38 protein-coding genes are annotated in these 46,391 nt (G+C 57.6%); 29 read left to right on the forward strand and 9 right to left on the reverse strand.

Translation table 11 applies throughout. The features are described 5' to 3' along the window. The first annotated feature begins 665 nt into the window (after positions 1–665). The 10 genes from VB780_RS24705 (at position 666) to VB780_RS24750 (ending at position 12,589) form a co-directional block, all read left to right on the forward strand. The gene (locus tag VB780_RS24705; RefSeq protein WP_323353848.1) at positions 666–2,396 is read left to right on the forward strand and encodes a diflavin flavoprotein; all 1,731 of its coding nucleotides are present in this window, start codon (positions 666–668) and stop codon (positions 2,394–2,396) included. Between the two features lie 34 nt (positions 2,397–2,430). Beyond that, positions 2,431–2,955: a phosphate-starvation-inducible PsiE family protein gene (locus VB780_RS24710; protein WP_323353849.1), complete on the forward strand. Its 525-nt coding sequence runs from the start codon at positions 2,431–2,433 to the stop codon at positions 2,953–2,955. Positions 2,956–3,067: 112 nt separating this feature from the next. Next, entirely contained in the window at positions 3,068–4,819 is a 1,752-nt protein-coding gene (locus VB780_RS24715; protein ID WP_323353850.1) for a diflavin flavoprotein, read from the forward strand. A 34-nt stretch (positions 4,820–4,853) separates the two neighbouring features. Beyond that, on the forward strand, positions 4,854–5,081 hold the full coding sequence (locus VB780_RS24720; protein ID WP_323353851.1) for a hypothetical protein: 228 nt from the start codon (positions 4,854–4,856) through the stop codon (positions 5,079–5,081). Positions 5,082–5,245: 164 nt separating this feature from the next. Further along, positions 5,246–5,506 carry a Calvin cycle protein CP12 gene (locus VB780_RS24725; protein WP_323353852.1) on the forward strand — a complete coding sequence of 87 codons (261 nt, stop codon included), beginning with the start codon at positions 5,246–5,248 and terminating at the stop codon, positions 5,504–5,506. 429 nt (positions 5,507–5,935) lie between these two features. Beyond that, positions 5,936–7,288 carry a CmpA/NrtA family ABC transporter substrate-binding protein gene (locus tag VB780_RS24730; RefSeq protein WP_323353853.1) on the forward strand — a complete coding sequence of 451 codons (1,353 nt, stop codon included), beginning with the start codon at positions 5,936–5,938 and terminating at the stop codon, positions 7,286–7,288. Positions 7,289–7,579: 291 nt separating this feature from the next. Next, complete coding sequence (gene ntrB / locus VB780_RS24735; protein ID WP_323353854.1) at positions 7,580–8,431, forward strand: nitrate ABC transporter permease; 852 nt, start codon at positions 7,580–7,582, stop codon at positions 8,429–8,431. A 102-nt stretch (positions 8,432–8,533) separates the two neighbouring features. Then, positions 8,534–10,564, forward strand: a complete 2,031-nt coding sequence (locus VB780_RS24740) for a nitrate ABC transporter ATP-binding protein (RefSeq protein WP_323353855.1) — start codon at positions 8,534–8,536, stop codon at positions 10,562–10,564. A 296-nt stretch (positions 10,565–10,860) separates the two neighbouring features. Continuing rightward, positions 10,861–11,730 carry a nitrate ABC transporter ATP-binding protein gene (locus VB780_RS24745; protein WP_323353856.1) on the forward strand — a complete coding sequence of 290 codons (870 nt, stop codon included), beginning with the start codon at positions 10,861–10,863 and terminating at the stop codon, positions 11,728–11,730. 1 nt (position 11,731) lies between these two features. Beyond that, entirely contained in the window at positions 11,732–12,589 is an 858-nt protein-coding gene (locus tag VB780_RS24750) for a DUF6671 family protein (RefSeq protein WP_323353857.1), read from the forward strand. A gap of 632 nt (positions 12,590–13,221) precedes the next feature. On the opposite strand, the gene mobF is transcribed toward VB780_RS24750, so the two are convergent. Then, on the reverse strand, positions 13,222–16,668 hold the full coding sequence (gene mobF, locus VB780_RS24755) for a MobF family relaxase (RefSeq protein WP_323353858.1): 3,447 nt from the start codon (positions 16,666–16,668) through the stop codon (positions 13,222–13,224). Positions 16,669–16,892: 224 nt separating this feature from the next. On the opposite strand from mobF, the gene VB780_RS24760 reads away from it, so the two are divergent. The 13 genes from VB780_RS24760 to VB780_RS24820 all read left to right on the forward strand — a co-directional run bounded on the left by VB780_RS24760 (position 16,893) and on the right by VB780_RS24820 (position 32,206). Then, positions 16,893–18,008 carry a hypothetical protein gene (locus tag VB780_RS24760; protein WP_323353859.1) on the forward strand — a complete coding sequence of 372 codons (1,116 nt, stop codon included), beginning with the start codon at positions 16,893–16,895 and terminating at the stop codon, positions 18,006–18,008. After that, positions 18,005–18,421, forward strand: coding sequence for a hypothetical protein (locus VB780_RS24765; protein WP_323353860.1), 417 nt, complete (start codon positions 18,005–18,007; stop codon positions 18,419–18,421). Before VB780_RS24760 ends, VB780_RS24765 begins: the two co-directional genes overlap by 4 nt. Positions 18,422–18,531: 110 nt before the next feature. Further along, a complete protein-coding gene (locus tag VB780_RS24770; RefSeq protein ID WP_323353861.1) occupies positions 18,532–19,275 on the forward strand; it encodes a response regulator transcription factor in 744 nt (247 codons plus the stop codon). Next, the gene (locus tag VB780_RS24775; protein ID WP_323353862.1) at positions 19,262–20,281 is read left to right on the forward strand and encodes a HAMP domain-containing sensor histidine kinase; all 1,020 of its coding nucleotides are present in this window, start codon (positions 19,262–19,264) and stop codon (positions 20,279–20,281) included. The genes VB780_RS24770 and VB780_RS24775 overlap by 14 nt, the downstream gene beginning before the upstream one ends. A 104-nt stretch (positions 20,282–20,385) precedes the next feature. Continuing rightward, a complete protein-coding gene (locus VB780_RS24780; RefSeq protein WP_323353863.1) occupies positions 20,386–20,997 on the forward strand; it encodes a Uma2 family endonuclease in 612 nt (203 codons plus the stop codon). A 297-nt stretch (positions 20,998–21,294) separates the two neighbouring features. Then, positions 21,295–24,081, forward strand: coding sequence for a class I SAM-dependent DNA methyltransferase (locus VB780_RS24785; RefSeq protein WP_323353864.1), 2,787 nt, complete (start codon positions 21,295–21,297; stop codon positions 24,079–24,081). Positions 24,082–24,122: 41 nt separating this feature from the next. Continuing rightward, positions 24,123–24,308 (forward strand): addiction module protein, encoded by a 186-nt coding sequence (locus VB780_RS24790; protein WP_323353865.1) that lies wholly within the window; start codon positions 24,123–24,125, stop codon positions 24,306–24,308. A gap of 15 nt (positions 24,309–24,323) precedes the next feature. Further along, the gene (locus VB780_RS24795; RefSeq protein WP_323353866.1) at positions 24,324–24,905 is read left to right on the forward strand and encodes a Uma2 family endonuclease; all 582 of its coding nucleotides are present in this window, start codon (positions 24,324–24,326) and stop codon (positions 24,903–24,905) included. A gap of 13 nt (positions 24,906–24,918) precedes the next feature. Beyond that, complete coding sequence (locus VB780_RS24800) at positions 24,919–27,012, forward strand: DEAD/DEAH box helicase (RefSeq protein ID WP_323353867.1); 2,094 nt, start codon at positions 24,919–24,921, stop codon at positions 27,010–27,012. Continuing rightward, positions 27,005–28,198: a GIY-YIG nuclease family protein gene (locus VB780_RS24805; RefSeq protein WP_323353868.1), complete on the forward strand. Its 1,194-nt coding sequence runs from the start codon at positions 27,005–27,007 to the stop codon at positions 28,196–28,198. Before VB780_RS24800 ends, VB780_RS24805 begins: the two co-directional genes overlap by 8 nt. Positions 28,199–28,489: 291 nt before the next feature. Beyond that, a complete protein-coding gene (locus VB780_RS24810; RefSeq protein WP_323353869.1) occupies positions 28,490–29,881 on the forward strand; it encodes a two-component system sensor histidine kinase NtrB in 1,392 nt (463 codons plus the stop codon). 130 nt (positions 29,882–30,011) lie between these two features. After that, positions 30,012–31,154 carry a sensor domain-containing diguanylate cyclase gene (locus VB780_RS24815; protein WP_323353870.1) on the forward strand — a complete coding sequence of 381 codons (1,143 nt, stop codon included), beginning with the start codon at positions 30,012–30,014 and terminating at the stop codon, positions 31,152–31,154. Positions 31,155–31,567: 413 nt separating this feature from the next. After that, entirely contained in the window at positions 31,568–32,206 is a 639-nt protein-coding gene (locus VB780_RS24820) for a chemotaxis protein CheB (protein WP_323353871.1), read from the forward strand. Between the two features lie 399 nt (positions 32,207–32,605). On the opposite strand, the gene VB780_RS24825 is transcribed toward VB780_RS24820, so the two are convergent. The 8 genes from VB780_RS24825 to VB780_RS24860 all read right to left on the reverse strand — a co-directional run bounded on the left by VB780_RS24825 (position 32,606) and on the right by VB780_RS24860 (position 40,934). After that, complete coding sequence (locus tag VB780_RS24825; RefSeq protein ID WP_323353872.1) at positions 32,606–33,154, reverse strand: site-specific integrase; 549 nt, start codon at positions 33,152–33,154, stop codon at positions 32,606–32,608. A 247-nt stretch (positions 33,155–33,401) separates the two neighbouring features. Then, complete coding sequence (locus VB780_RS24830) at positions 33,402–33,710, reverse strand: hypothetical protein (protein WP_323353873.1); 309 nt, start codon at positions 33,708–33,710, stop codon at positions 33,402–33,404. Next, a complete protein-coding gene (locus VB780_RS24835) occupies positions 33,703–34,287 on the reverse strand; it encodes a ParA family protein (protein WP_323353874.1) in 585 nt (194 codons plus the stop codon). Before VB780_RS24835 ends, VB780_RS24830 begins: the two co-directional genes overlap by 8 nt. A 231-nt stretch (positions 34,288–34,518) precedes the next feature. Next, entirely contained in the window at positions 34,519–37,269 is a 2,751-nt protein-coding gene (locus VB780_RS24840) for a tetratricopeptide repeat protein (RefSeq protein ID WP_323353875.1), read from the reverse strand. 46 nt (positions 37,270–37,315) lie between these two features. Further along, positions 37,316–38,110, reverse strand: a complete 795-nt coding sequence (locus VB780_RS24845; protein WP_323353876.1) for a hypothetical protein — start codon at positions 38,108–38,110, stop codon at positions 37,316–37,318. A 22-nt stretch (positions 38,111–38,132) separates the two neighbouring features. Then, positions 38,133–39,836, reverse strand: a complete 1,704-nt coding sequence (locus VB780_RS24850; protein ID WP_323353877.1) for a hypothetical protein — start codon at positions 39,834–39,836, stop codon at positions 38,133–38,135. Between the two features lie 349 nt (positions 39,837–40,185). Continuing rightward, on the reverse strand, positions 40,186–40,749 hold the full coding sequence (locus VB780_RS24855) for a hypothetical protein (protein ID WP_323353878.1): 564 nt from the start codon (positions 40,747–40,749) through the stop codon (positions 40,186–40,188). Further along, complete coding sequence (locus VB780_RS24860) at positions 40,746–40,934, reverse strand: hypothetical protein (protein ID WP_323353879.1); 189 nt, start codon at positions 40,932–40,934, stop codon at positions 40,746–40,748. The genes VB780_RS24855 and VB780_RS24860 overlap by 4 nt, the downstream gene beginning before the upstream one ends. Before the next feature lie 192 nt (positions 40,935–41,126). Between VB780_RS24860 and VB780_RS24865 the strand changes: the two genes are divergently transcribed. From VB780_RS24865 to VB780_RS24890, 6 genes are all read left to right on the forward strand, one after another. Continuing rightward, complete coding sequence (locus VB780_RS24865; protein ID WP_323353880.1) at positions 41,127–41,645, forward strand: hypothetical protein; 519 nt, start codon at positions 41,127–41,129, stop codon at positions 41,643–41,645. A gap of 63 nt (positions 41,646–41,708) precedes the next feature. Next, positions 41,709–42,371: a hypothetical protein gene (locus tag VB780_RS24870; protein WP_323353881.1), complete on the forward strand. Its 663-nt coding sequence runs from the start codon at positions 41,709–41,711 to the stop codon at positions 42,369–42,371. Continuing rightward, entirely contained in the window at positions 42,355–43,623 is a 1,269-nt protein-coding gene (locus VB780_RS24875) for a hypothetical protein (protein WP_323353882.1), read from the forward strand. Before VB780_RS24870 ends, VB780_RS24875 begins: the two co-directional genes overlap by 17 nt. After that, on the forward strand, positions 43,623–44,171 hold the full coding sequence (locus VB780_RS24880; protein ID WP_323353883.1) for a hypothetical protein: 549 nt from the start codon (positions 43,623–43,625) through the stop codon (positions 44,169–44,171). The genes VB780_RS24875 and VB780_RS24880 overlap by 1 nt, the downstream gene beginning before the upstream one ends. A gap of 2 nt (positions 44,172–44,173) precedes the next feature. Beyond that, on the forward strand, positions 44,174–44,596 hold the full coding sequence (locus tag VB780_RS24885; protein WP_323353884.1) for a hypothetical protein: 423 nt from the start codon (positions 44,174–44,176) through the stop codon (positions 44,594–44,596). Beyond that, complete coding sequence (locus tag VB780_RS24890) at positions 44,580–45,707, forward strand: peptidoglycan DD-metalloendopeptidase family protein (protein ID WP_323353885.1); 1,128 nt, start codon at positions 44,580–44,582, stop codon at positions 45,705–45,707. The genes VB780_RS24885 and VB780_RS24890 overlap by 17 nt, the downstream gene beginning before the upstream one ends. Positions 45,708–46,391 lie beyond the last annotated feature (684 nt).

Raw genomic sequence — 46,391 nt, forward strand, 5'->3', positions numbered from 1 at the left:
GACCCGTTGCCCCAAACACTGATTGACCAGGCCGATCGGGCGCTTTATAGGGCTAAGCAGCAGGGGCGCGATCGCTTCCAGGTGTTCGGCACTGAGCCGGCACAACACTCGTGACGTTCCATAACGGGTTTGCTCCCAGCCTGCTCCACCAATACTTCTATAGAACCCTTGTATGGAGAGGGTTTCCATGATTTATGTACAGTTGCGCGCGCAGGCAACTATTCAACCTACCCTGCCCTGATGCCTTCGCATTCCCACTGACCTCGTACTTGGTGAGTAGACGGAGCAAAAAACGAGGTTGCGATCGCCCGCTATTAAGATGGCTGCATCCCGATGGTGAGTGCCGACCAGTAGCGCTACGTCTTCCTCGTGCTCAACACCCCGGTGCTCGACAGCGCCTCCGGTCAATCCATCCCGGCTGTGAGGCAAGGTTAGGAGCCCCATTAACCCAGCAAAGCCCGTCCCTCTGCATCGCAATGGGAGCCAGGGCAAGCGTTGCCGCCTGCCCTTGAGATTACTCAATACATTTGCAAAGTAAATACATTGAAATTTAGCTATACAAAAAACTGATGCAACAGTTTTGAGATTGACATTTTACAAAACTTGCCCTGTGAGCAACCATTGAGCCATTCAGATCGTAATCCCGATGAGGATAGAGATAACTCATGGTTGCTCTCACAGATTTGCGCCCGGAAGCCCTGCCCCAGGGTCGGCTGAGTGTTCAGGTGGCGGATATTGCCGCTGATTCGACAGTGCTGCGCTGCCTCGATTGGGATCGCGATCGCTTTGATATTGAGTTTGAGTTGCGCAATGGCACTACCTACAACTCGTTTTTGATTCGCGGTGACCGGACAGCCCTGCTCGACACGACCCACGTCAAGTTTCGGGATCTATACCTGGCGGAACTGCGCGGACAGGTCGATCTGGCGGCGATCGACTACCTGATTGTCAACCACACCGAGCCTGATCACAGCGGCCTGGTGGGCGACCTATTGACCCTGGCTCCCCAGATCACGGTGGTGGGCTCGAAGGTGGCGATTCAGTTTTTGCAGAATCAGATCCATCGGCCCTTTGCGGCCCAGGTGGTGAAGAGCGGCGATCGCCTCGATTTGGGCCAGGGCCACGACCTGGAATTTATCTCGGCCCCCAACTTGCACTGGCCCGACACCATGCTCACCTACGACAGCGGCACCCAGGTGCTGTACACCTGCGATGTGTTTGGCCTGCACTACTGCGACGATACTTTCTACGATGAGATGCCGGCGCTGCTAGAGGCCGATTTTCAGCTCTACTACGACTGCCTGATGGGGCCAAATGCCCGGTCAGTGCTAGCGGCGCTGAAGCGGATGGAACCGTTCTCGATCAGTCAAATTGCCACTGGCCACGGCCCCCTGCTGCGCCATCACCTGGCCGACTGGACGGGGCGCTATCGCACCTGGAGCGAGGCCCAAGCTAAATCTGAACCCTTTGTGGCGATCTTTTATGCGGGAGAGTATGGGCACAGCGATCGCATTGCCCACGCCCTGGGCCAGGGCTTGCTCAAAACTGCCACCGCCGTTGAGCTGGTAGATTTGCTCGATACGGATATCTCTGCCGTGCGGGAACTAGTGACCACTGCCGCTGGCCTGGTTTTAGGCATGCCGCCCCAGTCGGCCCCCGGTCTAGAGCCGATTCTCAGCACAATTCTCGCAGCGGCCCACCCCAAGCAGGCGATCGGGCTATTTGAAACCGGCGGCGGCCAGGATGAGCCGATTTTTCCCCTGCGCAATCGGTTTCAGGAGCTGGGCCTGCAACCGGCCTTTGAGCCCATTTTGATTAAGGCTGCACCCACTGAGGCCACCGACAAACTCTGCGAAGAGGCGGGCACCGACCTGGGCCAGTGGGTCAACTGCGATCGCACCCAAAAGCAAGGCCAATCCCTAGATTCGGGGTTAGATCAGGCCCTGGGTCGGCTCAGCACGGGCCTCTATATATTGACCGCCCAAAAGGGCGACGTCAGCAGCGCCATGTTGGCCTCCTGGGTGATTCAGGCCAGCATTCAGCCCCCCGGCCTGGCCGTCGCAGTAGCCAGGGATCGCGCCATCGAATCGCTGCTGCACGGCGGTGACACCTTTGTGCTCAACGTGCTGGAAGACGGCAACTATCAGCGGCTGATGAAGCATTTTCTCAAACGCTTCCCCCCTGGCGGCGATCGCTTCGAGGGGGTGTCTATCTACGCCGCCGAAAACGGCTCCCCCATTTTGGCGGAATCTCTAGCCTACCTGGAATGCACCGTCACTCACCGCCTAGAAGCGGGAGACCACTGGGTGATTTACTGCACCGCTGGGGCCGGGCGGGTAGCTAAACCCGCTGGCCTGCCGGTGGTGCACCACCGGCAGGCCAGCAATCACTATTGACCTCACCATCCCACTAACCCACTAGGTAATTCCTATGCAAACTCTCCCCACCTCCTCCCGCTGGGCCACCTGGCTAAACGGCAACTATGTCGTGCGTCTGCTTGAGCTGGTTCAAGACCTGATCGTGATTTCTCTCTGCATTGGGCTGTTTGGCTTCATGGTGATGCAGTTGCGAGAGATGTTTCTCTCACTGCTGCCACCCCTCAATTTTCCAGAGGTGACCTCCGACATTCTCTTTTTGCTGATCTTAGTCGAGCTGTTTCGGCTGCTGATTATTTATCTGCAAGAGCATCGGGTCTCCATTGGCGTGGCGGTAGAGGTCTCTATTGTGTCAGTGCTGCGGGAAATTATTGTGCGGGGCGTACTCGATACCCCCTGGACCCAGGTGCTAGCCAGCTGCTCGTTCTTAATCGTGCTAGGCGGATTACTGGTAATTCGGGCCTGGATTCCGCCTACCTTCGACGGCATTGACCCAGAACAGGAGGTTTCGCGTCGCCACCGGATTCGCTTTGCCCACGACATCGCCGAACCAGAGATGGCCAAGTCACCCCTTCATTAACCAAACTTGCAGCAGCATCCCCACCCGCTTAGCCATACCAGAATTGCCCCATCCCAAATCGCCAAGCCAAAATCCGCAATTGGTATAAACCATCCCTACCCGTGCTTTTCCCATGACCTTAACTACCCCTTCAGCCTCTCTCCCCACCACGTTTCGCTCCCGCGATGTGCAAGTCGCGGCCATTGGGCCTCAGTCTCAGGTACTGCGATCGCGCACCTGGGACCGACTCAAGTTTGAGGTGGAATATAGCCGCCAGCGGGGCACTACCGCCAATGCCTACCTAATTCAGGCCGATAAAATTGCCCTGCTCGACCCCCCCGGCGAATCGTTCACCGACCTCTACCTAACAGAACTCCAGCATCAGATCAATCTCTCGCAGATTGACTACATCGTCACCAGCCATGTCAATGCCAACCGGCTGACGACGTTAACCCAGCTCCTAGACCTAGCTCCTCAGGGCCAGATTATCTGTTCGAGGGCGGCGGCTAACACTCTTAAGATTGCCTTGGGCAACCGGGCCGACCGACTTTGCCCTGTGCGCTCTGGAGATACCCTGGATTTGGGTCAGGGCCATGTGCTGGAGTTCATTCGCGTGTCCACGCCCCGCTGGCCTGATGGGCTGTGCACCTACGACCCAGCTAGCCAAATTCTCTTCAGCGATAAGCTGTTTGGTGCCCACTGCTGCGACGATGCCCTTTGGGATGAGCAGTGGCGGCAGTTGGAAGACGATCGCCGCTACTATTTCGACTGCCTGCATAGCCCCCAGGCTAAACAGGTGGAAACGGCCCTAGAGCTATTTGAGCCCCTGGCCCTCAAAACCATTGCCCCCGGCCACGGCCCCCTGGTGCGCTACAGCCTCAGCCGACTCCGGCAAGACTATCGCCAGTGGTGTCAACAGCAGGCCCTGCAGCCCCTGCGGGTGGCACTGCTCTATGCCTCGGCCTATGGCAATACGGCCCGGCTGGCCGCTTCGATCGCCCAATCTCTCAACGCCGCCCAAATCGCCGTAGAGGCCATCAACTGTGAGCAGGCCGACCCCAACACTCTGATCGACACCCTCAGCCGGTGCGATGGTTTCATCATCGGCTCCCCCACCATAGGGGGCCATGCCCCGGTGCAAATTCAAACCGCCCTGGGGTTGATCTTGACCAATGTGCCCAAAACCAAGCTGTCTGGGGTGTTTGGCTCCTACGGCTGGAGCGGCGAAGCCATTGATGAGCTGGAACAAAAGCTTAAAGATGCCAACTACCCCGTTGGCTTTAAGCCCCTGCGGGTGCGCTTTAGCCCCAATGATGCCGCCCTAGAAGCCTGTACCGTAGCGGCAGCTCAGTTTGCCCAGCAGTTGCGCAAGCGCCAGAAGCAGCAGGAGGCTCGGCCTGCGATCGCCGCCGCCGCCCAGAGCGATCGCACCGCCCAAGCCCTGGGGCGACTGATTGGTTCCCTGTGTGTCGTCACCACCCAAACCGATGGCAGTCACACCGGACTGCTGACGGCCTGGGTAGCCCAGGCCAGCATTAGCCCCCCCGGCCTAATGCTGACCCTGCCTGGGGAGGCCCCTGAAACCAGTCAGTTCCGCCCCGGCAGCGGCTTCGTGCTGAATATCCTCAAGGAGGGGCGGGCGGTGCGCCGCCATTTCTCGGCCCAGGGCTACTCCACCGCCGCCTTTGACCACCTGCCCTTTGAGGCAGCCACCAACGGCTGCGCCATTCTCACCGATGCGCTGGCCTACGTGGAATGCACCGTTGTCGAACTTTCCCCCGTGGGCGACCAGGTGCTGATCTACGCCACGGTGCAGCGGGGTGAGCTGTTTGACAACAGCGGCATGCCTGCTATTCAGCACCGTCCAGCAGTCCATTGCGCCTGACTAACCCCTGATTCTTCTAACCCTGACCTTTCCAATGAATAAACTCCACCACACGACTCAAGAAGGCTGGGCGGTCCATATCTACGACTGCGATCGCCGCCTGCTCTGCACCCTCGAACCCTCCCACGGCTGGATGTTTATGGCTGGCCTTGCCCTCGGCCTCACCCTGGGAATCATCGGCTATAACCTGCCCCAGGAGCCCGCAGCGGTGCCCCCCCAAGCTCCCAAGCTCGACATCGTGGCACCGCTGCAAATCGATTGATTTCGCACGAGCTATCCCAGATTGGCGACCCTCCACTACCGAGCCATGAATGGTAAGAAAACCTGATGATAGATAACAAAAAGCTATATACATAACCTATTGATATTTGCTTAAATTATCAATAGACTGAAGACAGTTCACGACACCCCAGGAAATCATCCACCATGAGTTTGACCACCACCCTATCGAGCCCCAGCACCACGTTCCAGCGCACTCTGGCATCTCGTTTGCAAGTTGCCCTTGAGCATGCCCGCCGCCTGACCGCTCTATATGGCACCACCAATCAAGACGTTGCGATCGCCTGGGAAACCGTCGAAGAACTGACGACGGCGCATCACCGCCAGGTAGCCCACCAGCCAACAGCATTTAGCCAGTACTGCATGGCTAACCCCAATGCCCCTGAGTGCCGCATCTACGAAAGCTAGAAGCAGCGGTCGAGCACGTTAACTCTCTCCCTTCACAGCCTGGGCGGAAACAGCAGTTTCCGCCTTTTTTGTGTCTACGGGACTGAAGGTGCGATCGCCCTCCGCAGCCAGTCAAAATATTAATTGAAACTATTTCAGGATCTCTATTCAATAAGCTCAGCTTATTTTTCGCATTGGGAATTGCAGTGGAATTTTGTGGTTTTTAGGGGTATGCAGCTGGAGAAAAGAGTATAGACTCAGTGACATGGAAAAAAAGTTTAGGATTTATAAAAGTAAATTCTAGGCAATCGGCAGCCTCGCTACGGGAATGCCCGAGTTTGCCACCCAAAGGGGTGAGTCGTCTGGCCCAAGGCGATCGCTCCCAAGCCTTTAAACCACTGTTCACATCATTTACAGCGCCCCTAGCCGGAGGCGTTAAAAGGAGTTTCAATGTCCGATTTTTCGCGTCGTAAGTTTCTGGTTACCGCAGGGGTAACAGCGGCCAGTTCGATCTTGATCAAAGGCTGTGCGGGCAACCCCCCCTCGGCTACAAACAGCACTGCACCGGCAGCCACCGCCGCCCCCGGTCCCGTGGCCACCAATGACACGCCTGAAACCACCAAGGTGAAGCTGGGCTACATTCCCATCGCAGAATCGGCCCCGCTGATCATTGCCCAGGAAAAGGGCTTTTTTGCCAAGTACGGCATGACCGAGGTAGAAGTCTCCAAGCAGGCCAGCTGGGCCTCGGCGCGGGATAACGTCACCATTGGTTCTGCGGGCGGCGGCATTGACGGTGGCCAGTGGCAAATGCCCATGCCCCACCTGCTCAGCGAAGGCATTATTACCGACGGCCAAAAGGTGCCTATGTACGTGCTGGCCCAGCTCAACACCCAGGGCAACGGTATTGCCGTCTCCGGCATCCACACTGGCAAGGGCTTGGGAATAGACCTATCAGGGGCCGCCGACTACATCAAAGGATTTCCCAGCAGCCAGGGCCGCAAATTTAAGGCCGCCCACACCTTCCCCAACGTCAACCAAGACTTTTGGATTCGCTACTGGTTTGCCGCAGGCGGCATTGACCCCGACAACGACATCGACCTGCTCGCCGTGCCCTCGGCAGAAACGGTGCAGGGCATGCGCAACGGCACCATGGATGCCTTTAGCACCGGCGACCCCTGGCCCTATCGCATCGTTGCCGACGACATTGGCTTTATGTCGGCCTTGACCCACGAACTTTGGGCCTTTCACCCCGAAGAGTACCTGGCCATTCGGGCCGATTGGGTTGACGCCAACCCCAACGCTACCAAAGCCCTGCTGAAAGGGGTAATGGAAGGCCAGCAGTGGCTGGATGACCCGGCTAACCGGCCCGAAGCGGTGAAAATTTTGGCGGGTCGCAACTACTTCAATGTTCCAGAAGAAATTTTGAACCCACCCTACAAGGGCGAGTACACCATGGGCGATGGCAAAGCCGACTTGAAGGACATCAACGCTGGCCCGCTGTACTGGACTGACCCCAAAGGCAGCGTGTCTTATCCCTATAAGAGCCACGACCTGTGGTTCTTGACCGAGAGCATGCGCTGGGGCTTCCACAAAGACAATCTCACTGATTTCGACACTGCCAAGCGCATTGTCGATGCGGTCAACCGCGAAGACATCTGGCGCGAAGCCGCCACCGAAGCCGGGTTTACCGCCGCCATTCCTGCCGATACGTCGCGCGGCATCGAAACCTTCTTCGACGGCATCAAGTTTGACCCCGCCAACCCTGAGGCCTACCTCAACAGCCTCAAGATTAAGCGGGTCTAGGAAGGAGAGGGGTAGATGAGTAGACGGGTGGATGGGTAGGCGGGTGATCGGGCCCAACGACCCACACATCCACACATTCACCCATCCACCCCTTCTCCTCCCCTCAGTACTGGTTCAGAGAGAGATGACAGAGGCGAGAGCATGGGGTCTCCCTCCCAACAGCAGCCCCATTCCCCCTTGCCTCGGTGTCTGAACCAGCCTGCCTCGGTCGGTCTCCCCAAAGAAAGGCCGAGGTGGGTTTCCTCCTCAAACCGTTTGTGATCCTTTTCCTTTAACCCAGGTACAGCAGCTATGGTGACTCACCCTCAAGTTCGCAGGCAGGCGCGTCCTAACTCGGTTCTGTCTTCGGTGCAGCAGTTTTGGCAAAAGCGCGGCGCTGACCTGGTTCTTCCCCTTGTCGGTATTGCGGTATTTTTAACGGTCTGGCAGCTGGTGTCGTGGTCAGGAATGACCCGATTGCCTGGGCCGCTGAGTTTGTGGACTGATACCCGCACCCGCGAGCTGTTGCTCTACCCGTTTTACGACCTGGGTGGGTTAGATAAGGGCCTGTTTTGGCAAACCTGGGCCAGTTTGGGCCGGGTGGCTCAGGGCTACACCGCCGCCGCTGTGGTGGGTATTGCGGTCGGGGTTTTGGTAGGCACTAGTCCCTGGCTCGATAAGGCCACCTACCCAATCTTTCAGTTTTTGCGGATGGTAGCGCCCTTAGCTTGGGTACCCATTGCCCTGGTGGCGCTCCAGCAAAACCAGCCTGCGGCCATCTTCGTAATTTTCATCACCGCTGTGTGGCCGATTTTAATTAACACCATTGAAGGGGTAAAGCAAATTCCAGAAGATTACAACAACGTAGCTAAGGTGCTGCAACTGTCGCGCAAAGACTATTACTTCAACATTTTGTTTCCCTCGGCGCTGCCCTACATTTTTACCGGACTGCGGATTGCGATCGGTCTGGCCTGGCTGGCGATCATTGCGGCAGAGATTGTGATGTCGGGGATTGTAGGTATTGGCTTTTTTATCTGGGATGCTTACCAGCAAAACTACATCAGCGAGATTATCTTGGCGGTGTTCTATATCGGCTTTGTGGGGCTGCTGCTCGATCGCGCGATCGCCCTCTTGCAAATGAAAATCGCCCCCACCCGCAAGTAGGAAACCCGTAGGGTTATTTAACTTTTTCGAATTTTGGGGGTGGGTATTGCCCACCCTACAGCTCCTACGGCATTACTCTACGACAACCAAGAGGATAGAACGATGAGTTTATTGGTGGCAGTAGATCAGGTAGATAAGGTCTTTTCCCTGGCGGATGGTGGTGAATATATTGCCCTTAAAGGGATTGATTTGACGATTAAAAAAGGAGAGTTTGTCTCTTTTATCGGCCACTCAGGCTGTGGCAAGTCTACGCTCTTAAATATGATCGCAGGGCTGTCATTGCCCAGTTCTGGGGTGCTGACTTTAGAAGGTAAGAAAATTACGGAACCCGGCCCCGATCGCATGGTGGTGTTCCAGAACTATTCTCTCTTGCCCTGGCGTAGCGTGCGCGAAAACATTGCCCTGGCGGTGAACAGCGTCCGTGGTGACCTGCCCAAAGGCGATCGCCGCGCCATTGTCGAAGAGCACATTAACCTGGTGGGATTGCAGCAGGCCGCCGACAAAATGCCCGACCAGCTCTCTGGCGGCATGAAGCAGCGGGTGGCGATCGCCCGCGCCCTAGCCATTCGCCCCAAGCTGCTCTTGCTCGATGAACCCTTTGGGGCGCTGGATGCCCTAACTCGCGGCAATCTGCAAACCCAGCTGATGCGCATCTGCGACGAAAACAACGTCACCGCCGTGATGGTCACCCACGATGTGGATGAGGCGGTGCTGCTGAGCGATCGCATTGTTATGCTCACCAATGGCCCAGGTGCGGAAATTGGCAATATTCTCGAGGTCGATATTCCCCGCCCGCGCCAGCGCATGGAAGTGGTGGAGCACCCCAGCTACTACAGCCTGCGCAGCGAGATCATCTACTTCCTCAACCAGCAAAAGCGGATCAAAAAGCGCCGCGCCCTCAAAACCGCCGTAGTCGCCCGCCACGGCCTAGAGAAGGTAAACCTCGACCTTGGCTTTGTGCCGCTGACCGCCTGTGCTCCGGTAGCGATCGCCAAAGAAAAAGGCTTTTTTGCCAAGCACGGCCTTGACGAAGTTAACCTGGTGCGCGAAACCAGCTGGCGCGGCATTGTCGACGGCATCGCTGGGGGCTACCTGGATGCAGCCCAAATGCCGTCGGGTATGCCCCTGTGGTTTTCCCTAGGTGGCCACAACAACCAGCCGTTGCCTGTAGTCTCGGCCCTGACCATGACCCGCAACGGCAACGCCATCACTCTATCGCGGCGCTTCTACGACCAGGGCATCCACAGCCTGGATGCCTTTCGCGACATGCTGCACCGCACTCCCGAAACTCAGCACCGCATGGGCATGGTGCACCCCTCGTCGATGCACAACCTGCTGCTGCGCTACTGGCTAGCGGCGGGTAGCATCGACCCCGATCGCGACTTGGCTCTGCAAACCATTCCCCCCGCCCAGATGGTGGTGGATCTGAAGAACAATGCGATCGACGGTTTCTGCGTCGGCGAACCCTGGAACCTTCGGGCCGGCATGGACGAGGTGGGCTTTACCATCGCCACGGATCGCGAAATCTACGACGGCCACCCCGGCAAAGTGCTCGGCGTGCGCGAAGACTGGGCCGCTGCCTACCCCAACACCCACATCGCCCTCACCAAGGCCCTGCTCGATGCCTGCCGTTATTGCACCGACCCCGAAAACGAGCTAGAGATTCGCCAGATTCTCTCCCAGCGAGCCTACCTGGGCACCCCAATTGACTACATCCACTTGGGCGCCCCCAACACCAAAGTCTGCGAGTTGCAAAAGCCCAGGCGTGAGTACGCCCACCACCTATTCTTTGGCGACGGGGCCAACCGGCCCAGCCGCACCGAACACCTCTGGCACATGACCCAGCTGGCCCGTTGGGGCGACGTCCCCTTCCCCCGCAACTGGCTCGAGATTCTAGAGCGGATTGTGCGGGTAGACGTCTACAGCACCGCCGCCCGTGAACTGGGCCTGCTCGACACCAAGTTTACCCGAGGCAGCATTCACCTGTTCGACGGCACCGACTTCGACGCTGAAGACCCCATCGGCTACCTCAACAGCCTCGCTATCAAGCGTGACATCACCATCGCCGAGGTGGTACTCGATGGGCGAATGGCAACGCCCACCGCAAGGATCGCTTCGCCAATTGCAGCCTAACCTCCTTGCCAGACGTATTGCTGGCGTGAATGCACCTTACGGGAGCCGGCCAGGTTTGGAACCTCAGAATTGAGTTCCTCCCACACCTCCATCGGCAGAACAGGGGTTTAAACCGATGATCGATCAATCCTTTCCGTTGGAGCCAGGGCGGCGGAACGGCCCTGGACGAAAGGGGTCTGGGGCCAGCGAAATGGCCCCAGCCGTACCTCTGGCTTCCCACCCCCCATCTCCATCCTTCTCAACAACAAACATCTCAACTCTCGAAACATCCCAATCTAGAACTCAGGAGTAAAACCATGCAACCCACTCCCCTTAAACTCAAGTCCCGTCGCCCCGCCCATCCCGAACTGGTGGGCTATAACCAGCCCTCCCCCGATCAGGGCTTTCTGGTCTTTGATCAGGTTTCTAAGGGTTTTCCCACCGCCAAAGGCATATTCCCAGTACTAGAAAACGTCAACCTAACCATTCAACAGGGCGAATTCGTCTGCTTCATCGGCCACTCCGGCTGCGGCAAGTCGACCCTGCTCAGCCTGGTCTCAGGCTTTCAACAAGCCACCGGCGGCTCCGTCACCCTCAACGGCAGGCCCATCCTCAAACCCGGCCCCGATCGCATGGTCGTCTTTCAAAACTACGCCCTGCTCCCCTGGCGCACCGTGTTTGAGAACGTCTACCTAGCGGTGAAAACAGTGTGGCCCAACAAACCCGAGGCCCAAAAGCGCGCGATCGTGCGCGACCACCTGGCTATGGTGGGCCTCACCGAAGCGGCAGATAAAAGGCCCGACCAAATCTCCGGCGGCATGCGCCAGCGAGTGTCAATCGCCCGCGCCCTAGCTATTCGCCCGGAGGTACTGATTCTCGACGAACCCTTTGGAGCACTCGATGCGATCACCAAAGAAGAACTCCAGGAAGAGCTGCTGCAGATCTGGAATGACCACCGCTGCACAGTCTTGATGATCACTCACGACATTGATGAAGCGCTATTTCTGGCCGATCGCCTAGTAATGATGACCAACGGCCCCGCCGCTACCATTGGCGAAGTGATGGATATCCCCTTCGAGCGGCCCCGCGATCGCGACCAAATTATGGAAGACCCCCAGTACTACCAGTTGCGCAACTACGCCCTCGACTTTCTCTATAATCGCTTTGCCCACGATGCAGGAGTCTAGAATGGCTGACCCCCGCGACTGGTTTGCTGGCCGGGTGGCGGTGCTGGCCACCATGCACCGCAAAGAGCAGGCGATCGCCCCCCTACTCGAATCTAGCCTGGGGTTCACGGTGGTTGTGCCTTCAGGGTTTAACACCGACAGCTTTGGCACCTTTACAGGCGACGTCAAACGCCCCGCCGATCAGCTCACCACGGCTCGGCTCAAGGCCGCCTCTGCCCTCCGCCAAACGGGAGAAAGCCTGGCGATTGCCAGCGAGGGCAGCTTTGGGCCGCACCCGCAGATTCCATTTTTGGCCTGTGATCGCGAAGTAGTGCTGCTGCTCGACCACCAGCACCAGCTCGAAATCGTCGGCGAGACCATCTCCACGGACACTAACTACCGCAGTCAAACCGTCCGTAGCCCTGACGAAGCTTTGGCCTTTGCCGAGTCTGTGGGCTTTCCCAGCCATGGCATGGTCGTCAAAGTTGAGGATGTCGGCACCGTTGTCGCCAAAGGCATTACGGTGCCAGAGGTGCTGCTCGCCGCCGTTAAGCAAGCGGTGCAGCAGTCTCCCAGCCACCATGCCCGCATTGAAACCGACCTGCGGGCGCTCTACAACCCCACCCGCATGGGAGTCATTACCCAGGCTACCGAAGCGCTACTCAAAGTCATAGCCCAAGCCTGCCCCGCCTGCGGCTGCCCCGGCTTTAGCGAAGTAAAACGCTGGCCCGGCTTACCCTGTGGCCAGTGCGGCACCCCTACACTGATGCCCCTTTCAGTCCGATACCAGTGCCAGCAGTGCCAGCACCAGCAAGATGGCCCTTGCCCCGACTCACCCCCCGTAGCAGACCCTAGCTACTGTCCCTACTGCAATCCGTAGCACCTCAAAGGGGCACGGCGTCAACTTGATCGATAGTCATATCAGAAGATTAGCCTTGACAGTCCGATGTCAAAGGACTGATTGACACAAGTATGTGAAAAGCTTGCAACCTTATCGGATGCCGAGGAGTGTGCTGCTTTTCATAGTGGAGCTCTACTGATCCCACGACAGTCCTGCTCGTTAGCCCCAGCGGGCGGCTCAGTGATTGGGTCATTACTGGCCCAGACATTGGTTTGGGGGGTGGCAATCCCGGTCTGCTCTAATTAGCCTCGAAGCGGCCCTACTTGTTACTATTTTAGCGGCCTGGCTCATCCCAATCTTCAAAGGTTAAAGAATCTGGGTTCTGCATCTATGCGATTGCAGTGATGGCAGATCGGTTAGTTGCCCGTGCCGCAACCCCTCCACTGTTGAAATTAAGGCTCAAACTCTTGTCCAGTCTTGAATCCAGCCCCCTGATTAGGGGGCATGGTAGAGAGATGACTGAACGGAGCAATCAGGCGTTAAGGAAACTGGCACAAGCCAACATAGTCCACATTTAGGCCACTTAAGATAGCAACTGTCACAGAGCTATTTGGATCACCCCATCAGAATCGCGTTTTTTGGGAAAGAGGGAGCCAGACAAAAACCTCGCCTTAGCGTTCCATCTCGACCTGGCGGGGGCGCTGGGGGGCCTGCGTTGCCTGATGGAGAATCCGATGGGCCTTTTGGATCTGGCCAACATCTTCTACCGTAATGCCCTGGGCCAGCTGCGGTTGCCAAATCCCCTGGTGTCGCTGAAGTCGGAGCAGCTCGCCACGTCCATCCTGGGCGACCAGGGAGATCGTGTCGGTCGATTGGCAAAACGACAGCGTGTAGTGTCGGCCCTTGAGTACCCAGGTGTCAGGCACGGCTTGCTCCATCTGGCCTGCCTGCTTGGCTAGCGTCAGGATGCCTTTCACCTCCGGCACCAGGCGTTCAGCCCACATCATCTGCTCGGCGCTGATCTGCTCCCGCTGCTGCCGCTGTTGGCGTCGTCGTTCAAGGCTGCGAGCGAGTTCATGAGCAAGGCGAGCGAGCGCTCCTGCCCATCGAGATTGCTGCTCACCCGCTGATTTAACTCGTTCAGCTGTGTCACTAAGGCCGATAAGAGTGCCTGCAATTGCCTGGAGCTGTCGCTGCTGCTGCCAGCCTCTAGCCCCTTGAGCAATGCGTTCAAGGTCTGCTGGAGGTGGCTGTGTTCGGTGGTCAGCTGCCTCAGCACCTGCTCCGATTGGGCCTGGTGGCGCACCAAGGACTCGATCTGAGAGCGCAGCTGGGCGTTGTCCTGCTGGAGCCCCGCGATCTGCTGCTGGAGCGGTAGCAAAGCCTGCTGCAACGCGCTCACCAGCGCCTCTGCCAAGATCCCTGGCGGCATCTCGATTGCCCACTGTTGAGGGGGCGGCGGCGGGGGTACTTTCCTGGGTCTGGCCATGGGTAGTCACCAAATTAAATAGCGGGATATAGTCGCTGACGTTCTCCTTGGCTGAGGATCGCTGCGCCTGGCGCAGCAGGTCATCCGGATCGGCGGTGTAGAGCGAGAGCTGGTATTTGGCCCGCGACACGGCCACATAAAATGACTCCTGGCTGGTGGTGGCATCCATCAGCGCCATCACTCGGTCGGCGGTTTTGCCCTGGGCGCTGTAGGTGGTGCTCACCAGGCCGTAATCGACATACTGCAAGCCGGTTAGATCCACAGCATCACAGCGGCCATCGGAGTAGCGAATCTCGGCCTGGCCCTGGGCATCGATGGCGGCCAGGGTAAAGGACTGCCCATTGCGCAGGTTTTGCGACCGGTCGTTGCGCGTCCAGCGCAGGCGATCGCCCACGGCAACGGGGATCGCTTGGCGGGTGTAGACCGTCTTGTTGGGACAGTCCGTTGGGTCAACCTCAACGGTTTGACCGGCTTCATTGGCCAAGGTGAGCCGGTTGCGGCGGGCATCCACCTGGATCACCTGGTAGGGCTGTTGCTTCACCAGTCCCTGGCGTTTGTAGGACTGGTTGACGATGACGATGTCGCCGCTGGCGTAGTGGGCGGCATAGCCTGCCTGGGCCTGGGTCATGTCTTTTCGTCGTAGCGAGGCCAGGGTAAAGCCGTCGGCTCCTAACTGGCCCTGGGTCTGAAGTCCTGAGCGAATCAGGGCGGTGAGGGCCAGGCGCTCTTGGTTGGTTCCGGCAAGCAGCAGGGTTTTGTCGCGCTCTGTCTCGTCGAGGGCCAGATAGTCGGTGGCCACCTGCTGGAGGCGGGCCTCTGGCGATTGGATCGTCTTAATAGAGCCCGCCCCGACCAGGGTTTGAAAGGCGGCTTCCGTCTGGTCGGTGGCCAGCAGGTTAACGGCCTGTTTCAGTGCCGCCGTCTTCTGCCGTCGGGACTCATCGAGAAAGGCGGCTTGAATGCCTCCAGCCTGCAAGCTCTTGAAGGGGTTACCTGCCTCCACCGCCGAGAGCTGGCGGGTATCGCCCACGAGAATGACGCGAGCCTGTCGCTCCACGGCCAAGCTCAGTAGCCCATGGGCATCTTTGGCGGAGAGCAGCCCGGCCTCGTCAATCACCCAGATTTCTCGCTGTCCAGGTGCTGAATCGGGAGCGTGCAGCAGGCTAGCTACGGTATCGGTCGGTAGCCTGGCTTCTTTGCCCAGTACGTTGGCCGCTTCGGCACTGGGGGCAAACCCTCGCACTGAAAAGCCCAGGGCTTCAGCCGATTGCTTGAAGGCCTGCAACACAAAGGTCTTGCCGCTGCCTGGCAGGCCCTGCCAGGCCAACATCTGATCGCTACTGGTCAGGGCCAGGGTGAGCGCTCGCTGCTGACCGGCACTCAGGGGTGGCCACTGCGGCAACTGCTCCTGGAGTTCGTCTTCGCCTAGAATCGGTGCCCACTGGTGCTGCCCCTGGTGCATGAGCTGAATGGTGTCTCGTTCCCGGTGCAGGGCGGCGGTGGTGGTGTACTTGTCCTTGGTGGCCTCGACGGACAGCAGCTCGCCCTGGGCCGAGATCGCCTGGGATAGAGTGGCCAACGGCATTTCACCGAGGGCATGTTCTAGGGCAAAGCGCTCTACCTTCCCCCGGCGGAAGACTGACTCTCGTTCTGAGGCGTGGGCGGTGCCCGCGCGGGCCATCTGGTCTGCCTGATGGTGGGCAGTATTGGATAAATCTCGCTCCTGGTGGGGCACCTCGGGCAGGGTGATGTTCTGGTCATTAACCTGCTGCTGCCAGGCCGCTAGCAACACCTCGCGGGGCACCGCCTGTTTTCGTTTGCGGGTGCGCAGGGTCGCCTGCTTTTTCTGGCTGGCATAGAGCGGGGTGCCCTGTGTTTCGTCTAGGCTTTGCTGCCACTGCTGAAGGTAGGTTTCGATCTGGCGGGTGCGAGTTGAGAAGGTGCCGAGCAAGGTCTGGCTGTAGCCATTCAGCTCAAATTGCCCTTTGCCTTGGGGGTTGATGTCGTAGCCCAGCTGCCGCAGCTGGTAGGCCAGCTCGTTTTGATAGATCTCTCCCAGCAGAATCTGATTGGCCACAATCTCTTCGTTGCTGAGGCTGCGCCAGGTTCCATCCGGCAGCTGGGTAGTGTTCATCACCACGCAGTGGCTGTGGAGCTGCGGGTCGAGTTCGCGGCTGCTGTCGTGCTGAAACACTGCCGCAACGATGTTGCCGGTCACCACGCGCTGCCGTCCTTCGGGGGTGCTGACGCGGGCTTGGGCAAAGCGCTCCTGTAAGACACTTAAGGCGGTATCGACGGCCTGGTTATGGGCTGCAATGACTCGCTCGTCGCCTTGCACCAACCCGGCAATGGAGACACTCTTGGGGGCTGAAAAGGTGTAGTCGGTGGCGGCCCGGTGACGGATGGGATCGATGGCGCGGGCATGGAGACATTCCCCGTTGGGGGCGGTGCCGTGGAGCAGGGCTTTGAAGTCATCTGGCTTGACTTCACCCTGGAGTCCCAGGGTGCTCGCCCCCTGGCCATACCACCGGGCAGTTGAGCGGGCCGCGTCGGTGCCTGCGGTGTAGTAGTCGTCTTTTTCGTAGTAAGTTTCGGCCTGGGCAGCGGAGACCGAGCACATCGATAGCATGGGGCTGCAAGTCCCTCAACAGCGTAGTCCTCCTGGACATAGCCGTCAGCGTAAGGGACAAGCCGGGCAGAGCCGGGGCGCGGGCCGCCCCGGCTCTGCCAATCTCATCGTCTAAAGTCGGGGAGATTGTGCGCCAATCACCGATGTCTGACGCCTCTGCCCCAGCCTGGTCAGCTGGGGCTCGCGTCTAACGCTGATCGCCCATTTCGCTGGAGGAACCCTCTATGGCTACCCATCAACTCTTTATCGACCTTGGGATGTCTGGCACCAAGGCCTGTTTAACCGATGGCAACCGCTGCTACGGCTATGCCTGTCCGCCCAAGGTGGCGGATTTACCGCCCTCGGAGCTGGAGGTGCTGCGTCACCAGGGCCAGGAGTACGGCGGTGGATTAGGGGCTGGAGCCTATCTCCAGTGGAACAATCAGGCCTATGCCCTGGCCGAGGATGCCGAGGGGCGACCGAATAAATCTACAGCCACCCTGCGCAAGAGCACCCTGGCCCATCTCCGCAGCCTGGGCGCGGTGGGGGAAATGGCTCACACCCATCACCTGAAAACTCTGCATCTGGATATCGGCATCGCTCTGCCCTTTGAGGAGTATCTATCCGAGGCTGAGGAGTTAACCCAGCGACTGCAAGAAACGGGGCGCTTTCTCTATCGCGGACAGACCTACGATCTCCAGATCGATAGCGTTAAGGTGCTGCCGGAGGCGGCGGGTCTGGTGCTCTGGCGCAAGCAGCAGCACCATGCTCAGCAGCACCAGGCCAGTCGCCAAAACTATGTCGTACTGATGATTGGCCATCGAGATTTGAGCTTTTTGGTGTTTCGCCAGGGTAAGCCCCCCACGGGGAAGCCCAGTGATTCTGAAAAGTTGGGCTATGTCGCTTTCCTTGAAGCGGTGGCCCAAACCCTCTGTGAGCCGGAGAATCCCTACCTGGTGCAGGCGCTGTTAACCCAGCAGGAGACGGTGCAGTTTCCTGACCAGCCGGGTAAGGTGTTTCCGCTGGCCCAGCGCAGGCAGGAGGCGGAGGCTTTTTACTGGGAGCAGGTGCGGCACCACCTGAGTGAGCATTTTGCTGCCCTTGATTTGACGGAATATGAGGTGTTGATTGGCGGTGGTACCGCATCGACGCTCTTGCGCCCTCATCTGACGGACTACTTGGCGACATTGCCGGGTGCGACGCCCAACTGGCTGCCCGATCTTGCTCAAGAAATGGCGTACCGGCTTCAGGAGGTGACCACGGAAATTGACCAGGTGCGCTTTGCTGACTGCTATGCGGGGGTGAAGTGGTTGGCCACCAGGGCTCACAACACCAGGGCGCTCCAGGAGGTGCGGGCATGAGCCATCGGCAGCGGGTGATCTTGCGCCTGGATGTTGAGGCGGATTCGGACGCAGGGAGGCTCTTTGCCTATCTGAAAACTAACCCAGCGGTATCGCTGCGAGAGTCGGTGCTCAGGGCGCTGAAGGTGTTTTACCTGCCTTGGGCGTTAGAACCAGAGCTTAGCCAGTCGGAGCTTCAGTCCCTGGCTCAAACCCTGCTGGAGGACATGCAGTTGCGCAGTCTACAGATTCAGACCCGGTTTTTAGCGATCTCTGGAGCGCCGCCGGTGCTCGTTGCGGCTCAGTCTCCTGGGTCTACGCCGCTGTCTGCGGCACCGAGGGCGGCGGAGTCGCTGTCGCCGGTGCAGGCTGAACCTGCACCCTTTATTGATGTCGATGTGGATCTGGTGGCGGCGGGCCTGGATGATTTTTAGCCTCGTTCTGAGAGGACACCAGAACCAACTCGGCCACCTAGCCGTCTCTAGGCTAGGTAGGGCACCGCTGGTACCAGCGGTGCTGACTGTCCATTGCTTTGACGATTGCCATGACGGTTGTACTAATCATTGAAGATGACGCAGATGTGGCCGATACCATTCAGGCCTGCATTCATGCGACGGGCTACACCGGCTATCTGGCCGAGACCGGCGAACGGGGGCTGGAACTTTGCCAGCAGCTGGAGCCCGATATCATCGTTCTAGATTTGATGCTGCCCGGCATGGATGGCATTGAGGTCTGTACCCATGTCCGGCGGCTGGCGCTGAAGCGAGACCCCTATATCTTGATGCTGACGGCGCGGCGGGGGCAGACCGATGAATTTTTGGGCCGTGCTACCGGGGCCGATGACTACATGACTAAGCCCTTTAGCCCTGACATGTTAATCCTGCGGCTGCGGGGGCTGCTGCGCCGTGAGTTACGCCATGCAGACCACGCGGTCGGGGCCGATGCGGCGTTGATTCAGCATCAGTTTCTGCGGCTGCACCAGACCCATCGGCGGTGCAGCGTCCGGGCATCGTTGAACGATGACTGGGTTGAGTTGGTGCTATCGGCGGTGGAGTTTGACCTGCTGGCGAAACTGGCCCAGCAACCGGGGCACGTTTACCCCAGGTCGCAGTTATTGGACGATATCTGGGGGCTCGATCACTCTGGGGATGACCACACTACGGTCGATTCTTGCATTAAGCGATTGCGGAAGGTACTCCGCTCGAAACTGCGGGTGCCGGAGGGGGTGAACCCGTTGGTCAAAACTGTGAGAAGGGTGGGATACAAGTTTGAAGATGCAATCGATTAGGCAGGCCTGGCGCTCCGCGCCGTTGCAGATGCAGCTGCTGACCTCCCACATTGTGACGTTGGGGTTGGGGGTGCTGATTGCGCTGAGCCTTACGGCGATCTATCCCTCGCTGGCGGAGGGAGGATTGGAAGTCGGCCTGGCCGGGATCGTTATGGTCGTCTTTCTGAGTCTGTCGTCGGGAGAAATCATTGTCAGGCCGCTCAAGGCGTTACGGCAGGCGATGGCGGCATTTATGGCGGGTGATCTGGAGGCGCGAGCCCCCCTGAGCGATGTGCCGGAGTTGCGGCGGTTGGCGGTTGACTTTAACCGCTTGGCGATGAATCTACAGACGGTGGAGCAGCGGCGGCGACAGCGGCTGGCGGCGCTGATGCATGAGATCAACACGCCCCTGACGGTACTCAAGGGAGATTTGGAGTTAGCCTGCCAGGGGACTCGGCCATTGACGCCTCACCTGTTGGGCAAGCAGATGCGGCAGATCGAGCGGGTGAACCGCCTAGCGGAGGCGATCTCAGACTATTCAAAGCGGATGGATGATTATCTGCCGACCCGCTGCCAGGTGTGTGCGCTGCCCATCATCATCGGTGAGGTGGTGGAGCTGGTGTCGTCGCTGCCTGAGGCCCGTAGTCGGTCGATTCCGGTTCGATGTCCTGACGCCCTGCCTGCGGTGTGGGCTGATCCTGACCAGGTCTATGAGGTTCTGGAGAACTTGCTGAAGAATGCGGTGCTGTACACGCCCCAGGGCAGCATTGCGGTTGAGGTTGAGGTGCAGCACAATTTCGTTTGGACGGCGGTTGTCGATACCGGCTTGGGGATTGCGGCGGCTGACCTCCAGGAGGTGTTTAGGCTGCACCGGCGCTCTGAGGCGGCGCAGCGGTGCAACCCAGGCGGCAAAGGCTTAGGGCTGACGATTGTGAAAGACCTGGTGGAGTTGCAGGGGGGTGCTGTTGCCGTGGAAAGCCAGTTGGGAGAGGGGAGCCGGTTTTCGTTTTCGCTGCCGGTAGCTTAGGGCCTGGCTCACGCACCATCCAAAGGTTTTGCTAATTTCGCCGAGCGCTACACTAAAAGCACTCTATGTCGTTGCTTGCTACCTAGCTGGGGCTCTTCGTCACCATGACTCAAGCCATTGCGCCACCGCTCAGCTTTCTAGATTTTCTGGAGACAACGCCTGAAGATGGCAATCGCTATGAATTGGTCAATGGGGAGCGAGTTCAGCTGATGGCGACCCGTGCTCATGATGACGTAGCCGATTTTATCTACGACGCTTTCCGCGATCAGGTCAAGCGCGAGCAGCTGAATTACAAGGTCTCGCGGTTTGCCTCGGTTAAAACTCGGCGCGATGATGGCCTGGTGCAGGGGCGCACTCCCGATGTCAGCGTGATTGATAAAGACGTTTGGGCATCTGACCCCAAAGCCTATGCAGCTCTAGAGGAACCGATTCAGCTGGCGGTGGAGGTTAGCTCGACCAACTGGCGCGATGACTATCTCTATAAGCTGGCTGAGTACGAGGCTCTGGGCATTCTGGAATACTGGATTGTGGATTACCTGGCGGTAGGAGCTATCCGCTACATTGGCTCGCCCAAGACACCAACGGTTTCGGTGTACACCCTGATTAATGGAGAGTATCAGCTCCAGCAATTTCGTGGGAGCGAGCGTATTCTCTCGATGACGTTTCCAGAGTTGGCCGTGACGGCAGCTGAGATTTTTGAAGCGGCTGGCATCTAGGCCCTTAAGTAGCGAAGATGAGATTTGAGGCAATCTATTTCCTTTGGATTGTGGCAACTCAAGATCTAGGCGGGTCGTCGATGGCGGCGCTCCATCGATACCTCGATGTGTCGGAGGATGAGAAGGTGGATGCGATCGCCCACCTGTAAAGGCCAGACAACATACCCTTATCTACAGACGTTCTGGGGATGGTACATCCCTGCCTCAGAATCTAGTCAGGGCCAGAGCTAGGCACCGATCGCCCGCTAGGTTACCGTGGGTGGGAGCAGCTGTCCCTAAGGGATTGATGGTCGGCGTATGAATGCAGTCGAAATTGAAGAAGCCGTCTCTAGGCTGGCTGAAGCCCCCTTTGACCCGGAGGAGTTCCCCTTTGCTTTTCTAGAGGCGTTTGGGAACAAGTCAACCACCATCAAGCGGCTCAAAAGCGGCAGCTCGAACCAGTCTGACCTGCCCGATGGGGTACTCCAGCGCAACAATATTCACCTGAAGGTGTGTGCTAAGGGTGCAGTGACGGCCACCCTCACGGCCCTGCGAAAGAGTCCAGCGACGGCACGGCAAAAGGCTAAGTTCATTCTCGCTACGGATGGTAAAGCCTTAGAGGCTGAGAACCTGGTGGATGGGGAGACGGTGGTCTGCGACTACCCCGACTTCCATGACCATTTTGGGTTTTTCCTGCCCCTGGCAGGGATTACGACGGTGCGGCAGATTCGGGAGAATGCCTTTGACATCAAGGCTACGGGCCGCCTGAACCGTCTCTACATCGAGCTGCTCCAGGAGAACCCTGATTGGGACACTGCCGATCGCCGGGAGGAGATGAACCACTTCATGGCGCGGCTGATCTTCTGCTTGTTTGCCGAAGATACCAACATCTTTCACAGTGAGGGTCTGTTTACCCAAACCGTGGCCCAGATGAGCGCTGGCGATTCTTCTAATACCCATGAGGTGCTGGCGGAGATTTTTCGGGCCATGAGTACGCCGCTGAATGAGCGAGAAGCGGTGGGGGTGCGCAATTGGGCCAATGGCTTTCCCTATGTGAATGGAGGGCTGTTTTCGGGCAGTGTGGAGGTGCCCCGGTTTAGTCGGATTGCCCGCTCTTACTTGCTGCATGTGGGCAATTTGGACTGGACGAAGATCAACCCCGACATTTTTGGCTCGATGATTCAGGCGGTGGCGGATGATGAGGAGCGCGGTGCCCTGGGGATGCACTACACCAGCGTGCCGAACATTCTGAAGGTGCTGAACCCGCTATTTTTGGATGAGTTGCGCGCCCAGCTAGAGGAGGCAGGCGACAACCCCCGCAAGCTGCTAAACCTGCGGAAACGGATGGCGCGGATTCGGGTGTTTGACCCGGCCTGTGGATCGGGGAATTTTTTGGTGATTGCCTATAAGGAGATGCGGGCGATCGAGGCGGAAGTTAACCGCCGTCGGGGAGAACCCGATCTTGGGTCTGAGATTCCGCTGACGAATTTTCGGGGTATCGAGATTCGCCACTTTTCGTGTGAAATTGCGCGGTTAGCGTTGATTATTGCGGAATATCAATGTGATGTGCTGTACCGGGGGCCACAGCTAGCCCTGGCAGAGTTTTTGCCGCTGAAGGCGGATAACTGGATTACCTGTGGGAATGCATTGCGGCTGGATTGGTTGAGTATTTGCCCCCCCACAGGGACAGGGGTAAAGTTGGTGGCAGAGGATTTGTTTAGTACCCCGCTTGAGCAGCCGGAGATTGATTTTGAAAACGAGGGAGGGGAAACCTATATCTGTGGGAATCCTCCCTACAAAGGCAGCCAATGGCAAACCGCTGAGCAAAAAAGCGACATCAAAGAAATCTTTGAAACTCTGACTAGAACCTGGGGGTCTCTTGATTATGTCTCAGGCTGGTTTATGAAAGCAGCTAGCTACGGAATGCACACCAATTCTACAGCAGCATTTGTGGCAACCAATTCAATTTGCCAAGGTCGTCAGGTTGAGAATCTTTGGCCTCTACTTTTTGGCACGGAGCAAGAAATTACATTTGCTCACACAAGCTTTAAGTGGGCAAATCTAGCAAGTCATAATGCAGGAGTGACTGTAGTCATCGTTGGAACTACAGCTAATGCGGGAAAAGTTCGTAGACTCTTTTCTACTGATGAGAAGGGAAACGTAACGCTCAAGGAGACAGACAACATCAATGCTTATTTAGCAGCCGCACCAAATGTTGTTATTAAGAAATCAGGTTCACCGTTATCTGATATAGAAGAAATGTCTTTCGGGAATATGCCAAATGACGGTGGCTATCTTCTGCTCGGTGCTTTAGAAGCGGAACAAGCAATAAACCAGTTCAACGTAGATTCGTCATACATCCGTCCCTTCCTTGGCTCTCAGGAGTTTATTCGTGGTACTGAGAGACGATGTATCTGGGTGTTAAGTCCAGATTCCTCAAGAGCAACTGAGAACACATGGTTAAATAATCGTTTTAATTCTGTCAGACAGCAACGCTCCCAATCGCAGCGAGCAACCACTAAACAATTAGCTGACACTCCGTTTAGGTTTGGTGAAGTTCGTCAAGCTGGAACCGAAACGGTGATTATTGTACCAAGTGTTTCATCAGAGAATCGCGAATATTTACCTGTAGGGTATTGTCCTTCAGGTACCATCATCAGCAATCTTGTATTTGGCCTCTATGATGCGCCACTCTGGAACATGGCGCTGATCGCCTCGCGCCTGCACTTAGTCTGGATCGCCACCGTCTGCGGCCAGCTTGAAACCCGATATCGCTACTCCAACACCCTCGGCTGGAATACCTTCCCTGTCCCCACGCTCACCGAACAAAACAAAACCGACCTCACCCGCTGCGCCGAAGAAATTCTGCTAGCCCGCGAGCACTACTTCCCCGCCACCATTGCCGATATGTACGACCCATCGCGCATGGACAGCGAATTTCCCCTCGTTCGCGCCGCCCACGAGCGCAACGACGAAACCCTAGAGCGCATCTACATCGGTCGCCGGTTTAAAAACGACACCGAACGCCTCGAAAAACTATTTGAGCTTTACACCAAAATGACCCAGGCCGCACCAAAGAAATCTACCAAAAGAAAACCTAAGTAAGCTGAACACAAGCATCAGAACCGTTTCTTAGAGGAAAAAACATGCTATCCCTAGACCAAATCATCGCTGAAGCCACTGTCTTACCTGACGCAGAAAAAACAATCCTGATCGAAAAATTGATTGAGAGTATGGCAGAACGATTTGATCAAGACCTCTTACTAGAAGGCATACAAAAAGCTCAGCAGCGCCTTACCGAAATTGATAACGGCATAGTCCAAGCTATTTAAATTGGAGGATAGAACATGGTTTCAGCTTCCGACAAATCGCCTAAATTAACTCCCATCGAATACTTTGACTGGGAAGAACAACAGACCTGTCGCCATGAATATATCAATGGTGAAGTCTACGCTATGAGCGGGGGCACCCAAAACCACAGTCGCATTGCCTTAAAGTGTGCCGTTTTACTAGAAAACCACTTACCTGAAGGCGGTTGTCGCGTATTTAACTCTGATTGCAGAGTTAACATCGTAGGAACTAACGACTATACCTATCCCGATGCTAGTGTGAGCTGTGATAATCGAGATAAAACCACCACAAAATACATCACCTATCCTTGTTTAATCATTGAAGTGCTGTCTGAGAGCACAGAAGCCTATGACCGAGGAAACAAGTTTTTTCGCTACCGACAGAACCCACAGTTGCAAGACTATTTGTTAGTCAGTTCCCAAGACATCGCGATTGATCTCTACCGGAAAAATCCTGGCGGGCGGTGGGAAATCCTCAACTTTCGGGCTGGAGATATGGTGGAACTGCAATCGGTTAATTTAACGTTCCCGATTGAGCAAGTTTATCGAGGAATTGACTTTTCAGAAGTCGCCGTTTAGCAAAAAGAAACCCATGAGCAAACCGCCTTCTGTTCCCTCCGTTTCCGTCACCTATGCCCAGGATGGCACCTCCACCAAAGCCAACGCCCTGGGGATGCGCCCCATGCAAGAGCGGGCCTACCTGAAGCGCGGCGAACAATATCTGCTGATCAAATCGCCCCCGGCCTCGGGCAAAAGCCGAGCGCTGATGTTCATCGCCCTAGACAAGCTAGAAAACCAGGGCCTCAAGCAAGCCCTTATCGTGGTGCCCGAAAAATCCATCGGCTCCAGCTTTCACAATGAACCCCTTAGCCAGTGGGGTTTTTGGGCCGATTGGCAGGTCGAACCCCGGTGGAACTTGTGCGATGCTCCTGGCGAAGACAACGGGGGTAAGGTCAACGCCGTGCAAAAGTTTCTGGCCAGTGAGGCCCAGGTGCTGGTCTGCACCCATGCCACCTTCCGCTTTGCCGTCGAGAAGTTTGGCATTGAAGCCTTCGACGATCGCCTGATTGCCGTAGACGAGTTCCACCACGTTTCCAGCAACCCTGACAACCGGCTGGGCGACCACATTCGGCAGTTCATGACCCGCAACAAAACCCACATCGTCGCCATGACCGGCTCCTACTTTCGCGGCGATGCCGAAGCCGTGCTGCACCCCGAAGACGAATCCCGCTTTGACACCGTCACCTACACCTACTACGAACAGCTCAACGGCTACCAATACCTGAAGCAGCTCGACATCGGCTACTACTTCTACGCCGGTAGCTACACCGACGAAATTATGCAGGTGCTCAACCCCAGCGAGAAAACCATCCTGCACATTCCCAACGTCAACTCCCGCGAGAGCACCAAAGATAAGATCCGCGAAGTCGAGCACATCCTCGAAGAACTGGGCGACTGGCAGGGCACAGACCCCAGCACCGGCTTTCAACTGGTCGAAACCGCCGATGGCACCGTGCTCAAAATTGCCGACCTGGTAGACGACGACCCCGGCAAACGGGACAAGGTCGCCACTGCCCTCAAAGACTCTAGCCAGAAAAACAACCGCGACCACGTCGATATCATCATCGCCCTGGGCATGGCCAAGGAAGGCTTTGACTGGATCTGGTGCGAACACGCCCTCACCATCGGCTACCGCTCCAGCCTCACCGAAATCGTGCAGATCATCGGTCGGGCCACCCGCGATGCACCGGGCAAAACCCGCGCCAAGTTCACCAACCTGATCGCCGAACCCGACGCCAGCGAAGCGGCGGTCACCGAGGCCGTGAACGACACCCTCAAGGCGATCGCCGCCAGCTTACTCATGGAGCAGGTGCTCGCGCCCCGGTTTGAGTTCAGACCCAAGCGCCCCGACAACGAAGCCACCCCCGGCTTTGACTACGGCGAAGCAGGCTACGACCCAGACGGCGGCAATGTGGGGGTGAATCCAGACACCGGCCAGATCCAAATCGAAATTGGTGGGTTGGTTGAACCCAAAAGCCCAGAGGCCCAGCGCATCTGTCGTGAAGACCTGACCGAGCTGGTAGCCGCCTTTGTGCAAGACAAACCCACCATCGAGCGCGGCCTCTTCGATGACGAGCTGGTGCCCGAGGAACTCACCCAGGTGCGCATGGGCAAAATTGTCCAGGAGAAGTTTCCAGAGCTAGAACAGGAAGACCAAGAAGTCGTCCGCCAGCACGCGATCGCCGCCCTCAACCTAATCCAGCAGGGCAAACAAGCCGTCGGTGAAACGGTTGGCACCTATGAGACCAATCCCGGCACCACCAGTGCCGACGATGCCGAGCCGACGAGAAACACCGCCCTAATTGATGGCATCAAGCGGTTCGCCCTCTCCGTCACCGACCTCGATATGGATCTGATCGATCGCATCAATCCCTTTGGCGAAGCCTATGCTATTCTCGCCAAGACCATGAGCGAAGAACGGTTGAAGCAAGTAGCCGCCGTGATCGCCGCCAAGCGGATAAACCTGTCGGTGGACGAGGCGAGAGAACTGGCCAAACGGGCGATACGGTTTAAGCAGGAGAAAGGCCGCCTGCCCTCCATCACAGCCACCGACCCATGGGAAAAACGGATGGCCGAAGGGGTGGCCTTCCTGCAACGCAAGGTAAAAGAAGAGAACGATGGTTAAGTACACCACCGATGCCGATGCCGATCTGCTGGCTGAACTGGGCGTAGACACCGCCCCTAGCCAAACGGCCCAGCGCACCCCCAGAGAAGAACGCATCATTGCCGGGTTTGAAGATCTCGAGCGCTTTGTGGCCGAGCAGGGCCACCTGCCTCAGCATGGCGAAGACCGCGACATCTTTGAGCGGCTCTACGCCGTGCGCCTGGATCGCCTACGGGAATCGGAGGAATGCCGTACCATCCTTGCACCGCTCGACTCCCAGGGGCTCTTAACCCCTCCGGTCAATGCCCAGTTAACCACAGAGGTCGATGAGCTAGACGATGAAGCCCTGCTGGCCTCCCTGGGGGTTGACGCCACCCCAGGCGACGACATTACCCAACTCACCTACGTGCGATCGCGCCAGGAAATCAAAGCCGCTGAGGAAATCGCCCAGCGCACCCCCTGCCCAGACTTCAAACAGTTCAAACCCGTCTTCAAACAGGTGCAGCAGGACTTGGACTCGGGAGTACGGCAAACCCTGAAATACCAGGACAATGCCGCTGTCAACCAGGGCGACTTGTTCATCCTCGATGGACAAAAGGTGCTGGTGGCCGATATGGGCGAGATCTTTGTCGGCGACCATGGCCGCCCCGATGCCCGCCTGCGAGTGGTGTACGACAACGGCACCGAGAGCAACCTGCTGCTGCGATCTCTCCAGCGGGCCTTAAACAAAGACAAGGTCAGCCGTCGCATCACCAATCCCGATCTTGGCCCCCTGTTTTCAGACACTGAAGCCGAGGACGACTTGCCCACTGGCTACATTTACGTACTGAGGAGCCAGTCCGACGATCCCTACATTGCCAAGCATCGCTCGGTCATTCACAAGATCGGCGTTACCGGAGGCGATGTCAAAAAGCGCATTGCCAACGCCAAGAAAGACCCCACATATCTACTCGCGGAGGTGGAAGTCGTCTCTACGTTCAAACTGTCCAATATCAATCGGACAAAACTGGAAGCCCTACTGCACAAGTTTTTTGACAGCGCCCGGTTGGAGGTAGGGTTGCAAGACCGCTTCGGCATCCCTGTAAAGCCTAGGGAGTGGTTCCTTTTGCCGCTGGGGACAATTGAGGAAGCAATCGAAAAAATTAAGGAAGGCACCCTAGATCAGTTCCGATACGACCCAGAGGCGGCAAAGCTGGTGCGATCGTAACCATGATGATGATCACAACTCGTCCATTGAAAGCCTTGTTATCAGGAGATTGAATGAATAGCTTTGATCAAGGGATTTCCACCCCTGAACCGGGCTAGGAGCTGGTGGGTGAATTAGATACTGTTGAACTCATAGCTTGGGCGCTCGCCCAATAATTTTTTCCCCTGAGTCTGAGCTACTCTCTAAAGCACGGTCATGATTGAAGTAGATCTGCGATTGAAGACGCCCCATGTTTAATTTCGACTAATTTCTCCGGCGACGGTCGGCCCAGCCTAGGAGGCTTCATCTGAGATGGGCATTTCGCAACAAATTGAAGCCGTTTACCAACGCGCCCTGCTGCTGCGCCAGCAAGACACCACCTCGCCCATAGATCCAAATCTGCTCGACGTACTGCGAGAGCTGTACTTTGTCTTAGAAGAGCTACAAGCGACCGACTCAGACCTGCAAGCGCAAAACCAGCGCCTGCTCGATACCCAGCAACAGCTTGACCTGGAGCGGCAGCGCTATCGCACGCTGTTTGAGCTGGCCCCCGACGGCTACCTAGTCACTGACTGCCACGGCAAGATTCACCAGGCCAACCTGGCGGCGGCAGCTCTATTTGGTGTGTCCTTAGGTAATCTAGTCGACAAGCCGCTGATGGTGTTTGTTGAACCTGCGGACCGCCAGCAGTTTCAAACCTGGCTGGCCAACCCCGAGGGCTTGCACGATTGGGAAATTATGATTACCCAACGGCATAAACCCTTTAAGACCGTCGCCGTTGCCACCGCGACGATCAAGAACACTCAGGGGCAAAAGGCAGCTATTTTGTGGTCGCTGCGCGACATTGGCGTGCAAAAACAAACGATGCAGGCCCTACACACTGCCCAAAACAATCTAGAGCACCAGATTGAGGCCCGCACCGCCGAGCTGACCGAAGCCCTCGCTCACCTAGAGCGCAGCCAGCGGCTAGACAGCCTGGGCACCCTGGCCAGCGGGCTAGCCCACGATTTGAGAAATGCCATTGGCCCACTGGTCACCGCTACCGATTTGCTGCTGCTGCCCAAGTATGACCTGGCTGAGTTGGCCTACCCGTTAGTGAAGATGATGAAATCTAGCGCCCGGCACAGTGTTGATCTAATTGATCAACTGCTGCTGTTTGTCCGGGGTACTGAGGGCGAGCGCATTCCCCTGGCCCTCAGTCACGCTCTGGCGGAGGTGGTCACCATTATTCGCAGCACGGTGCCACAGACCATTTCTGTAGAGTCAGAGCTAGATGATAACGACCCGGCCTGGGTTAGGGCCGAGGCCACTCCGGTGCATCAGGTGCTGATGAATCTCTGCATCAATGCCTGCGACGCCATGGCCGCAGGCGGCACTCTGTCGGTGGCGGTTGCGACTCGCCAGCTTGACCCGGACGATCCCCATTTGGCCGCCTCTGCCTTACCAGGGCGCTACGGCGTGGCTACCGTGGCCGATACCGGCTGCGGCATTACCCCTGAAATCAGGAAGCGCATTTTTGATCCCTTTTTCACCACCAAGGCAGCAGGCATGGGTACTGGCTTGGGGTTGGCCACCGCCTTTCGAATTGTGCAGAACCATGGTGGCTTTATCCGGGTAGAGAGCCAGGTGGGGGTGGGCACTGAGTTTCAGGTGTTTTTACCCGCGATTGCAGCCCCGGTCATATCAGCACCAGTCACAAGTTAATGGGCCGATCTACATGGACTAATCGGACTTGGGCCTGAGTCAAGACCTGCCTAACATCAACCTTGCCTAATGAAAAGCATGGAATGGGCAAATATGACCCAAAAAACTCTTTCGCAGCACCGAGTGCACTATGGATTTGTCTCCGCAAATTAGAGCGGTATACCAACGGGTAACTCACCTGCGTCAGCGGGCCACAGAGACCTGGTCGCAGCCCCCTGAGATCGTTGACGAGGCCTTTGGCGAGCTGTATGGAGTGCTAGAAGAGCTGGGCAGTGCCCTACAGCGCCAAAATCAAACGCTGCTAGACACACAGCAGACTCTGCAACAGGAGCGGCAGCGCTACCAAGATTTGTTTAACCTGGCCCCCGACGGTTATCTAGTGTTGAATCTCAAGGGGGTGATTCAATCTGCCAACTGGGCCGTGGCTGATTTGCGCAAGGTGCCCCAGTCCGGGTTGCTCCACAGCCCTCTGGCCCCGTTTATTGCCCCAAGCGATCGCCAGAAGTTTTATCAAAAGCTTCAGCAGCTAGGCGCTCTGGCCGCTGGGGCAGAGCCGCTGCCTTCAACTTGGCAGGTGCAGCTGTGCCCTCGCCACAGCCCGGCGCTGGTGGTATCAATTACCCTGGCGGCGATGCCGGGCCACGACGGCACGGTGGTTCGCTGGCTGTGGCTGCTGCGCGATATTACCCAGCAAAAGCAGACCGAGGCGCTGATTCACCGCCAGGCGTTTTACGATGCCCTCACCGGGTTGCCCAACCGGGCGCTGTTTGACGATCGCCTACCCCAGGCCCTAAGCCGGGCTCGCCGCCGCCAAGACCAGCTGGCGGTGGTGTTTTTAGACCTCGACCGGTTTAAGCTGATCAATGACACCCTGGGCCACAGCTTGGGCGATGCGGTGCTGCAAGAGGTCGCGACTCGCCTCAAGGGCTGCCTGCGATCTCAAGACACCATTGCCCGCTGGGGCGGCGATGAGTTTACGCTGATTTTGCACCCTGTGGAGTCGGCGGCGACAGTGGCTCAAACCTGCGAGCGCATTCTCGCCAGCCTCAAACCGCCCCTGGTGATCAACGGCCACCACCTGCAAGTGAGCCTCAGCTTTGGCATTGCCCTGTTTCCCCAAGACAGCGACGACCCCGAAACCCTGGTGCGCTACGCCGACATCGCCCTCTACCAGGCCAAAACCCAAGACTGCGGTTATCGGTTTTATAATGCCGACATCGACTTGCAGAGCCAGGGCGATCGCCTCCGCACCCGGCTCTATAGCAAAGCTTAACTAGGCTCCACGGCATCTGCTAATCAGTCTTGTTATTCATTCAGGTCGCAACGTTCGACCGTGGTAGGTTGACAGCTATCCATGACCAAACTTTGCCACAAGCGGTTGAGCATTTAGTCGAGCCGACGGAGAAGGGCAGTCCACAATTGCCGCTGCGATAGACGTGGAAAAGCTTGACAAACTTGAAAACCGAGTTGGGACAGCAAGGCCCTTGGTGGTGCAGAAAACTCCTGAAACCCTTATGAACCTGAGTTCGACAGCTAAAAAGCGTTTTGTGGCAGGGTTTTGAGCTGGTTATTGACCGTTCGATAATCGGTTGAACTCAGCTTAGGGTTGAGGTTGATGCCAGACGGGCTTGATAATCTGGTTAGCAAGCTATAGTTTTTTGTCGAATTAATTTGTGGAAGCAGATTATGACAGAGCACTGGATTGTCGTAATCGGGGCTTCTACAGGCGGGGTTGAAGCACTGATGCCGCTCGTTAAGCAACTCCCTCCCGATCTAAACGCTGCGCTGTTTGTAACGGTGCATTTCCCGGCGAACCGCGTTAGCTTTTTGCCTGACATTCTCACCCGGCTTCGTACGCTACCAGCCACTCACGCTCAAGACGGCGAAACCATCCAGCTGGGGCATATCTATATCACGCCGCCCGACTACCATTTGCTGATTCACCCACACACCCTTGAACTCAGCTGTGGCCCCAAGGAAAACGGCCATCGCCCCGCTATTGATCTGATGTTTCGCTCAGCGGCTCAGGCCTTTGGCCATCGCGTGATCGGAGTAGTGCTGAGTGGCATGCTCGATGACGGTACCCACGGCCTGCAGGCCGTGAAATCGCAGGGGGGCATTGCCCTAGTCCAAGATCCTGCTGAGACGATGTTTAGAAGCATGCCTGCAAATGCGATTGCCCGCGTAGCTGTCGACCAGGTACTGCCACTAGCTACTCTGGCAAAACAGATCGTAGCCCTAGTTGGCGGCAACGAAGGGGAATCTGCCCTGACTACTGAACAGCCAGAGCCCGAAGGACCGCCCGAAGAAAAAATTGTTGCCTAACCTGAGTTGCTTAGAATTCAACACTTTGAGCGTAACCCTTAGCCTTTCCTTCCGCGCTTCACTTTCGTCGAACTCAGATCTTATAAATAAAGGATTCTTGCCAGGACAGCAGATTTGGGATTGCTCTAGGGTTCGAACGCAGGCAATACGTTTCAGCCACTATTTTGACCGTCTAGGCCGTCCATCATGAGACTCAAGAATTTTTCTGCATCACTACTAATACTAAATTCTGCTTGGTTACCCCTGATTCAAAAGGGTGAATGCCATAGAGCCTCTGGATCGGCTACGTCTACGCCCCTACAGTTTGACTAATTGGAAATCGGGGTTGTGTGATTCGGATTTGGTATAACACTAGCTTCTGATCAGTAGCGAGAGCTGAGGGGGATGTGACTCGCATCATTAATACCCTAGAGCAGCGATCGCCCTCTTCTTCTGCTCCGGACTCACCTCCAAATACCGCTGCAAGCTGGCCAAACTGCGGTGGCCGCTAATCTCCTGAATCACTCGCAGGGGCACCCCCGCGTTACTCAAATTCGTTAGCGCCGTGCGCCTGAAGCTATGGGTGCTAATCCCCAGTCCCGCCAGCCCAGCATAAGCCAGCGCCTGGTCGAGCAGCCAATCTGCCGACGACCGGGCTAGCTTAGCCCGGCCATGCCGACCGGGGAACAGGTACTCGGCCCCGCCATTGTCATAGGCCGCCAGCAGCCCCGCCAGCTTGGGGTGAATATCGATCTGCCGGGTGGCCAACTTGCCCTTCGTCGCCTTGGCGGGCAGCACCAGCACATCACCCTTAATGTCGCTTGGCCGGAGTGAGATCGCCTCACTCACCCGCAGCCCGCAATAGAGCATGATGCCGAACAGGGCCTTATCGCGAGGAGAGTCCATAGCCGCAAACAGCCGGGCAATTTCGTCATGGGTTAAAACCTTCGCCTGGCCGTTCGTGCTCATCGGATCCGTGGTGTGCCTGCTTTACTTTACTAGACAATATTGAGATTTTGTAGAGTAGGAAACGACGGTTTATAAGGGTTTCGGGGTGTTGGGTCATCGGGTGGGTTGGTGTCTCAGGTGAGACTGCCGGAAACCCTTGATTCTGCGTTGTACTGTCTCAGGGCTGGAATGGTGAGACTATGGGGAGTTCTCTCGTTATTAACGGGCGATCGCCTCGCATCCCAGAATCAGAAATCTGGTCATCTGGCTATCTGGTTGCCTGGTCATCTGGCAAACCAAACTTCTGGGTCAGTGCCTCCACCATTACATCGGTCATTGTGATGTCTTGGATTTTCGCCTGGATGGCCCAGTGCCGTCTTAACGACTCAGGCACCTTGACACAGAGGTTCACTTGTTTCTCTTTGACCAGGTCGCTTATTTCTAGCAAACCAGCAGTCTGGTTATCTGTTTTGCTGGTTTGCTGGCTATCTGGTTTGCTGGCTATCTGGTCACCTGGTTTTGTCTGCTTGGCCTGCCGAATTAGTGACCCGTACTTCCCGCCTTGCTGCTCAGCCATTGCCTAGTACCTCCAAGATTTCTTTGCCCAGCGCCTCATAGTCGAGCCAGCCCAGGCGATCGCGCCCAGTCAGCCCCGACACCGGCACCCCCGCGAGAGCGGCCTTTTGAAAGCCTGCTGCCCGGCGAATCATCGTCTTAAAGACTGGTACCCCGTTATCGCCCAGCTCAGCCCGCATTAGTTCCCCCTCCCGGCTGGGTTTAGGGGGAACGAGAGTAAGCAGCGCCCGGTAGGTGGCGTCGCCCAGATCGCTAGCGGTTTGCAGCATGGGCTCTAGGGACACCACATCGGGCACCGTGGGGAGGATCAGCAGGTCGGCACCGTCGGCTAATTCCTTGAGATCGGATGAGTCGGGGCGGGCTGGGGTGTCAATCACAATGAAGTCCCGGCCCTGCACTACCTTCATGGCCTTACGCTCGTCGGCTACCAAGAACGGTAGTTCGCCGCGTTCACTCCATGCGATCGCAGTGCGGTTTGGATCGCCATCCACTAGCACCACATCCCCCAGGCGGCTGAGGTAGGTAGCGACATGGATCGCCGTCATGGATTTACCACAGCCCCCTTTGTACCCAGTCACAGTGATAATTCTCATCTGGTTGTCTGTCTATCTGGTTGTCTGGTCTGCTGGTTAGGCAGATGACCAGATTCTACCGTCAGGACGCTGGTTTGGCCTGTTTCCTGGTGAAAACTTTGTCTGGTTGTCTGGTTGTCTGGTTGTCTGGTTAACCAGGTTCTGGCGTTAGGTGGCTAAGGGTGGATCTCTTCTGTGCGATCGGGAAGGGCTGGGGCCTGAGGTGCTGGCTCTGACTTAGTGCGGTTCACTATCCAGGGCCGCTTGGGTATCATCAATCCAGCTTTGCAGCGCCTGAGTGTTGGGGTGGTTGAGGCCGAGCTGGGCCAGGTAAATGGGATGAGCTTGGAGGAGTAGGGCTTGGGCTTCGCAATAGCGGCCTTGGTTATAGCGTAGGGCTCCTAAACTGAACAAACTGGTGGCGACATCGGGATGGGCCTCGCCCAAGAGCTGCTTATACATTGCTAAGGCCTCCAGGTAGAGGGGTTCGGCCTCCCCGTAGCGCCCTTGGGAAGAGTAGAGCGTGGCCAGGTTATTGAGGCTTTGGGCGACCTCGGGATGGGCCTCGCTCAAGAGCTGTTTCCGCATCGCCAAGGTCTCCAGGTAGAGGGGTTCGGCCTCCCCGTAGCGCCCTTGGGAGGCGTAGAGCACGGCCAAGTTATTGAGGCTGTTGGCAACATTGGGATGGACCTCGCCCAAGAGCTGCTTATACATCGCTAAGGCCTCCAGGTAGAGGGGTTCGGCCTCCCCATAGCGCCCCTGGGATTTGTAGAGCACGGCCAGGTTATTGAGGCTGGTGGCGACCTCGGGATGGGTCTCGCCCCAGATCTGCTTCCGCATCGCCAAGGCCTCCAGGTAGAGAGGTTCGGCCTCCCCGTAGCCCCCCTGGGAGTCGTAGAGCACGGCCAGGTTATTGAGGCTGGTGGCGACCTCGGGATGGGCCTCGCCCAAGAGCTGCTTATACATCGCCAAGGCCTCCAGGTAGAGGGGTTCGGCCTCCCCGTAGCGCCCCTGGGATTTGTAGAGCATGGCCAGGTTATTGAGGTTTTGGGCGACATCAGGATGGGCCTCGCTCAAGAGCTGTTTCCGCATCGCCAAGGCCTCCAGGTAGAGGGGTTCGGCGTCCCCGTAACGCCCCTGAGAGGCATAGAGCATGGCCAGGTTATTGAGGCTGGTGGCGACCTCGGGATGGGTCTCGCCCCAGATCTGCTTCCGCATCGCTAAGGCCTTTAGGTAGAGGGGTTCGGCGTCCCCGTAACGCCCCTGAGAGGCGTAGAGCACGGCCAGGTTATTGAGGCTGGTGGCGACAGCGGGATGGGCCTCGCTCAAGAGCTGTTTACTCATCGCCAAGGCCTCCAGGTAGAGAGGTTCGACCTCCCTGTAGCGCCCTTGGGAAGAGTAGAGCGCAGCCAGGTTGTTGAGGCTGATGGCGACATCGGGATGGGTCTCGCCCCAGATCTGCTTCCGCATCGCTAAGGTCTCCAAGTAGAGGGGTTCGGCGTCCCCGTAGCGCCCTTGGGAGGCGTAGTAATAGCCGGTGCGGTTGAGAAGTAATGCGGCTGTTTCTGAAGCTAACCCGTAAACCGAGATCAGGTTGGTGGTGGCTTGGGCATGAACGATCAATCGATCGCATTGCACCCAGTTCTCAAACTGGGCCTTAGGAAACACTGTCGTTACGGCCTCTACCACCTGCTCTGCCCACTGCCGCTGGCTGTATTCATCCATGGCCGATCTCAGCACCTCCTGCACCAGGCGATGGATCGTCAGGGTTTTGGCCTGGGGGTTACGGCTGATGAGTGAGAATCGGGTAGCTTCGCCAATGGCTTTGGATAGCGCCAGTTTGCTCTCAGCGAGGGTACTCAGGGGTGCTTCAAAGGCAGCAATCCCCTCCCTAAAAATTTCCTCGGGAATGGCATCGGGGGCGAGGAAGGCGCAGGCCCGCACCAGCTCGGCAGCAGTGGCACTGGCAGCGGCGACTTTCTCAAAGGCCAGGGTAAAGGTGACAGTAACACTGGGGTGGTCGGAGTTAAGTTGGCCCCGTTCCTTGAGCAATTCAGCTTTTTCGGTGCGAAACAGATCCAGGTATTCCTCCAGGCTCAGCACCAGCTCTTCGATGTAGGCACCGGCCTGGTCGAGAGCCAGGGGGAGGCCATCCATTTCAGTATTGAGGGCATGGGCTAAGGCCTGGTCATGGTCTGAGGCGGTGGCCAGGTCGGCATCATCGACGATTGCCTTAGCCCGGCGCAGCAGCAGTAGGGCTCCTTCATCGGCATCCATGCGGGTGACCTCGACCTTATGGGCCAAGTCGCCTAGAGCCTGGGCGCGGGTGGTAAGTAGGATATGGCCGTTGGTAGCCGGTAGGTAGGTCCGCATCTGGCGCAGGTCATCGGCGTTGTCGAGCACCAGCAGCCAGCGATCATGGGTGGCCAGCCATTGTTTCATCAGGGCGACGATCGCCTGTTGATCCTCCTGCTGGTGGCCAGGGAGTTGTAGCGCCTTCGCCAAAGCCACATAGCCGGTGATCAGCTCAGTTTCCTGTTCAGCTCTGACCCAAAACACATGCTCATACTCAGCCTGATGGCGGTAGGCATATTCCAGAGCGGTTTGGGTTTTACCAATGCCCCCTAGACCAGAGAGGGCGGCTCGGCCTCGGCTGGTCAGGGCGGTGTGGATGGCCTGTAGTTGGTCTTCTCTACCCGTGAAAAAGGGGTTGCGGGGAAAGGGTAGGTTGAAGACTGGGGCCGGTGGCCGGTTAGCGGCTTTAGGGTCGATGACCAGGGTATAGGTAGCCTCTACCCGATCGAGGCCACAGCCAATGCTTTCGGCCCAGGCCAACAGAGCACTGACGCGATCGCTTTGGGCCGCCGGGAACGGCGGCACGTTGCCAGAGGGTGGCTTAAGGCTAAAGAGTACCTGCTCAAACTGAGGCGGCGGTAGGCTCACTAGCCTTTGCCATAAAGCCAGTCGTTGAGCCGTGTTATCGGTCATCGGTCTTTCCCCTGGCTAATGTAATCTCACCCTTTTCCATTTCATGTCACGCCATCGGAAAATGCTTGGCAAACTTGATCTGAGTGAGCCGAATGGCTTCGTCATGGGACTGCTCAATATCATCGAGGTCGAGGAGGCCCACCATTTTCTCGCAGTAGGCGATCGCCTCTAGTCCCACCGATTCGGGCACATAGTTGCGGGCAATGCGGGCATCCCCATGCACTGGGTTGGCCCAGGTTTCCTTCATGGTGGCCGCGTCCATGCCGAAGAGGCCCCGGTAGACGTAGTTTGTCCAGTAGCCGTAGCGGCCCCGTGGATCTTTCTCCTGTACCTCCCAGCCCCATTCAGCGCGGGCGGGCTTGCCTGTCTCCCGCGACATGATCCAGTTCTGCACGCGCTGGTCATCCTCTCGCGTGTAGACGCGCTTGAGGATCGTGTACGCCTGGGCGTAGATGCCCTCGGCGGCGAACCAGGCTAGAAACTCAATCAATCCATCGCGGGAAGGCTTCCGCAGCTTGCCGGGGTTCTTGGCCCAGTCGAGGGCCAGCGCCGCCCAGTCAGAGGCTTCTAGTACCAGGTATTCGTTCCCGTCTTCCGCGTCGATTTGCATCACCCTGAAAGTACTGCCAGATGGGAGTTCTAGGTACTTCTCCCCCTCGATTTGCATCACCCTCCTGGTCAAGGTGCTTTGGGGGATACCAATCTGTCGATCCATCCCGCGAAAACCCATGCCAATAGAGGGTTTATCCGGCCCCAGTCCGTTGGGGTCAATGATGATGGCCTTTATCTCCTGGCTCTTGTAGCGCAGGGGGATCATTTGACCGGCGCGAAATTCAGGCATAGCGACACTCTTGAGGAAAAAACTATTGGTTAGAGGGTGAGGGATCCTGATTGTTCACATCAGCAGGCTCTCCAGCATCGAGAGAATCAAGCACACGCAGATGATAGAGCAGTAGCAACCGCTCATCCTCAGTCAGCTCAGACCAGCGTTTGCCCTCAAACTGGTCAGCAATGAACTGGCGAATCACCTCCCCAGACCACCCCAGACTCCTGATCTCGTGCTGAATCTGCTCATGCAGGCCTGGGTCGTAGGCTACAGGCTCTGCCTCCTGTGGAAAAGCAGACTCATCCCCCCGCACCCCCCTTTCCGGAGAAAAAGATTTTAAATCCGCCCCCAAATCACCGGCGCAAAGCGCCTCACCCTTCATATATCTCTCCGAGGGGTGTAATTCCTTGATTTCTAATGGTTCTGGCGTTTTGGGTAAGGCTTCAGAACTAGCCTCTGAAGAGGCTAGAAGGCTTGCTAGCTGGGCTATTACACCCTCTTGGTGGGCGGGGTGCCAGAGGCTGAGGTGCTTGTAGAGGGTCTGCTGGCTGACTTTGGCCGCTTGAGCGATCGCCTTGGCTCGGGCCGTGATCTGCTCGGGCAGATCTCCGGCTTGCTCTAGCTCGGTATAGGCGGCACAGATGCGGTGCTGGGCGTCTTCGGCCTGCTGCTGGTTGAAGGGCACCAGGTTGTTTTTGGGCTGGCTGGTATCGCGGCTGGGGGTGGTGCCCAGGGGCCAGTAGTAGCCTTCGACAGCTCTGGCCCAGGCGGTGACTTTACGCACGATGTCGTGCTGGTGGCGGCAGTACTGCTCGTAGCCGGGGCAGGTGAGGGCAATGCGTAGGGTGTAGTCGATCAGGGCTTGGCCCTGGGTGCCCTCGAAGACGTGGCCGTAGCAGGCGATGGTTTTGAGTAGGTGGTTGGTCTGGCCGTAGTCTGTCCAGCCCTCGGTGATGATGGTATCGAGGTCGTGTCGCCAGCTCTCGACGGGGTGGCTGCGGCGCTTGGGTCGCTTGCGGTGGTTGTCACGGCCAATTTTCATCGCATGGCGCAGGGCCTCCATGTCTTGGTGGCCAGCTGCGCCATCCCAGAGCCAGAAAAACCGGGCCAGGCTGCTACCGATGGGGTTGAGGGCATCGTCGAGCAGGCAGGAGCCGCTGCCCGGCTGGAGGGGCAGCCGGTGGCCCATGTATTCGATGAAGGTCTGAACGCCGTAGGCTTTGACGTTAGGGAAGATTTCGAGCTGCCCCGCCTGGAGCCGAAACCCCTGGCTCTGGAGGCATTCTTTGAGGGTGACGGCCAGGTTAAAGGTGTTGACCAGTTCGGCAAAGGGGAGGTAGAGGTGCAGGCCACCGCTCCAGCTGGAGCGAATCAGCAGGGTGCGGGTGATGCCAATGGTCTCTAGGGCGGCTCGGATCTGGGCGACGCCTTCGGCGGTGCAGTAGTCACCGCCAGCGTCGAGGTCGAGCAGGGCGTAGCGGGTGTCGTGGGTGAAGCGGACGCCGATCAGCTGGTTGGCGTCTTGCCACTGGTTCCACAGCACGCGGGGCCGCAGTGGGTAGGTGTTGACGGTTGTCCAGGCGGCTTTGGTGGTGGCGTCATCCGGCAGGTCGGCACGAATGAAGCTCCAAGGGTAGTGGCCAAAGATTTCACACAGCCGCTGGCCGGTGGGGTCAGCGGGAAGGGGTTCGGAACGGGGAGTCTTACGCGACTCCTCGCCCCATCCTATAGATGCGGTCATGGGGGGCCTCTCTCTCCTAAAAAAGAGCAATGAGTATTGCCCCGAGAGAGATCCGGTGTTACCATAGCCACACAAGTAATCAGCGCGTGACTCGGGAACTGGTCCTCTCGGGTTTTCGCTTTTTAAAGAGCCGGTGGCATTCGCTGCCGGTTCTTTTTGCGTATTAAGGGTCTGGTCAGGACGCTTAACACTGATTCACGCGATCGCTAAGTGGTCAGCCCAGCGGGGCGTCAATCATTGCCGGATCATAGTACAGGTGTCTACACCGGGCAAGCCGACTCTAGATATTTGATTTCATAGGGGTTTTGGGGTTGGTATCGGCCTCCTAACGTGCAACAAAAGACTGTGGTTACCGCTCGCTCGGCGGTAGTTGCCAGGGCTCTAGACCAGCGTCGCGGAGCTGCTGTTCCAGTCGGGCCACCTGTTCACGCAGTTCGTCAGGTTCTGCGTAGGCCTCGCCCAATGCGGATAAATCGGCCTGGAGCCGTTGGGCAAGCAAAGCCTCGCGATCGCTCTCGCTACGCTCCACACCAAAGGCATTATCAAACCGGCGTTCTAGAGTTTCAGCCATAAGGGCGTAGCAAAGTGCGATCGCCTGCTGATTGCCCTTGGATGCCTCCCACAGCCAGTACGCACTGACGACATCGAGCGGCAGGGCATTAAAGCGGGTTTGGCCACGCTCTTGCTCTGGCGAATCCACTTCAATAGTGTCGGGCGTATAACCCTCACCTCGCAAGGCTTTGATGCCCCTAGAGTCTAAAAACCGTCGGGCGTTAATTTCAGGCTTACCAATACATTCAGCCGCCTGGGTTTGGCTCATTCGATAAGAGCCGTCGGGCATTTGAAACCCAGCGATCGATAGTGAGCCGATCGCAACCGTGGAGCGTTTGGCTTTGTCGCCAGTGGTACTCACTTGTTGTTGTCCTCCAGACTAGCAATCCATAGAGCGATTGCAGCTTCTAATGCTTCACTCTGATTTTTCTCCGCCCTGGTGAACGCAACCTTGAAATCAAGCGCCAATTTCTTAGGCACATATCCAGAGACCTGAGTGAAGCCAGGATCCGCTCTACGGCTTGCCGCCATTTCTTGTTCATCCATTCTCAATTCACCCAATAGTGCCACAGGTTTTCATGCTCGACTCTTTTACATGAAATCATAGTGGCATACATTCATGAATTCATGCTAACACTGTAACTATCCGTGGAACGTGGCTGGAACAACCGGGTTCCACTGAACCGCCCAAAGCATTGATTTGCCAAAGTTTCGAGCTGTAACAAGAGGTGTAACGACGTGGAACGTCAACCACTATCGATTCGCAAGTTTGCTGAGGTCTGTGGGGTGTCCCACACCGAAATCGGACGCAAGATGACTACTCTGGGTATCTCAGGAACGCCTCAGGGCAAGGGCTTGCCCACATTGCTGAGTCCGGCTGAACAGGACAGAATCGCTCAAACCCTGTTTATCCCTGCCGAACCACCCGCCCCGCCTGCGCAGCACGTTGATGTATTGGGCAATGGTTTATCGGTTTACACGCCCCCGCCGCTGGCAACTCGGGGCGTCAACAGCGAGCTCAGCCGCCATCTGCAACAGCAGCAGCTTACCCAGGCGCTGGGAGCCTTTAAGGGCAATCAGGCCAGTTTTAGGAACGCCCTGCTAGGCATGGCCGCTGAGTCGGGTCGCCAGCTAGGCCACGAGATGGCCGTTACCGAGATGAACTCCGCCTTGTCTACCCACGCGCAACTGCAACAAACCGTGGGAAAGGAGTTGGGCGTCGTTGCAGATACGCCCGATACCGCTGCTGCTGGTTAGGGGTTTTAACCCTGATAACCGCCGTTTTCATCCTGTTAACGCCGTAACTCTGGTCATAACGCCATGGAAGCTAAATTCACTCCCCCTGCCGTCCCCCTCGAATACCGTCGCGAGGTCGTTGGCGGTGCATCGCCCATCCAAAACATCTACCTAACCCCCGTTCCCTGGTGGCAAAACCGCCGTTACTGGGCTGCTGGTGGCATCGCGGTGGCTGCCCTCTCCGGCATTGCCTTTGCGTTTGCTCAGTCTGGCCGAACGGGCGACGAGGGCACCTATCAAAGTGAACTGCCTGCCCCTAACTATGAGAACGTGCTGGCGGCGGCTCAAGACCGGCTCTCGGGCAATTACGAAGACAGCCGTTTGGTGTTGGCCGATGTCGGTCGGTCGGTGCTCAACAATGAGGCCTACCGTTACCGCCAGCAGGCGGAACAGGACGTCCTGAAGCCCACTGACCCCTGCTACCAACAGCAGATCATTTGCCCGCTCAACCGTTACCAGCGCGATGCCCAGGTGATGTTGGATACGGCTAAGGGCGATCGCGATTGGCGACAGGCGAATGCGGCGCTTTTCCGAGTCGAGGCCGTGGAGGTGGCTCGGTCGATGGCGGCGCTGCCCCAAGATCCGCCGACCAACCTGGCGGTGGTGGCGATTGAGAACCTGGTTCAGTACCACGACCGGCAACACTCTTTGTCTGAAGAGGTGCAGGCCCATGAAGTTAGAGACTAACCATCTGCTCTATGGCTCCATGGGGGCGGCTGCTCTGGGGTTGTTCTGTGGCCTGCAACGGCCCGCCAGCAATCTCACTCCTGCTGACCTGGAAGCCTTCGCCAATGGGGCTCAGATTCGCTACGAGAAAACCTACCCCTATCTGCCTGCGGCGATTGCCTTTGGAGCTGTGGCCGTCGGCTGTGGGGTAGCTTGGGCCTTGGGGGGAGAGCAGCCCAAGGTGGCGATCGCAGGCCCCCAGTTCGTGCCAGAGCCACAGGGCTGGAATGGGCAGGTGCCTTTCGCTGGGGCGACTGAGTCATTTCGGGTGGGCAACCCTGCCGCTATCCTCGCTGCTCGTATGCGGCCTACCTTAATCTCGGCTAACCCTCGGGTTGGCAAGGGGTTGACGGTGGCTCACGCTTACCGGCAGGCCCAGGTGAAACAGGGCGCGGTGGTGTGGGTGATTCAGCCCAAGTACCACCCCAAGGAGCACGCTTATTGGGAGAAGGCTGACAACGTGCTGGGCTTCATGGCCGATTCTCTAGAGAGCAAGGAAGATATCGACGACATCTGTGAGCAGATGCAGAAGTTCATCTTTGCCTGGCGGCAGCTGCCCCAGCGGCCCAAGGTGCTGATCATCGACGAGCTGGCGATGATGAAGACGGCTTTCAAGGCTTGGTACGACGGGTTCCTGAAGTCGCAGCTCACGATGGAGTTGTCGTCGGGGGAGACGGACGACCGCGCCCTGTGGGCCATTACTCAGTCGTCGCTGGTGGGCGATATCGGAGTCAGCGGTGGCATGCGAGCCACGTTTGACCTGCTTACGATTCAGACTCCCAGCAGCCAGAGTCATCTGGAGAGTCTGAGGAAGTCCGATACCAGCATTCCACCGATTGAGGATGAGGTGATTTTTGAGCGCTCGTTCTCGCCCAAGCAGGCTGTTTTTTACCACTCAGAAATCAAGGAATGGCTGCCGATGGTGGCCTATGAGGTGCCCGAACTAAGTTCGGCCTCGATAACCGGTGGCATAACTCGCGGTAACCACGGCACAGCAACGGATACAGCCGAATCGGTTATTAGCCGAACCGAGTTTCAAAAGGCCTCCCAGGGGCCAGATCTGCCCCTGATCATCGCGGTAACCAACGCCTTGGCCCAGGGGATGTCCCGCTCCAAGGTGATCAAGGAGGTGCTGGGCTACCAGGGGCACAAGTACCAGGAGGGCTGTGACTTGTTTGACCGTATCAAATCCATCATTGAGGAAAATTCCTAATGGCTAGCTCCAAGAACAATCAACTCGCCAACAGCAACAATGGCCCTGAGATCATCGACGGGCAAATCATCGACATCACGCCTCAGCTCACCTCACCGGGTCGGGGCAGCGGCGTCCAGCTCGCACCACGCAATGCCATGCGCTCTAACGTGCAGGATGGTGGCTGGTTCGATGCCACCAGCGGCAAGCGCAAGCCGATCTTTGTCATCACGCCCACTACCGATCCCTGGAGCATTTTTCCGGTGATTCGCAGCGGCCTCAGCTGTTTGCGGAACCACCCACTACAGACGATGGGTGGAGCCTTCATTTCGGTGTGGGGCGGGCTGTTTGTGCTCTCGGCTGGGCTGAATGTCCTCCAGGGTTCGGCGGTTAAAGCGGGGGGCGATGTCTGGAACCCGGTGGTGGCAGGGACTAACTTCGGGGCGATGTTGGTGGTGCCGACGCAGAGCATTGCGGGCAGCGCCCACAAGGTCTTGACCGGGGAAGAGCGGGTGGGACAGCCGATTGAGACTCGACCCTACACTCGCGCTGTGAAGGTCGGGGAGTAGCAATGCTGTTCTGGCGAATCAGAACCCGGTACATGCTGGCCCTGGCGGCGTTGTTCGTCGGGGCCGCGTTTTTAGACCTGAAGCAGCCGGGCCGGGGGCAATTCTACAACCCGGTCTATGGGGTGAGGTCGTGGGTCAACACCCACCAACCTGCGGCGTGGCAGCTGGTGAATCGTCTGTCTGGCGAGGATGCCCGTCTGCAAGCCTGTGTGGCGGTGGCCCCTGACCCTATCGCTCTTGATGCCACCAAGGCCAAGCTGCGCAGAGCGTTGGTGGGGGAGTCAGAGGCGATTGCCCTGGAGTGGTTGGGGCAGCCTGCTTGCGCCCTGGGTAACGGGGTCTACCGCTGGGCCTTGGACAACGGCCTGGCCCTCGATGTGACGGTGTCGGAGGGGGAGGTGACCCACAGTGAACTCAACCGTTAAGGACATCAAGCCCCACTGGTCGCAGTTGCCCCCGACCTGGCGCTACGTGATTGGCACGGCGATGCAGGCGGGCGAGCTGGTGCTCAAGCTGGGCTGCGTGGGGGCGATCGCTACCTCAACCTGGGTGATGGTCGATCAGGAGACGAATGAAACCTGGGGGGCAAGGTTCAGGAAAGTCAGCGCCGTGGCTGAGGCCGTGGTTGGGTTCTACGACGATGACTTCAAAGCCTCTATTAGCAGGGGTGATGTGATTGCGGGCTACACGGTCAACTCGGGCTTTGGCCTACGGATGCACCCGATCCACAACGAGATGCGGATGCACTCGGGCATTGATTTGCCAACGCCTGAGGGGGTGTCGGTTCATGCCATTGGCTACGCCGGGGATCGGGTGTCGGTGCGCTGCTGGAGCGACCCGAAGGGGTATGGCACGGTGGCGGATATGACCAGTTCGGCGTTCCCTGAGATCACCTTTAGGGCAGCTCACTTGTCCCATTGCAAGGGAGGTGAGCATCGGGCCGGGGCGGTGGTGGCGAAGACGGGCAACACGGGTGGCAGCACGGGTGCTCACCTGCATTGGGAGCAGCTACAAGGCGGTGTGGCCCAGGCTCCGCAGAAGGGTTACTTGGTCTGGGCGCTGAATGGCCGCAAGCCCAATGAGCGACTGGGGGATACGATTGCGCTCTACCAGGCGATTGTCGCCAAGGAGTCGGGCGGTGACCCCAGGGCCGTCAACCCTGACACGGGAGCGCTGGGACTAGGGCAGGTGATGCCGCAGAATCTCAATTGCTCGTGGGACGGCAAGCCGAAGAGCAACTGCGGCTGGGATTACGATGTGCTGGGCCGCGATGTGTCGCCCCAGGAGTTTTTGCAGAACCCCGAGATGCAGCAGCAGATCGTGGGAGTCAAGCTGGAGAGTGCGCTACAGCGGCAAATTCAGGCGGGCCACGATATGAACACGGCGGTGAAGCGGGTGGCGGCGGAGTGGTACTCGGGCAATCCTGAGCTGGCCCACGATACTCGCCCCCAGGCGGGCTATGAGTCGATTAAGAGCTATGCCGACAGTGCGGCGGAGAAGTTTCACCGGCTAAGGCAGGAGAATCTGGAGAAGTAGGCCTAGCCTACATTGCAATCCGCCTAAGTTGGCCCAAATAAAAACCCCACGGCCAGCGGTACCGGGGGGGGTAGTTCTCAGGAAGCATCTACGATTCAGGACTCCTGCCCGCTGTCTACCTAGGGTGCCCTTGTCAATGGAGGCGGTAGCAAGGGTAAGCTGTTTAACGTAAATGGAATTTCACCTCTGCCCCTGGCGTTCACACCGTGTCCCCGAAGGGGAATCGCTGGGGGTCTTTTGTTAGTTTTTGCCGCCGCCGCCCCACCCTCACAACCCATCAAAGGGTCATTGGGCGGGTGGGGCAGTAGCAGAGGGCCTATTGCGAGCATCCGGCCTCCAAAAATCGCTAAAACGCTTGGTAGGTCGAGTTTAGGGGCATTTCACCCCGCCAGGGATGGCGTAGTGTCTGTACGTACGGTTCGGGAGCGTAGCCCTCTTAGGGCGTAGCCACCCTCACCGCTAGGGGCTGCTGCGCCGTTTGACGCTCGGTGTCGCCCCATGTCGCCCCATGCCGCCCCATGCCGCCCAGGGAGTCAGAGTCAGAGAGCCATGGCGGAGGAAAGCGGTAAATAGCGATGAGTGGCGGTAACTGGCGTCAAACCGACCCAAAACAAAACCCCCACAGGCCAGCGGTGCCTGTAGGGGCTAGACCAAGTTGTGTATCTACCGCACGCAGTCGGTAGC

Source organism: Leptolyngbya sp. CCNP1308, assembly GCF_034932455.1.
In the GTDB taxonomy this organism is placed as follows: domain Bacteria; phylum Cyanobacteriota; class Cyanobacteriia; order Phormidesmidales; family Phormidesmidaceae; genus Nodosilinea.

Coding starts and splice junctions, on each gene's coding strand:
- mobF (WP_323353858.1), bottom strand. CDS start 16,668: ATGCTATCGATGTGCTCGGTCTCCGCTGCCCAGGCCGAAACTTACTAC.
- VB780_RS24815 (WP_323353870.1), top strand. CDS start 30,012: ATGGATTTGTCTCCGCAAATTAGAGCGGTATACCAACGGGTAACTCAC.
- VB780_RS24875 (WP_323353882.1), top strand. CDS start 42,355: ATGAAGTTAGAGACTAACCATCTGCTCTATGGCTCCATGGGGGCGGCT.
- VB780_RS24820 (WP_323353871.1), top strand. CDS start 31,568: ATGACAGAGCACTGGATTGTCGTAATCGGGGCTTCTACAGGCGGGGTT.
- VB780_RS24860 (WP_323353879.1), bottom strand. CDS start 40,934: ATGGATGAACAAGAAATGGCGGCAAGCCGTAGAGCGGATCCTGGCTTC.
- VB780_RS24730 (WP_323353853.1), top strand. CDS start 5,936: ATGTCCGATTTTTCGCGTCGTAAGTTTCTGGTTACCGCAGGGGTAACA.
- VB780_RS24710 (WP_323353849.1), top strand. CDS start 2,431: ATGCAAACTCTCCCCACCTCCTCCCGCTGGGCCACCTGGCTAAACGGC.
- VB780_RS24750 (WP_323353857.1), top strand. CDS start 11,732: ATGGCTGACCCCCGCGACTGGTTTGCTGGCCGGGTGGCGGTGCTGGCC.
- VB780_RS24715 (WP_323353850.1), top strand. CDS start 3,068: ATGACCTTAACTACCCCTTCAGCCTCTCTCCCCACCACGTTTCGCTCC.
- VB780_RS24760 (WP_323353859.1), top strand. CDS start 16,893: ATGGCTACCCATCAACTCTTTATCGACCTTGGGATGTCTGGCACCAAG.
- VB780_RS24845 (WP_323353876.1), bottom strand. CDS start 38,110: ATGCCTGAATTTCGCGCCGGTCAAATGATCCCCCTGCGCTACAAGAGC.
- VB780_RS24840 (WP_323353875.1), bottom strand. CDS start 37,269: ATGACCGATAACACGGCTCAACGACTGGCTTTATGGCAAAGGCTAGTG.
- VB780_RS24745 (WP_323353856.1), top strand. CDS start 10,861: ATGCAACCCACTCCCCTTAAACTCAAGTCCCGTCGCCCCGCCCATCCC.
- VB780_RS24825 (WP_323353872.1), bottom strand. CDS start 33,154: ATGAGCACGAACGGCCAGGCGAAGGTTTTAACCCATGACGAAATTGCC.
- VB780_RS24800 (WP_323353867.1), top strand. CDS start 24,919: ATGAGCAAACCGCCTTCTGTTCCCTCCGTTTCCGTCACCTATGCCCAG.
- VB780_RS24720 (WP_323353851.1), top strand. CDS start 4,854: ATGAATAAACTCCACCACACGACTCAAGAAGGCTGGGCGGTCCATATC.
- VB780_RS24885 (WP_323353884.1), top strand. CDS start 44,174: ATGCTGTTCTGGCGAATCAGAACCCGGTACATGCTGGCCCTGGCGGCG.
- VB780_RS24790 (WP_323353865.1), top strand. CDS start 24,123: ATGCTATCCCTAGACCAAATCATCGCTGAAGCCACTGTCTTACCTGAC.
- VB780_RS24780 (WP_323353863.1), top strand. CDS start 20,386: ATGACTCAAGCCATTGCGCCACCGCTCAGCTTTCTAGATTTTCTGGAG.
- VB780_RS24870 (WP_323353881.1), top strand. CDS start 41,709: ATGGAAGCTAAATTCACTCCCCCTGCCGTCCCCCTCGAATACCGTCGC.
- VB780_RS24810 (WP_323353869.1), top strand. CDS start 28,490: ATGGGCATTTCGCAACAAATTGAAGCCGTTTACCAACGCGCCCTGCTG.
- ntrB (WP_323353854.1), top strand. CDS start 7,580: ATGGTGACTCACCCTCAAGTTCGCAGGCAGGCGCGTCCTAACTCGGTT.
- VB780_RS24850 (WP_323353877.1), bottom strand. CDS start 39,836: ATGACCGCATCTATAGGATGGGGCGAGGAGTCGCGTAAGACTCCCCGT.
- VB780_RS24770 (WP_323353861.1), top strand. CDS start 18,532: ATGACGGTTGTACTAATCATTGAAGATGACGCAGATGTGGCCGATACC.
- VB780_RS24785 (WP_323353864.1), top strand. CDS start 21,295: ATGAATGCAGTCGAAATTGAAGAAGCCGTCTCTAGGCTGGCTGAAGCC.
- VB780_RS24705 (WP_323353848.1), top strand. CDS start 666: ATGGTTGCTCTCACAGATTTGCGCCCGGAAGCCCTGCCCCAGGGTCGG.
- VB780_RS24725 (WP_323353852.1), top strand. CDS start 5,246: ATGAGTTTGACCACCACCCTATCGAGCCCCAGCACCACGTTCCAGCGC.
- VB780_RS24740 (WP_323353855.1), top strand. CDS start 8,534: ATGAGTTTATTGGTGGCAGTAGATCAGGTAGATAAGGTCTTTTCCCTG.
- VB780_RS24830 (WP_323353873.1), bottom strand. CDS start 33,710: ATGGCTGAGCAGCAAGGCGGGAAGTACGGGTCACTAATTCGGCAGGCC.
- VB780_RS24795 (WP_323353866.1), top strand. CDS start 24,324: ATGGTTTCAGCTTCCGACAAATCGCCTAAATTAACTCCCATCGAATAC.
- VB780_RS24775 (WP_323353862.1), top strand. CDS start 19,262: ATGCAATCGATTAGGCAGGCCTGGCGCTCCGCGCCGTTGCAGATGCAG.
- VB780_RS24765 (WP_323353860.1), top strand. CDS start 18,005: ATGAGCCATCGGCAGCGGGTGATCTTGCGCCTGGATGTTGAGGCGGAT.
- VB780_RS24880 (WP_323353883.1), top strand. CDS start 43,623: ATGGCTAGCTCCAAGAACAATCAACTCGCCAACAGCAACAATGGCCCT.
- VB780_RS24805 (WP_323353868.1), top strand. CDS start 27,005: ATGGTTAAGTACACCACCGATGCCGATGCCGATCTGCTGGCTGAACTG.